The following is a 55,776-nucleotide window of genomic DNA, read 5'->3' on the forward strand; positions in this document are numbered from 1 at the left end:
CACGCTCTGCGTGGGAATGCAGCCCGTGACGCTCCGCGTCACTGGACGCGGAGCGTCCCCAGAGGCATTCCCACGCGGAGCGTGGGAACGATCAGCCAAGAAAAAAGCGCCTGTTACGGCGCTTTTTTCGTTGTAGCCAGGACCGTTTATTGAACGGTTGGCGTTTCGCCGCTTTCCTGCATGCGCTGCAGCTCTTGCGCGTACAGGGCGTCGAAGTTCACCGGAGCCAGCATCAGGGCCGGGAACGAACCGCGGGTCACCAGGCTGTCCAGGGTTTCGCGAGCGTACGGGAACAGGATGTTCGGGCAGAACGCACCCAGAGTGTGGCTCATCGAAGCCGCGTCCAGGTTCTTGATCAGGAAGATACCGGCCTGCTGCACTTCAGCGATGAAGGCGACTTCGTCGCCGTTTTTCACGGTAACGGACAGGGTCAGCACGACTTCGTAGAAATCGCCTTCCAGCTCTTTCTGACGGGTGTTCAGATCCAGACCGACGGTCGGGTCCCACTGCTGGCGGAAGATCGCCGGGCTTTTCGGGGCTTCGAAGGACAGATCGCGTACGTAGATGCGCTGCAAGGAGAATTGCGGTGCGGTTTCTTCTTCGCTGGCTGCAGTGTTCTGTTGGTCAGTCATCTCAGATCCTTTCTGATCTTGGGTCTTTTAGGGATTGCTGTACGTGGGTGCAGCCGTTCAGGCCTTGAGCAGCGCGTCGAGCTTGCCGGCGCGCTCCAGGGCATACAAATCATCACAACCGCCGATGTGCTTGCTGCCGATCCAGATCTGCGGCACGGACGTGCGCCCGGCTTTCTGGGTCATTTCGGCGCGCACCTGCGGCTTGCCATCGACCTTGATCTCTTCGAAGGCCACGCCTTTGTTCTCGAGCAGGTACTTGGCTCGCGAGCAGTAAGGGCAGTAATCGCTGGAGTAGACGATGACTTCGCTCATATCACTTCACCAGCGGCAGGTTGTCGCCTTTCCAGCTGGAGATCCCGCCGGACAGCTTGGCGGCGGTGAAGCCGGATTTCATCAGTTCGCGGGCGTGGGTGCCGGCGGTCTGGCCCAGGGCGTCGACCAGAATGATGGTCTTGGCCTTGTGCTTTTCCAGCTCGCCGATTCGTGCAGCCAGCTTGTCCTGGGGAATGTTCACCGCGCCAACGATATGGCCAGCAGCGAAATCCTTGGCCGGACGGATGTCCACCACCACGCCTGCTTCTTTGTTGACCAGAGCGGTCAGCTCGCCGGTGCTCAGGCTTTTACCGCCGCCCTGCATCGTGTGGGCAAGCAACAGGGCCAGCAGTACGACGAAGATACCGACAAGAATGTAGTGGTTAGTGGCAAATTCAATCAGGTGAGCAACCATCGAAGGAGGTTCCAGGGCGTTAAAATGTCGGCCAGTATACACAGCAGCCATGGTGGGCCAAACCCCGTCCGGCGGTGACGCCGCAGGAACTTCGCATTAAACTGCCACTCCCTTTTCCATCGCCCTCTTCTTTATTAGCCACGAGTGGATTCCATGACTACCACGCCTAAACCTTTGGTCCTGATGATTCTCGACGGCTTCGGTCACAGTGACAGCCACGAATCCAATGCCGTGTATGCGGCGAACAAGCCGGTACTCGATCGCCTGTGGGCCAGCGTGCCGAACGGTTTGATCTCGGGCAGCGGTATGGACGTCGGCCTGCCGGACGGCCAGATGGGCAACTCCGAAGTCGGCCACATGAACCTCGGCGCCGGTCGCGTGGTGTATCAGGACTTTACCCGCGTGACCAAAGCGATCCGCGACGGCGAGTTCTTCGAGAACCCGACCATCTGCGCTGCGGTGGATAAAGCCGTGGCTGCCGGTAAAGCCGTGCACTTCATGGGCCTGCTGTCGGATGGCGGCGTGCACAGCCACCAGGATCACCTGATCGCCATGGCCGAACTGGCCTTCAAGCGCGGTGCCGAGAAAATCTACCTGCACGCCTTCCTCGACGGCCGCGACACGCCACCGAAAAGCGCCACGTCGTCGATCGAACTGCTCGACGCGACTTTCCATGCACTCGGCAAGGGCCGCATCGCCAGCATCGTCGGTCGCTATTACGCGATGGACCGTGACAACCGCTGGGACCGCGTATCCCAGGCCTACAACCTGATCGTCGACGGCAACGCCGAATTCAACGCCGCCACCGCCCAGGAGGGTCTCGACGCAGCCTACGCCCGTGGCGAGAGCGACGAATTCGTCAAGGCCACCACCATCGGCGAGCCGGTCAAGGTTGAAGACGGCGACGCCGTGGTGTTCATGAACTTCCGCGCCGACCGTGCCCGCGAGCTGACCCGCGTATTCGTCGAAGACGATTTCAAGGAGTTCGAGCGCGCGCGCCAGCCAAAACTGGCCGGTTTCGTCATGCTGACCCAATACGCCGCCAGCATCCCTGCGCCATCGGCCTTCGCCGCCGGCAGCCTGGAAAACGTGCTCGGCGACTACCTGGCGAAGAACGGCAAGACCCAGCTGCGTATCGCGGAAACCGAAAAATACGCGCACGTGACCTTCTTCTTCTCCGGTGGTCGTGAAGAACCGTTCCCGGGCGAAGAGCGCATCCTGATCCCGTCGCCGAAAGTCGCCACCTACGACCTGCAACCGGAAATGAGCGCGCCAGAAGTCACCGACCGCATCGTCGACGCCATCGAGCACCAGCGTTACGACGTGATCGTGGTCAACTACGCCAACGGCGACATGGTCGGCCACAGCGGCGTGTTCGACGCTGCAGTGAAAGCCGTGGAATGCCTGGACACCTGCGTCGGCCGCATCGTCGAGGCACTGGAAAAAGTCGGCGGCGAAGCGCTGATCACCGCCGACCACGGCAACGTCGAGCAGATGTCCGACGCCTCCACCGGCCAGGCGCACACCGCTCACACCACGGAGCCGGTACCGTTCATTTATGTCGGCAAGCGTGACCTCAAGGTTCGCGAAGGCGGCGTACTGGCGGACGTGGCACCGACCATGCTGATGCTGCTGGGCCTGGAAAAACCGGCGGAAATGACTGGCACGTCGATTCTGGTCTAACCCCGAATCGCCAAAACACCGCAAACCCCTGTGGGAGCGGGCTTGCTCGCGAATGCGGTGGGTCAGTCAACATCAACGTTGCTGACGCACCGCATTCGCGAGCAAGCCCGCTCCCACATTGGTTTTGCGCTATTTTTAATACCGAATCTGCTCCAGTTATCACACAAGCCCAATTGGGCGTTTTTTTTGCAGCGTCGGGCGGGCATACTAGGCCGTCCCTTACCCTGGTGCCGCCCGCCTCTATGCTCCGCGTCCTGATCGCCCTCGCTCTGACCTGCCTGCTCCAACCGGCCTTCGCTGACGAGCGCGCGCAAACCCAACAGCAGTTGGATGCCACGCGTCAGGATATTGCCGAGCTGAAAAAGCTGCTGAACAAGGTTCAGGAAGAAAAATCCGGCGTACAGAAAGAGCTCAAGGGCACTGAAACCGAGATGGGCAAGCTCGAAAAGCAGATCGATGCGCTGCAAAAAGAGCTGAAGAAAAGCGAATCCGAACTGCAGCGACTCGATACGGAGAAAAAAAAACTCCAGAGCGCACGCACTGAACAGCAGCGACTGATCGCCATCCAGGCCCGTGCGGCCTATCAGAACGGCCGTCAGGAATACCTCAAGCTGTTGCTCAACCAGCAGAATCCCGAGAAATTCGCCCGCACCCTCACCTATTACGACTACCTGAGCCAGGCCCGCCTGGAGCAGTTGAAGAACTTCAACGAAACCCTGCGCCAACTGGCCAATGTCGAACAAGACATCGCCGCCCAGCAAGCGCAATTGCTGGTCCAGAAAAGCAGCCTCGACACTCAACGCGATGAACTCGACAAAGTTCGCAAGGAACGCCAGCAGGTCCTCGCCAAGCTCAACGACGATGTAAAGGCGCGCGATCAGAAACTCGCCGCCCGCGAGCAGGATCAGGCAGACCTGTCTAAAGTCCTTAAAACCATTGAAGAAACCCTGGCCCGCCAGGCCCGTGAGGCAGAAGAAGCGCGGCAGAAAGCGCTGATCGCCCAGCAGGAAGCGGAAAAAAAGCGTTTGCGTGAGGCGCAGGCTGATAACAGCGACGCCCCACGAAAACCGGTCAAATCAACCCCAGGCGCGCTGGTTTCCAGCAGCGGCGAGACCTTCGGTGGCCCTTTTGCTGCAACCCGGGGAAAACTTCCGTGGCCGGTTGATGGTCGACTGCTGGCACGCTTCGGCGAAAGCCGTGGCGACGATGCCCGCACCAAATGGGACGGCGTGATGATCAGCGCCGCCGCCGGCAGCCAGGTGCATGCCGTACACGGCGGGCGCGTGGTGTTCGCCGACTGGTTGCGCGGTGCCGGGCTGCTGGTGATCCTCGATCACGGCAATGGGTATCTGAGTCTTTACGGTCACAACCAGACGCTGCTCAAGTCGGCCGGTGACGTGGTAAAAGCCGGTGAGTCGATTTCCACTGTAGGTAACAGTGGCGGTCAGGACACGCCTGCGCTGTATTTCGCAATTCGTCAGCAGGGTCACCCGAGTGATCCGGCGCAATGGTGTCACGCGCAAGGATAAGCGCGTCGCCTAATTCAGGAGTTCGTTCGACATGCTGCATTTGTCCCGCCTTACCTCGCTGGCCCTGACGATCGCCCTGGTGATCGGCGCGCCTCTGGCGTTCGCTGCTCAACCGGCCCCGGCCGTCGCTCCGGCAGGCACTGCCGCGACCGCCAAGGCACCGTTGCCGCTGGAAGAGCTGCGCACCTTCGCCGAGGTGATGGATCGGATCAAGGCTGCCTATGTCGAGCCGGTGGACGACAAGACCCTGCTGGAAAACGCAATCAAGGGCATGCTCAGCAACCTCGATCCGCACTCCGCCTATCTCGGCCCCGAAGACTTCACCGAGCTGCAGGAAAGCACCAGCGGTGAATTCGGCGGCCTGGGCATCGAAGTCGGTTCTGAAGACGGCTTCATCAAAGTCGTGTCGCCAATCGACGACACGCCTGCGTCGAAGGCCGGTATCCAGGCCGGTGACTTCATCGTCAAGATCAACGGCCAGCCGACTCGCGGCCAGACCATGACCGAAGCCGTGGACAAGATGCGCGGCAAGATCGGTCAGAAGATCACTCTGACCCTGGTCCGTGACGGCGGCACACCATTCGACGTGACCCTGGCCCGCGCCGTGATTCAAGTGAAGAGCGTCAAGGCACAGCTGCTGGAATCGGGCTACGGCTACATACGCATCACCCAGTTCCAGGTCAAGACCGGCGAAGAAGTTTCCAAGGCCCTGGCCAAGCTGCGCAAGGACAACGGCAAGAAACTCAACGGCATCATCCTCGACCTGCGCAACAACCCGGGCGGGGTGCTGCAGGCGGCGGTGGAAGTGGTCGACCACTTCATCAAGAAAGGCCTGATCGTCTACACCAAAGGCCGGATCGCCAACTCCGAGCTGCGCTTCTCTGCCACCGGCAAGGACGAAAGCGAAGCGGTGCCAATGGTGGTGCTGATCAACGGTGGCAGCGCCTCTGCCTCGGAAATCGTCGCCGGCGCCCTGCAGGATCAGAAACGCGCCGTGGTCATGGGCACCACCAGTTTCGGCAAAGGCTCGGTGCAGACCGTGCTGCCGCTGAATAACGACCGCGCACTGAAGATCACCACGGCGCTGTACTTCACGCCGAACGGCCGCTCGATCCAGGCCCAGGGCATCGTCCCGGACATCGAAGTGCGCAAGGCCAAGATCACCAACGAGGCGGACGGCGACTACTTCAAGGAAGCGGACCTGCAAGGTCACCTGGGCAACGGCAACGGCGGCGCGGACAAGCCGACCGGTTCCGGCGCCAAGGCCAAGGCTATGCCGCAGGATGACGATTACCAGTTGGCCCAGGCCCTGAGCCTGCTCAAAGGCCTGAGCATCACTTCCGGCCGTTGAGGATGTCTTTGCGTTTTCTCTTCGTCCTGCTGTGCTGTCTGGCGGGTGCTGCTCACGCAGAGCCCGCCAGAACCACTCCGCAAAAAGCCTACCTGACACTGATCATCGACGACCTGGGGCAGAACCTGCCCCGGGATCGCCGCGTGCTGGCCCTGCCCGGCCCGGTGACCACGGCGATCATGCCCGACACCCCGCACGCCACCGAATTCGCCCACGAAGCTCACCGCGCCGGCAAGATCGTGATCCTGCACATGCCCATGGATCCGGCCACCGGCCCATACGCCTGGCACCCCGACCTGCCCCTCGAAGAGCTGGAAAAGCGCCTCGATGCAGCCTTCAAAATGGTCCCCTACACCGCCGGCATCAATAACCACATGGGCAGCCGCATGACCGCGCAACCGGTGGCGATGGCGTGGCTGATGGGCGAGTTGCAGCGCCGTCACAAGTTCTTCGTCGACAGCCGCACCAGTGCGCAAACCGTCGCCGCACAGCAGGCCCAGAAGATCGATCTGGCGAGTGTCTCGCGGGACGTGTTTCTCGATGACGAGCGCACTGAAGCGGCGATCTACACCCAGTTGCAGACGGCGATCAACCTGGCGCGCAAGCAGGGTTCAGCGGTGATGATCGGCCACCCGTATCCGCAGACGCTGGCAGTGCTGGAGCGCGAACTGCCGAAGCTGAAGGCTCAAGGCATCGAGTGGATCGACATCAAGCAGATGATTAGCGTACGTAGCAATCGCGCCATGGCCGGCCATGGCAAAGACGGTGTTTATCGGTAATACCGTGTCACGACATTGAATACATAGTTACCGCCAGAGGCCTGGCGCACATCCGGATAGTAAGACCTGCAACGGGTCGCGACTCCCTTGAGTCGCCGTTCATTATCAGGACTGACTATGACTATTCATGACGAAGCCGCAACACCAACCAGGCATATGGAACCCATCAGGCACGACAACCTGCTGATCAACTTCACCACGGAGTTTCACCGAATCTGGGACAGCGCCGGCTCGCGGGCGAAACCCGCTGCCTTCTGGCGCCCGACCCCGGCGCCGGATGCGTTGCCGGGCTATTTTCCGCTAGGTGATGTGATCGCTGCCGGATTCGACAACCTCAATAACGCCAGCGCCGTGGCTGTCGTGGTTTGCGAGGCGCAGGTAGCCAGCACAGACCCCGCCAAGGGCAAGGCATTAAGGCGACCGGATGACTTCGAGTTGATCTGGAAAGATTCAGGCTCAGGATCGAAAAAAGACGGGGCCATTTGGCGACCCATTCCCCCGGAGGGCTATGTAGCCTTGGGTTGCGTCTGCTCCAATGATCACGATAAACCGTCGCTCAATGCTGTTCGCTGCGTCCGTGCCGATCTGGTGACCGCCTCGAAAGTCAACGAACTGATCTGGAGCGACAAGGGCAGCGGCGCAAAACAAAGTGTCAGCGTTTGGAGCATCGCTCCTCCAGTGGCTGCGCCTGGGGAAACTCACCTTGCACCCGGTATCGCGATAAGTGACAACGGCTACGCCAGACCCGAGAGTTTCTCAGCCTATTCATTACGCATGCCGATTGCGCTGAAGATGAACGCCCGCCCAGTCGCGCCAACACTGAACGGACGCATACCACCGAGCGAACTGGACACGTCCACCCATACCGCCAAACTGCCGTGGTTCACCATCAAAGACCCGTTGCTCACGCCTCTGGAACAACTGCGTTCATCGCCCTTTTATCTTCTGCAAAGAACTGACCGGTATCTGCTTGTCGGTCATGAACATAATCCAGAGTCAGCGAACAGGACATTCAGGTGGACGGCGCCACGCGTCCAGGGTCCTGCCAGCCTCTTGATTTTCGCCAGAGCGACTTCGGTAAAGTTTGAAGGTCAATGGCAATCCAGCATGCCAACGGCGATGGCATTCTCGGCGCACCTTGAAGATGATTTCACTCAGAGCAAGCCCCACTCCACCGAGTGGTTCAATTCGATACCCATGGAGATCATCGCATTCGCGCCAAAAAACAGAACGGTGGCGGTTTATCTGATTCAAAGTGACTACAGGCTGCTGCGCGCAGACGGTACACCAGTAACAGATAGCTTCAGCTACACCGATGGCAACAGCCTGCACATCACTGAGTACACGCCCGAGGAACCTGAGACTATCACCCCGTCGCTACAGACAATGGCAGCGCCAGTTACCCCGCCCATCACTGAAACAGCCAAGCCAGTCTCCGCTGTACAACCTGAGCCGCCGATAGCAACCGTTACAGATAGCGAGACATGATCTCGTCGACGACACCGTCTTTGCGCATCTGATCCAGCGCTGCCTGCAGCTTGGCGACGACGGTGTCAGCTACGTCTTTGTTCAGCGCCAGGTACAGTTCGGCGCTGTTGAAGCGCAATACGGTCTTGAGTCCAGTGACTCCATCCTGCCGCGCCAGATAACGCCCGGCAGGATCCCCGGTGGCCCACAGATCGATCTGGCCGTTGACCAGTTTTTTCGCATTGTCCTGATCACGCAGGACAACCAGCGGCTGCAAGCCTTGCCTGGTCAACGTTTCGGCAATCGCATCGCCCTTGTAGGCACCGATCTTGTATTTGCGCGCATCGTTGAGGGTTTCGAGGGTGATTTTGCTGTCGGCTCTTGCCAACATGATCCAGTCGTCGGGACCGATCGGGCCGACCCATTTGAATAGATTCTCGCGATCCGGCAGACGCGCCATCACGAAAGCGCCATAACCGGGGTTTTCCAACGCCAGTTTGTAGACCCGCTCCCAAGGGAAGCGCAGTGTCAGGCTGTAGGTGAGCCCGGCACGCTTGAACATCTCGCGCACGATGTCGGTGGCGATACCATTGATGTTCTCGCCCTTGGCGAAGTTCTTGCCGTCTTTCGCCATGTTGTAGGGCGGGAAGTTTTCGGTGAGAAGCACCAGATCGGTGTCAGGACTGTTTTCCGCCCGCGCCGTATTGAGCAACAACACAGAAGCACTGGCGAGAACAAGAAGCAGGCGTTTGATCATGTCGGGCTACCGGAATCCATGGCGTGCCCAAGAGTGCCTTGGGTACGCCATACTGTCCACTGGCCTGTACGGATTAGCGCATCACGATGCCGCGTTTGGCCATATACGCTTTCGCTTCCTGCACGGTGTATTCACCGAAGTGGAAAATACTCGCGGCGAGCACCGCACTGGCGTGCCCTTCGAGGATGCCGTCAGCCAGGTGCTGCAGGTTGCCGACTCCGCCCGAAGCAATTACCGGAATGCCCAGCGCATCGCTGATGGCACGGGTTACACCGAGGTCAAAGCCGTTTTTCATGCCGTCCTGATCCATGCTGGTCAGCAGGATCTCGCCGGCCCCCAGGCCTTCCATCTTCTTCGCCCACTCGACGGCGTCGAGACCGGTCGGCTTGCGCCCGCCGTGAGTGAAGATTTCCCAGCGCGGGGTTTCACCCGGACCGGACACCTTCTTTGCGTCAATGGCGACGACGATGCATTGCGAGCCGAAATGCTGTGCGGCTTCGCCAACGAATTCCGGGTTGAAAACGGCAGCGGTGTTGATCGACACCTTGTCCGCACCGGCATTGAGCAGGTTGCGGATATCCTGCACGGTGCGCACGCCACCGCCAACGGTCAGCGGAATGAACACCTGGCTGGCCATGCGCTCGACGGTATGTAGCGTGGTGTCGCGGCCATCGACGCTGGCGGTGATGTCGAGGAAGGTAATCTCGTCGGCACCCTGCTCGTCATAGCGACGGGCGATTTCCACCGGGTCACCGGCGTCGCGGATATTCTCGAACTTCACACCCTTGACGACCCGGCCGTTGTCCACGTCCAGGCAAGGGATGATGCGTTTGGCCAGCGCCATGGTCAGTCCTCAGCCTTTGTACGAATCGCAGAAAGCTTGCGCTTCGGCGACGTCGAGGGTGCCTTCATAAATCGCCCGGCCGGTGATGGCGCCGATGATGCCTGGCGCCTTGGCGTCGAGCAGCGACTTGATGTCACCCAGGTTGTGGATACCGCCGGAAGCGATCACCGGGATCTTGGTAGCAGCAGCCAGCGCAGCGGTGAACGGCACATTGCAGCCCTGCATCATGCCGTCTTTGGCGATGTCGGTATAAACGATCGAGGACACGCCATCGGCTTCAAACTGCTTGGCCAGATCGATGACCTGCACGCTGCTGATTTCAGCCCAGCCATCGGTGGCGACGAAACCGTCTTTGGCATCCAGACCAACGATGATCTTGCCCGGGAACGCACGGCAGGCCTCAGCGACGAACGCCGGATCTTTTACGGCTTTGGTGCCGATGATCACGTAGCTCACGCCGGCCTTGACGTAGTGCTCGATGGTTTCCAGCGAACGAATGCCGCCGCCGATCTGGATCGGCAGGGGCGGGGAGCGCTTGGCGATCGCGGTGACCACTTCGCCGTTGACCGGCTGGCCTTCGAAAGCGCCGTTCAGGTCGACCAGATGCAGACGACGGCAACCGCCCTCCACCCACTTGGCAGCCATGCTCACCGGGTCATCGGAGAACACTGTGGAATCTTCCATGCGGCCCTGGCGCAGACGTACGCAGGCACCGTCTTTGAGATCGATAGCGGGAATAATCAGCATCTGGCAAACCTTCAAATTTGAATGTTCAGCTTGGCTCGGAAATCAGTTTTTCTCGAGCGCCCACAGGTCGCTTTCGATGCTTTCAAACCGCTCTTTGAGGTGGGTCTGCACATCGAAAATCGCCCTGTTGTAATAGTGCGGAGCAATTTCACGGGTAAACAGCTCAAGAATTTCCGCCGCTTCGAACGAACCCAGGTCCAGTTCGAATCGGTCTTCCATGAACCGCTGGATCTTGCGATTGGCCTCGCTTTCCTGTTCAGGAGTGAGGGTCAGGATCAGCGGTTTGGACTTCTTGGCAGCCATTTACCAGCGACCGTCCCACGCCGCGAAGTTCTGCAGCAATTGCAGGCCATGGGTGTGGCTCTTCTCCGGGTGGAACTGCACGGCAAAACGCGAGCCATCGGCCAGCGCCGCAGCGAAATCGACGCCGTAGTGACCGCCACCCACCACCTGCCGCGCGTTGGCAGCGGCGATGTAGTAGCTGTGCACAAAGTAGAAACGCGCCATGTCCGGAATGTCATGCCACAGCGGGTGGCTGACCTTCTGCTGCACTTCGTTCCAGCCCATGTGCGGGACTTTCAGGTGCTCGCCGTCTTCATGCAGGTCTTTGCCGAAGAACTTCACCGCGCCCGGGAACAGGCCGATGCAGTCGACGCCGTCGTTCTCTTCGCTGGTGTCGAGCAAGGCTTGCATGCCGACACAGATGCCGAGGAATGGGCGATCCTGACTGACTTCACGCACCAGAGAATCGAAACCGAGGCGACGGATCTCCGCCATGCAGTCGCGAATTGCGCCAACACCTGGGAATACCACGCGGTCGGCTTCGCGGATCACGTCAGCGTCGCTGGTGATCAGCACCTTGCCGGCACCGACGTGCTCGAGGGCCTTGGCCACCGAGTGCAGGTTGCCCATGCCGTAGTCGATAACTGCAACCGTCTGCATTACAGAACGCCTTTGGTCGATGGCATTTGCCCGGCCATGCGCTCATCCAGCTCGACGGCCATGCGCAGCGCGCGGCCGAAAGCCTTGAACACGGTTTCGATCTGGTGGTGGGTGTTGGTGCCACGCAGGTTGTCGATGTGCAGGCTGACCAGCGCGTGGTTGACGAAGCCCTGGAAGAATTCCTGGAACAGGTCGACGTCGAAGCCGCCGACGGTGGCGCGGGTGTACGGCACGTGCATCTGCAGGCCAGGACGACCGGAGAAATCGATCACCACGCGCGATAGCGCTTCATCAAGCGGCACGTAGGCGTGACCATAGCGACGGATGCCTTTTTTATCGCCGATGGCTTTGGCAAACGCCTGACCGAGGGTGATACCGACGTCTTCCACCGTATGGTGGTCGTCGATATGCAGATCGCCCTTGCATTCGATATCCAGGTCGATCAACCCGTGACGGGCGATCTGATCCAGCATGTGCTCAAGAAAAGGAACACCGATATCGAATCGGGCCTTTCCGGTGCCATCAAGGTTGATCGAGGCTTTGATCTGGGTTTCCAGAGTGTCGCGCTCGACAGACGCCTTACGTTCGGCCATCACCAGCTCCGCAAAATCATTGGGCGAAAAAGGCAGCCATTATAGGCACGCGGGGCCGAAACAGAAACACGAGACGTGATATGCCTGACGGACAGAAGCCCCGGCTGTCGCGGGTAGACATGTCCATACAAGCCATTACAGGTACCCCAAAAACAACTGTAGGAGTGAGCCTGCTCGCGATGGGGCCCTCACATTCAACATTTCTGTCGACTGTCAGACCGCTATCGCGAGCAGGCTCACTCCTACAGGGTTACAGCGTTTTTACTTAGTGAAACAGTACCGCCGTCTTCTGCAGGGTCACCCACACACCCCACGCCAACGGAATACCTACAACCAGCCATGCAGCGATTGCCAGCGGCTTGGTGCCCGGTGCGGCTTTCCACTCCAGAACCGTGCTGGCGTCGGCACCTTTGTCGTGGCCCAGCGCCTGCTCGGCAGCCAGTTCGGCGTCGGTCATGAAGTACTTGTCGTCCACCGGACGTACCAGCAGGTTGCACAGGAAGCCCAGCACCAGCAGACCGGCGAGGATGTACAGAGTGATGTCGTAAGCAGCCGCGCGTTCAACGCCGATGCTCAGCTGATATTCACGCAGGTAGTTGACCAGCACCGGACCGAGCACACCGGCCGCAGCCCAGGCGGTCAGCAGGCGACCATGGATCGCGCCGACCATTTGCGTACCGAACAGATCGGCCAGATACGCCGGAACGGTCGCGAAACCACCGCCGTACATCGACAGGATGATGCAGAACGCCGCCACGAACAGCGCAACGTTGCCCAGATGACCCATGTTCGGGATCAGTGCGTAAAGAGCAAAACCGAGGGCGAAGAACACGAAGTAGGTGTTTTTGCGACCCAGATAGTCCGAGAACGAAGCCCAGAAGAACCGGCCACCGATGTTGAACAGGCTCAGCAGACCGGTGAAACCGGCAGCAATCGCGGCAATCGAAGCCAGCTGCCCGGCGTCCAGTTGACCGAACGGCACGTCAACGCCCAGCAGTTTGCCGCCGAACACTTCCTGCAGCAGTGGCGAAGCCATGCCGAGGATGCCGATACCGGCAGACACGTTCAGGCACAGCACCAGCCACACCAGACGGAATTGCGGGGTTTTCCACGCCACATTCACGTGCACGTGACGGTGGGTGATCATCGAGTTCGACGCTTTTTTCGCCGGAGCGGTCCAGCCTTCAGGCTTCCAGCCGGTTGGCGGCACACGGTAGGACAACGCCCCACCGATCATGAACACGAAGTAAATCGCGGCCATCACCAGGAAGCTCTGCCACACGCCGACGCTGGTTGGCGAAGCGAAGTGGCCCATCAGCGCTGCGGCCAGCGGTGCACCGACCATCGCGCCGCCACCGAAGCCCATGATCGCCATGCCAGTGGCCATGCCGCGCTTGTCCGGGAACCACTTGATCAGGGTCGACACCGGCGAGATATAGCCCAGCCCCAGACCGATACCACCGATCACCCCGGAGCCGATCCACATCAGCCAGATCTGGTGGGTATAGATACCCAGCGCCGAGATCAGCAGACCGCCGCACCAGCACAGTGCCGACACAACGCCAGCCTTGCGTGGCCCGGCATGTTCCAGCCAGCCGCCCCAGATTGCTGCGGAGCAGCCGAGGAAGATGAAGAACAGGGTGTAGATCCAGCCGAGCATCGAGATCGGCCAGTCGCATTGCGACGAAAATACTTGTGCGATGAAGCTCATGTCCGGTGCGCAAGCCACCGGAGCGGTAACGCCCAGCGCCTTGGACAGCGGCAACCAGAACACCGAGAAGCCATAGGCCATGCCGATGCACAGGTGAATGGCCAGAGCGGCCGGTGGAACCAGCCAGCGGTTGAAACCGGGCTTGGCGATGATGCGTTCCTTGGACAGGAACGCGGGCTGGTCGACTTGCAGGCCGCCCGCCGTGATGCTCGTGCTCATTGTGTATCCCCCAATTATTAGTATGGTTCGCCAGCCACTGTTCACCCTCGGCCTTGATGCACGCAGGCATGACCGTTTTTTAGGTGAAGCTCCTTGAAGGCGCGACGTTACGTCGCAGAAGGACGGACGAACTGGCGAAGGTTACCATTTGCACGTGACAGAAAAACCAAACTGATATCACCTTTTTCGTGTCATCTGATCTCGTTCTTCTTAGGAAAAAGCCATGCCGATCGTTGTCCAAGCGCTGAACGATGCCAATTACCAGGATCAACAGGATCTGCAGAAAATCTATCGTGACGCCCCGCAATGGCTGTTCACGCCGTATTCCGGGGACACCCAGTTGATCGAAAGCAGCCTGGCTGACGGGTCTTTGATTGCAGGACGTTTCAATGATCGCCTGCTCGGTGCGGCTCGCCTGACAAGGCATGACACCGTTTGGTATTTGTCCCATTTATGTGTGCGAAAAGTTACCCGGCGCCGTGGCGTGGCCGAGCGGTTGGTGAACCAAGCGCAGAAAATGGCGTCGCAAGCGGGTGCGCAACTGCATCTGCTGGCCCCTGCCGGACACCTTGAAGCGCAGGCGCTGGCCGCCAAACTGCAAGTGCCGCTGGAAGTAATCGCTACATGACTGCGCCCCGAACCGGGCGGATGCAGCGCTATACTCCCCGGCTAAATTACGAATTCGACTAATTACAAGGACTCGCCCATGAAAGCGTTCGGCAAAATCCTGGGTCTGGTACTTCTCGGGCTGTTGCTGATCATTGTGGCGGCGGGCTTCGCCCTGACCCACCTCTTTGATCCCAACGACTACAAAGACGAGATCCGCCAGATAGCCCGCGACAAGGCCCACATCGAGCTGACGCTCAATGGCGATATCGGCTGGGGCCTGTTCCCCTGGCTCGGCCTGGAACTGCACGAGGCCAGCATCGCCACCCTGATCAATCCGACCGAACCGTATGCCGATCTGCAGATGCTCGGCCTGTCCGTACGCGTATTGCCGCTGTTGCGCCGTGAAGTGCAGATGAGCGACGTGCGTGTCGAAGGCTTGAACCTGCGCCTGAAACGCGACAAGAACGGCCACGGCAACTGGGAAGACATCGGCAAGCTGCCGCCTCCTGCCACACCTGCCGGCAGCCCGCTGCCTGCCAGCGCTCCTGTTGCAGAGGCCAGCGCCCAACCGGAAAAACCGCCGCAGCCGATCCGCCTCGACATTGACAGCCTGACCGTCAACAACGCCCGCGTTGAATACAACGACGAGCAGACCGGCAAGCAATACAGCGCCGAAAGCATCCAGCTGAGCACCGGCGCGGTACACGATTCGACCAATATTCCGCTGAAAGCCACGGCGTTCCTCAGCACCAATCAGCCTGTGCTGCGAGTGCGCACCGAGCTCAGCGGCGAGCTGCGCATCGAGCGCGCCCTGCAACGCTACAAGTTCGAAGACATGAAACTGTCCGGCGAACTGACTGGCGATCCGCTGCAAGGCAAGGCCATGACCTTCTCCGCCCAAGGCCAGGTATTGCTGGACAAAGCCGCGAACGTCGCCGAATGGACCGGGATCAAGATCTCCGCCAACCAGTTGCGCGCCTTGGGTGAGCTGAAGGTCAACGACCTCGACAAGACCCCACAGATCACGGGCGGGATCTCGATCGCCCAGTTCGATCTGGCGAAATTCGTCGACAGCATCGGCCAGACCCTGCCGGCCATGGCCGAAGGCAGCCTGAGCAAGGTCGAACTGGTCAGCCGCGTGGCCGCCACGCCGACCAGCATCGCCCTCGACAACATCAACCTGAAACTCGACGACAGCAGCTTCAGCGGACGCATTGCCGTGGAAGATTTCGCCAAACAGTCGCTGCGGGCGATCCTCAAGGCCGACACCTTCGACGTCGACCGCTACCTGCCGCCGAAATCGGACAAGGCCAAAAACGCCACGCAAGTGCGTCAGGCTGAAGTCGCCAGTACCGAAGCGGATGCAATGGCCGGCGCTGGCTCCACGCCGCTGCCGGACAAGCCGAGTAAAAGCGCCTGGAGCACCGAGCGCCTGCTGCCGGTCGAGCGCCTGGCCAAACTCGACGTCGACGCCGACCTGAGCTTCGGCCAACTGACCCTCGACAAGCTGCCGATCCAGAACGCCGCGCTCAAGGCCTCCGGCCAGGGCGGCCTGCTGACCCTGGAGAACCTGCGCGGCGGCCTGTACAACGGCGACTTCGAAGCCAAGGGCACCCTCGACGTACGCCCGAGTGCGCCAGTGCTGAACCTGCAGACCCGGATCAACCGCGTGCCGGTCGAGAAAATCCTCGAAAGCCAGGGCAAGAACCCACCGGTCAAAGGCCTGGTCACCCTGACCAGCAACGTCACCGGCAGCGGCAACAGCCAGCAGGCGCTGATCGAAACCCTCAACGGCAATGCCAGTTTCGTGATCAACAACGGCGTGCTGCTCAACGCCAACCTTGAACAGCAACTGTGCAAAGGCATCGCCACCCTCAACCGCAAAACCCTCAGCGGCGAACCACGGGGCAAGGACACGCCGTTCCAGGAACTCAAGGGCAATCTGACCTTCCGTAATGGCGTGGCCAGCAACCCGGACCTGAAAGTGCGCATCCCCGGCATGACCGTCAACGCTGACGGCGACATCGACCTGCGGGTACTGGGCATGGATTACCGCGTCGGCATCGTCGTTGAAGGCGACACCAGCGCCATGCCGGACCCGGCCTGCCAGGTCGGCGAGAAATTCGTCGGCATCGAATGGCCGCTACGCTGCCGTGGCCCGCTGGAACTGGGCGCCAAGGCCTGCCGCGTGGACAACGAACGCCTGGGTCAGGTCGCGACCAAAATGGCCGGTGACAAACTCAGCGAAAAGATCGACGAAAAGCTGGGCGACAAAGTCAGCCCTGAACTGAAAAACGCATTGAAGGGGCTGTTCAAGCGATGAGAGCGGAGCAGTTTTCCACGGCGGTGCTGGAATGGTTCGACCGCCACGGCCGCCACGATTTGCCTTGGCAGCAAGGCATCAACCCGTATCGGGTGTGGGTGTCGGAGATCATGTTGCAGCAGACCCAGGTCAGCACCGTGCTCAATTACTTCGACCGCTTCATGGCCGCGCTGCCCACGGTGCAAGCGCTGGCCGAAGCGCCGGAGGACGAAGTGCTGCACCTGTGGACCGGGCTGGGTTACTACACCCGCGCGCGCAATCTGCAGAAGACCGCGAAGATCGTCGTCAGCCAGTACGGCGGTGAATTTCCACGTGATGTGGAAAAACTCACCGACCTGCCGGGTATCGGCCTGTCCACCGCCGGGGCTATCGCCAGCATCAGCATGGGCCTGCGCGCGCCGATCCTCGATGGCAACGTAAAACGCGTTCTGGCGCGCTTTACTGCGCAAGAGGGTTACCCGGGCGAGCCCAAGGTCGCCAAGCAACTGTGGGCCAACGCAGAGCGTTTCACGCCGCACGATCGGGTCAACGCCTATACCCAGGCGATGATGGACCTCGGCGCCACGCTGTGCACACGCAGCAAACCGAGCTGCCTGCTGTGTCCATTGGAAAAGGGCTGCGAGGCGCACATGCTTGGCCTGGAGACTCGTTACCCGATCCCCAAGCCGCGCAAGGCGATCCCACAAAAACGCACGCTGATGCCGATGCTGGCCAATGGCGACGGCGCGATTCTGCTTTATCGCCGTCCGTCCAGCGGCCTGTGGGGCGGCTTGTGGAGCCTGCCGGAGCTCGATGAGCTCGACGACCTGCAACATCTCGCCGATCAGCACTCGCTGACGATGGGCGAGCAGCAGGCGCTGCCAAGCCTCGTCCACACCTTCAGCCATTTCCAGCTGTCCATCGAACCCTGGCTGGTTCAGGTACAGGAGGCCGCCCATCACGTGGCCGAGGCCGACTGGCTCTGGTATAACCTCGCCACCCCGCCGCGCCTGGGCCTTGCTGCCCCGGTCAAAACCTTGCTCGAACGCGCGGCCGCCGTATTGAACGCAGGAGAGTCGTCATGACCCGCACCATCATGTGCCGTAAGTACAAAGAAGAATTGCCCGCGCTGGAACGCGCTCCTTTCCCGGGCGCAAAAGGTCAGGATATTTTTGACCACGTCTCGGCCAAGGCCTGGGCTGACTGGCAAAAGCACCAAACCCTGCTGATCAACGAAAAGCGTCTGAACATGATGAACGCCGAAGATCGCAAATATCTTCAGGGCGAAATGGACAAGTACTTCTCCGGCGAGGATTACGCCAAGGCCGAAGGCTACGTTCCGCCTGCGGAGTAAACACGCAAAATCGGGGGTCGGATCGTAAGCGACGGAATTAATTTAAGAAATTTTAAAAAAGTCGTTGACGTAAATCCGAAAAACCCTTTTAATGCGCCCCGTTGCCCAGATAGCTCAGTCGGTAGAGCAGGGGATTGAAAATCCCCGTGTCGGCGGTTCGATTCCGTCTCTGGGCACCAAATACCGAAAACCCTGAATCGCAAGATTCAGGGTTTTTTTATGCCTGCGATTTGATGGCGGCTCACTCCAGCCCTTTTGCGCTGTCGGAAAAAACGCAAATCCGTCCCGGGCATCACGAGTTTAATTGCGCTCTGCGTTTTCAACGTCGACGGGTTTCAGCCAACGGCGATCCGCGCTACTTTGGCCGCACCTTATGGAAGAGGGTCATCCACTCGATGAACCAGAAAAGAACCCGCGTGCCCCTGCCCCATCCGCCGCCCTATCGCCAGAGTCGAGTAGCGTTCTGGCTGACGGTGCTCGTCGGCGTACTGATCGCCTTCCTCATCGGTGCGTCGATTTACCTGATCATCCACAGCTTGATCAGCGGCTCCATCACCACATGGAATCGGTCAGGTCCACGTCATACCTACACCCTGGCACTACAACCCCGAATGTATTGGTTCGAGATCGTGTCGCAGTGCATCGGCACCGTCTTCCTGGTGACCATCGCCTGGTTCGGATTATGGATTTACCGAATGGCGCACGAGCCGACCGACAAACCGAAGGCCAAGCGCACGCGGCGATAAATCAAGGTTGCCCTCAGAGGGTGTTGACGTAATCGACCGGCAGCAAGACCGTGTCGAGCGCAGCGTCTACCGGCAGGGAGACGACGGTAATCAGCGGGCAAACAATCATCATGTAACAGATGACCGCGGACGGCATGCCGTCTCCCCCTCTCACGCCAAGCAAGTGCAAGTTGCCATCGACGCCTTTGTAGTACGGCTCTGCAGAATCACCGTTCATGCGCCCCATCATCGTTCCACAACCGGCCAACAGCAAAGCCAGGCTCATCGCTGAGCCAATACGCATAATCCCTTTCAAACCAGCACTTCCTTCGCCACAAAACACAAGGCGCGGGATTGTACCCGCGCCCTTGCTTTACGACTGCATCAATCAGCAGCCGCTTCAACTCCAGTGAAACACCAGATTGCGCGCCGTGCCGCTGCCGACGTCAGTCACGTCCCGCCGCTCCTGGCCATTGAGCGTGGCTCGCACGATGTATTTGCCTGGCGGTAATTGCACATACACCAGCGGCCCTGCCTGATTGAGCGTGAGCACGGGTTGCCCCGAAGCTTTTTCAATCGTCACGTCGACGTTGGCGGCGTACTCGTTCTGCATGCCGACCGAGTAGGTCATGTGCAGGTTGTAGCCGGGGGTTTGCTGGATGGCTTTTGACTCGTCCAGGCCAATCCCGCCGGACAGGTAGTTGATGCCGTTTTGCTGTTGTTGCTGGACTTGCACACCGGCACTGTCGACCGGTTCCAGGTTGGCGGCCTGCGACATGACAGGCAACAGCAGCCAACCGACAACGGCGAACGGCAGCATGAATGAACGAATGTTTTTCATGATGGCGACTCCCGGGTTCAGAGAAACCCAATCGTTACCCTTTTTTAGATTTGGCTCCGCGCAGCTTGTTTTAGATTGATTGGAACTTGGCGCGTGTACGAAATGGACTACAGACCATTGCTCGCAACAACGTCTTTGTCGGCAACGTCCTGCAACACCCATCCCGTCTTCCTGCTGCATTCACCGGCTCGCCCGACATCGCCGGCCGGCGACTCTTGGCATGCTTTGCGTCTGTTTCCAATGATGCGGAAGACTCGATGAGCCAGGTAAAACCGACTGACGCGCAAGACCCGAAAATCGATTCATTGCTGGGGGAGTTGGGCGAACTGATTCGTCAGGCGCGGCAAAAAGTGCTGCGTGCGGTTGATACGATTCAAGTGCAGACCTGTTGGCAGATCGGCCGGCATATTGTCGAGTTCGAGCAGCAAGGCGCCCAGCGTGCGGGGTATGGCAAGCAGCTGCTGGCCTTGTTGGCGAAGGATTTGACGGCGCAGTTCGGGAAGGGGTTTGACGCTTCCAATTTGCGCTATATGCGCCTTTTTTATCAGGCATTTCCAATTCGTGACGCACTGCGTCACGAATTGAGCTGGACCCACTATCGACGGCTTTTGGGTGTCACCAGTGACAAGGCTCGCCGTTGGTACATGGAAGAGTCTGCCAATCTGAACTGGTCCAGCCGCGCCCTTGATCGCCAGATCAATACGCTCTACTACGAGCGACTGCTGATGAGTCGAGACAAAGCCGATCTGATCGAAGAAGCCAGCACCAACATTGCAGCCATGAAACCCCATCCGCGTGAGTTCATTCGCGATCCCGTCATGCTCGAATTTCTTGGGCTGCCTTCGGCAGGCAAGGTCAGGGAGAGTCGCCTTGAACAGGCCCTCATCGACCATCTGCAGGGATTTCTCCTGGAACTGGGTAAAGGCTTTTCCTTTGTGGCTCGGCAACAACGCATCAGTACCGATGGTGACGATCTGTACATCGACCTGGTGTTCTACAACTACCTGCTCAAATGCTTCGTGATCATTGACCTCAAGCGCGGCAAGCTCAGCGCCCGCGATGTCGGGCAAATGGACATGTACGTGCGCATGTACGACGAACTCAAGCGCAGTGAGGGCGACAAGCCGACAGTCGGGATCATTCTGAGTGCAGAGAGCAACGACTCGGTCGCGCGTTACTCGATGCTCAAGGGCAATGAGCAACTGTTTGCCAGCAGTTACAAGACGATACTGCCGAGTGAGGAAGAACTGCGCGCCGAACTCAATCGGGAACAGGCCTTGATCGAAGAACGCCTGAGCCTTCAATCCCCGGAATAGAAACTGCGGATTGTTCCCGGATGGCGCGAAGACTATTGTTGACAGCTCCTCGAAAAGGTCGAAAGCGATGAGCTGTCAGGATGCGCCAGCAACGCAAGACATGCAGTCAAAGTCACCGGTTGTGACTGAGAAACACGGTGAAGCCTTCAAGGAAGTCGCCGCCGATGGCTTTGTGCTCGGCGGTTTCACCTGGCGGCACGCCCTGCTCGATGCCCAGCGCCCGGTGGTCATCATCAACGCCGCCACCTCGGTACGCTGCCGACATTACTCGCGCTTCGCCGATTATCTGTTCGCCAACGGTTTCGACGTGATCACCTACGACTACCGGGGTATCGGCGAATCACGCCCGGCAATCATGAAGGGCCTTGAAGCCTCATGGACCGATTGGGGCGCGCTGGATTTCGAAGCGATGCTCAAACGCGCTCAACGGGAATTCCCCGGCCAGCCAATCGATGTCGTCGGCCACAGTTTCGGCGGTTGCGCGGCCGGGCTTGGTGAGTCCGGGCAGGTCATTCGTCGGCTGGTGACGGTCGGTGCGCAGTTCGCCTACTGGCGCGACTATGCGCCGGAACAGCGCTGGCGCATGTTCGGCAAATGGCATTTGCTGATGCCACTGCTGACGCGCTTCTGTGGCTACTTTCCCGGCAAGCGACTCGGCTGGCTGGAGGACACGCCAGTCGGCGTTGTACGCGACTGGAGCACGCCTACAGCGCGTTATGAGCGACGCCCGAGCGGTCGAGCGCTAATGGCAAAAAGCGCTCGACTGCCTTTCGGCAACGTCCGCGCGCGCACTCTGGCAATCAGTATCAGCGACGACCCCTACGGCACAATCCCGGCCATCGAGCGCCTGCTCGACTACTTCAGTCATGCACGCAAAACCCACCTGCGCATCGAGCCGCAAGACATCGGCGAACAACACGTCGGACATTTCGCCTTTTTTCGCAGCGCATACCAAGCCACACTATGGCCCATCGCTCTGACCTGGCTGCAAACCGGCGAGCTGGCCCCCGACTCACCCGGGCGGACAGTGCCGCGCAGCTGAGCCCTTTCCACGCACGACGGAACACACCATGGCCTCCGCCAACAAGCAGCAAAAACGCGCCGCCCGGGCCAAGACCAAGGCCAAGCAGAACCGCACCAAGCGCGCCGAAGCGCCGGTCGAGCTGGACCCGAACGATGACCGCATCGATTTCGAGTCGGTGGACCTGACCGAACTGTTCAAGAAAATGATCGACGCCGAGAAGATCAGCCAGCAAGCCCTGTGCATGGCATTCCTCGAAGACCCGCTGCTGGAACTGGTGTTCGAGCAGGAAGGCGAAGAAGGCGCGATGGATTTCATCCTCGCCGCGCTGATCGAGTACCGCCAGTGGTCGCAAGAAACCAATGAAGCCGGCGCGCTGGCCTGGATCGAATCCCCGGCCTTCCAGGCCGACTATGTGGCCGCGTCCGACGCGATCGCCGCACAAACCCAACAGAAGAACTGAGCTCCCATGGCATCCCTGAACAAGCAACAGAAACGCGCCAAACGCGCCAAGGCCAAAGCCAAGCAAATCCGTATGGTCGGCCGTAAGCCGCTGGATCAGGACGAAGATCTCGGCCATCTCGCCGAACCGATCCCGGAATACACCCTGGCGATGTTCAGCAAAATGCGCGACGCCGAAGCCATTAGCCGCAACGAAATGCTGCTGACCCTGCTGCGCGAACTGGCGTTCGTCATCGTTGACCATCCAGAGCTGCTGGACATGGAAAACGCCGACAACGAAGGAATGGCCGCCACCCACCTGGCCGCCGACATGTTGATCGACTACCGCATGTGGGCCGAAGGCGTGACGATCGAAGAGGCCCAGGCCTGGCTGAGCGAGCCACAGTTCATCACCGATTTCGGGGTTGCGCTGGACGCTTATGGCAAGTCGGTAGAAGACGGCGAGCCCAAGGCCGAGTAATTTTTTGCGCTTCAGGCTCACGTATGGTCAAGAAAAGGACGTCAGATGAAGACAGCAGATTCACGCGAGGACGGGCAAATCCCGAAAACAGAAGACTCAGCAGCAATCCCTACAAACGAACCTGTTAAATCTCTTAAGCAACTAACTTGGGATGAATGGTTCGACGGGGAGAAATGCAGCTCAGACTTCATGCTCTCGCGAGAGCAAAACTGATTCGGATCTGAAGCGCAGAATATTTCGCCACCGGTAGCACAAACAAAAACGGCCGCTAGTCATCACTGACAGCGGCCGTTTTGCATTACGCGCTACGGATCAGTTCAACACCACCGCACCACGTTTTTCCAGCTTGCGACGGCGTGCCACCAACAAACCGGCAGCCACCACCAGCAGACTCAGCAAACCAGTCGCGAGGATCTCCACGCGATGCGCTTCCTGGAACAGCATGATGGTCAGCGCCGCGACGATGAAGATAATCACCGCGTAGGTCAGGCCCGGGAACAGCCACATGCTGAAGACGATTTTCTCGCCGCGGGCCATGCGCTGTTTGCGCATGCGCAGTTGCGAGAACGCGATCACAAGGTACACCAGCAGCGCGATGGCGCCGGAGCTGGCCAGCAGGAACTCGAACACCGCAGCCGGCGCCACGTAGTTGGCGAAGGTGCAGAGGAACGCCGCGCCGGTGGACAGCATTACCGCCCAGTATGGCGTGCCGCTTTTGTTGGTGCGGGTCGACATGGCTGGCGCGTCACCGCGCTTTCCGAGGGAGAACAGCATGCGCGACGAGGTGTACAGCGCCGAGTTCAGGCAGCTGGTCACCGCAACCAGCACAACGATGTCGACGATCATTTTCGCGTTCGGGATGCCCATGCGCTCCAGCACGGTCTGGTAAGAACCGAGGTTGGCCAGGGTCGGATCGTTCCATGGCACCAGGGCCACGACGATGAAGATCGACACAAGGTAGAACAGACCGATCCGCCAGATAACGGAGTTGGTGGCCTTGGAGATCTGCTTGCCCGGGTTCTTCGATTCCGCGGCCGCGATGGTCACGATTTCAGTACCCATGAACGAGAACATGGTGGTCAGGATCGCGCCCAGCACTGCACCCATGCCATTTGGCAGAAAGCCGCCGGAGTCGAACAGGTGCGAAACGCCGCTGACCTGGCTGTTCGGCAGGAAGCCGAAGATCGCCGCCAGACCGAGGATGATGAAACCGATGATCGCCAGCACTTTGATCAGGGCAAACCAGAATTCGAATTCACCGTAGTTTTTCACGCTGAACAGGTTGGTCACGGTGAGCAGCATGGTGATGATCAGAGCAAACGCCCAGATGCCCACACCAGGGAACCACGCGTGCAAGATGGTCGCGGCGGCGTTGGCCTCCAGCGGAATCACCAATACCCAGAACCACCAGTACAGCCAGCCGATGGTGAAACCGGCCCAGTGCCCGATGGCACGGTCGGCGTAAGTCGAGAACGAGCCGGTGTCGGGCGAAGCGACAGCCATCTCACCGAGCATGCGCATCACCAGCACCACCAGGGTACCGGCGGCGGCGTAAGCCAGCAGCACGGCAGGACCGGCAGCAGCAATAGCGTGGCCGGAGCCAACGAACAGACCGGCGCCGATAACACCGGCGATCGACAACATGGTCACATGACGCGGTTTGAGCCCCTGTTCGAGGCCATTGGAGCTTGGGGTACTGCTCATCGGAACTACCTTTGCGAGGAAAGCGATTGCGTCCGTCCCGTCTGGTTTTCCTTCTCGTAAAAAGAAACCAACGGGGCGTTCCAGATTCTGCACGCAATAAATGCGCCAAAATGTTTCAAACTCTTCTGGGCTGCGGTTTTGCGCGGAACCGGACAGTCATCGCAAGTCCTTGAGATTAATGGCTATTCGCCAGAACGTTACCCTGCGACTCACTTTTCAAGACGAATCAGTGCACCAGAAACACACTCAAAAAGTGTGTGATGCACAATAAAAGGGCGAATCAGGAACGTTCGGCCGGATAGCGCTTCCAACACCCCGCCAAAGCTGGCAACATCGCGCCTTTTTTTACGCGACGCCCACGGGTTTGCACGATCAAACACCCGTTCGGTTGTTGATGGGGCGACAGTCTGCTGTGCCGATGCGACAACCTGCCACACGCCATCCGCTTACCGCTCGTAGCGCTGTTGGCTGCCATTGAAACGCTATGCTAGCTTGGCCGCCTCGCCAGGAAGGCCAGCCAACAGCAGGAGCGCAACATATATGAGGAACGCACATGGCTGAGGCCACGCCCGCGCTTGAAATCCGCAACTTGCACAAACGCTACGGACAGCTTGAGGTGCTCAAAGGCATCTCGCTGACCGCCCGCGACGGCGATGTGATCTCGATCCTCGGTTCCTCCGGTTCCGGCAAGTCCACGTTCCTGCGTTGCATCAACCTGTTGGAAAACCCGCATCAGGGCCAGATTCTGGTGGCCGGTGAAGAACTCAAGCTCAAGGCCGCCAAGAATGGCGAACTGGTTGCCGCCGACGGCAAACAGATCAACCGCCTGCGCTCCGAGATTGGTTTTGTGTTTCAAAACTTTAATCTGTGGCCGCACATGAGCATCCTCGACAACATCATCGAGGCCCCGCGCCGGGTGCTTGGTCAGAGCAAGGCTGAAGCCATCGAAGTCGCCGAAGCGCTGCTGGCCAAGGTCGGCATCGCCGACAAGCGCCACGCCTACCCGGCGCAATTGTCCGGTGGTCAGCAACAACGCGCGGCGATTGCCCGCACGCTGGCGATGCAACCGAAGGTGATCCTGTTCGACGAACCCACCTCGGCCCTTGACCCGGAAATGGTTCAGGAAGTACTTAGTGTCATCCGCGCATTGGCCGAAGAAGGCCGCACCATGCTGCTCGTGACCCACGAAATGGGCTTCGCCCGTCAGGTCTCCAGCGAAGTGGTGTTCCTTCATCAGGGCCTTATAGAAGAGCAAGGATCGCCTCAGCAGGTGTTCGAAAACCCGCTTTCGGCGCGCTGCAAACAATTCATGTCCAGCAACCGCTAACGGAGCAACATGCATGCAGAATTTCAAGAAGGTCTTCCTGGCCGCTGCCGTCACCCTCGCGTTCAGCGCTGGTGCCATGGCCGAGACCCTGAAGATGGGTATCGAAGCGGCTTACCCGCCGTTCAATAACAAAGACGCCAGCGGCAACGTAGTCGGCTTCGACAAAGACATCGGCGACGCGCTGTGCGCGAAGATGAAAGTCGAGTGCACCGTGGTCACTTCGGACTGGGACGGCATCATCCCTGCACTAAACGCCAAGAAGTTCGACTTCTTGGTGTCTTCGCTGTCGATCACCGAGGAGCGCAAGGGCGCGGTGGACTTCACCGACCCGTACTACTCGAACAAGCTGCAGTTCATCGCACCGAAAGATAAAGAGTTCAAAACCGACAAGGATTCGCTCAAGGGCAAGATCATCGGCACCCAGCGCGCAACGCTCGCCGGCACCTGGCTTGAGGACACTTACGGTAGCGATATCGAAGTAAAACTCTACGACACCCAGGAAAACGCCTACCTGGACCTGACCTCCGGTCGCGTCGACGCCATCCTCGCCGACAAGTACGCCAACTATGACTGGCTGAAAAGCGACGCTGGCAAGAACTACGAGTTCAAGGGCGACCCGGTCGTGGAAAGCGACAAGATCGGCATCGCTGTACGTAAAGGCGATCCGCTGCGTGAGAAGCTGAACGCCGCACTGAAGGAAATCGTCGCCGACGGTACCTACAAGAAGATCAACGACAAGTACTTCCCGTTCAGCATCTATTGATCCTGACCTGTGGGACCGGCGCCGTGACTCAACGGCGCCGGCTCCTGACTTTGCCTGCCGCAATTTGAACAGAAACCCATGATTATCGACCTCTACGGATTCGGCCCGGCCCTCGCCGCCGGCGCGCTGATGACCGTCAAACTGGCGCTTACGGCCCTGTGCCTGGGACTGATACTCGGTCTGCTCGGCGCCTTGGCCAAGACTTCCCCGTACAAGCCGCTGCAATGGCTTGGCGGCACTTATTCGACCCTGGTGCGTGGCGTCCCGGAATTGCTCTGGGTGCTGTTGATCTACTTCGGTACGGTCAACCTGATGCGCAGCCTCGGTGAGTTCTTCGGTAACCCCGACTTGCAACTCAGCGCTTTTGCCGCCGGCGTCATTGCGCTGGGTCTGTGCTTCGGCGCCTATGCCACAGAAGTGTTCCGAGGCGCGATCCTCGCCATTCCCAAGGGCCACCGCGAAGCCGGTGTGGCGCTGGGCCTGTCGAAATGGCGGATCTTCACCAGGCTGATCATGCCGCAGATGTGGCGCATCGCCCTGCCGGGCCTGGGCAATCTGTTCATGATCCTGATGAAAGACACCGCGCTGGTGTCGGTGATCGGCCTGGAAGAAATCATGCGTCACGCGCAGATCGGCGTGACCGTCTCGAAACAGCCGTTCACCTTCTATCTGGTGGCGGCGGTCATGTACCTTGGCCTGACCGTACTGGCGATGACCGGCATGCACTTCCTGGAAAAACGCGCCGCTCGCGGCTTTGCGAGGAGCGCTTCATGAATTGGGCTGATTTTAAATGGGACATCATCATCAAGTGGCTGCCGAAACTGGCGCAGGGCGCGACCCTGACCCTGGAGCTGGTAGCCATTGCAGTGATTGCCGGCCTGCTGCTGGCAATTCCCCTGGGCATCGCCCGCTCTTCGAAGCTGTGGTACGTGCGCGCTTTGCCCTACGCCTACATCTTCTTTTTCCGTGGCACGCCGCTGCTGGTGCAACTGTTCCTCGTCTACTACGGCCTGGCGCAGTTCGACGCGGTTCGTAACAGCGCGATGTGGCCGTACCTGCGCGATCCGTTCTGGTGTACCACCGCGACCATGACCCTGCACACCGCGGCGTACATCGCCGAGATCCTGCGCGGCGCGATCCAGGCGATTCCGCCCGGCGAGATCGAAGCGGCACGGGCGCTGGGCATGTCCAAACCCAAGGCGATGTTCTACATCATGCTGCCGCGTGCGGCGCGCATCGGCCTGCCGGCCTACAGCAACGAAGTGATCCTGATGCTCAAGGCCAGCGCGCTCGCGAGCACCGTGACCCTGCTGGAACTCACCGGCATGGCCCGCACGATCATCGCCCGCACCTACCTGCCGGTGGAAATATTCTTCGCCGCCGGCGTGTTCTATCTGCTGATGTCCTACGTGCTGGTACGCGGTTTCAAGCTGCTGGAGCGCTGGTTGCGCGTCGATGCCTGCCAAGGGCGTTGATCCTTCCTGTGTGCTGACGGGCGAGGACCTACTCGCCCGCTTCACCGCGCTGGATGCTTTTTTGCTTGAGCATCAGGCGCTGTGGAAACCTCGTCCGTTCACTCATCTCTCGCTACCGTGGGAAACCGCCTACCCCGAGTTGTCTTCGTGGCTACGCGGGCGATCGCTGGAAGATGCAGAGCGGGCGCATAACCATCCTGCCGATCTCGTCGATGCGCCGGAGCCGTTCGCTGCATTGGCGGCGTTGTCGACCGAGCTGAGCGCGGTCGGAGAGTTGCCAGGGCATGCGCTGGAAACCGCAGGCCATCGATTGAATGTCGATGTGCCGGGACGCAAGTGGCAACAGATTGAAGCGTTCGCTAGTCGCTTGTCCTTTACAGCATCACCGACACACTGGCTGGATTGGTGTTCCGGCAAGGGTCATTTGGGCCGACGTCTGTTGAGTGCGGGACAACAATTGACTTGTGTCGAATACGATCCGGCGTTGGTCGCCAGCGGTCAGGCATTAAGTCAGCGTCACCATTTGCACGCCTTGCATGTAGAGCAGGATGTTCTGGCAGCAGACGCAGCAACCGTATTGAGCGCTCAACACACCCCCGTCGCCCTGCACGCCTGCGGCGACCTGCATGTGCGCCTGATGCAACTGGCGAGCGCAGCCGGATGTCAGCAGATGGCCATCGCCCCGTGCTGTTACAACCGGATCAATCGCAATGAGTACCAGGCATTGTCCTCCGTCGGTTTGCGATCCTCCCTACAGCTCTCGCTCGAAGATCTGGCGCTGCCAATGAGCGAAACCGTCACCGCCGGTGCACGCATCCGACGTCAGCGCGACACCTCCATGGCCCGTCGTCTGGCCTTCGACCTGCTGCAGCGACAAGTGCGCGGCGTAGACGAATACCTGCCAACTCCATCCCTGCCCAGCGCCTGGCTGGACAAACCTTTCGCCGATTACTGCCACGACCTGGCAGCGCTGAAAGAGTTATCCACAATCGGCACGCCAGATTGGCAGGCGATGGAAACCGCCGGATGGCAGCGGTTGGCCGAAGTTCGCAACCTGGAATTACTGCGCGGACTGTTCCGACGACCGCTGGAGCTTTGGCTGAACCTTGATCGAGCCATTTTTCTCAGCGAACAGGGATACGTCGTACGCCTCGGCACCTTCTGCGACACCCCGCTGACCCCGCGTAATTTTCTGCTGCTGGCCGAACGCAGTTAAAACCTTTACAGGCTGTGGATAACTCTGTTGATGGTTTTCCCGTGGATCCAATATCCACGGCCATTGCACGGTAAAAACATCATTGGTCATTTTTTGTTCATATAGATAAAAAACCTGTAAAACAGGGCGTTGCGCACAAAATGAGAACGTGTCCACAAAATCCCCTTCAACGCCGCCGTAGCGCCGATCCGTTGTGCATAAGCTTCCAATCAAAAGGACATAAACGGGTGAAATGGGTGCTTGAACGGTGCAAAAATTCTGTCCTCACACTCAGGCTGAATTGGCCGCCAGGAAGCCCGGTTTTGCGGCTGAAAACCCAGAGAGACAGCCCATGCCACGCCCGATCCAGCGCCTGCATAAAAATAGTCTGAATTCAGGGGTTTACAGAACCAACCCAATCGCTATAATCGTCGCCCACACGCCGGTATAGCTCAGTTGGTAGAGCAACTGACTTGTAATCAGTAGGTCCCGGGTTCGACTCCTGGTGCCGGCACCATACAAAACAAGGGCTTGCAGCGATGCAGGCCCTTCGTTTTTTCTAAGACGTAACAACCCACGTAACAAGGCTGCCATGCTTCCAAGCATGGCAGTGCGATGGCTTATTTCAGAGGGACGCTTTTGTGACCTGGAAGGCTTGGGATTGGAAGTTTATCGTCGGCACTGTGATCGCACTCGCAGCTTTGGTTGTTCCTCAGATAGATCTATCGTCTCGTTCACTTGTCGTTCGCCTATCGGCAACGTCGTCTCTACAGCCCGCCGTAAACATTCAGAATCTTCAAATTTCGCTTAACGGTCAAAATGTAGAATCGCCATACATCTCGACATTAGAACTGGTTAATAATGGATCGAAACCTATTCTCAGCTCAGATTTCGACGGTGCTTTACAAATACTGACGGCAAACGAAGCCAAATTGGTAAGCGTCGAAATCACGAGCACGACTCCCAAGAACATCCCCGCAAAAGTCCTCGCTTCTGGAAATGGGGCATCAATACCCCCGTTTCTTTCGAATCCCAAAGACTCCATTACCATTGTCACGGTTACCTCTGGACCACGCCCGGCGTTCGAGGTGCGGGCTCGTATTGCGGGTATAAACGAAGTGGAATTCGAAGACGGTACGGTCCAAAGCAGCAGCTATTGGAAGTTGCTCGGTAGGCTGGCGACTTCGTACGGTCTCGTTTTCCTGTACTTCGTCTTCACGCCAATCGCTTTCCGCAACAGGCAATTAATGGTGCCGCGTGGCCTGGCTTTCTCCATCGCAATTGCATGTGCGTTTGGTAGCGTTGGAACGCTCAGTCATAACCTCGAAGAGTTATTGTCTGGCTTGCCTTACCCTAGAGAAACGTCCTTCTTGATGGGGCTTGGAGTAACACTGCTCATGGGGTATCTGGCACTCAGATACACGCGGCGCTTGATAGAAACTGACCGATTGAAAGACTGAGTGTCGCGACTAGACATTAGCGAGATAGGTCGACTTTTAAAGCCCCAGCGATGTATGCGTGTGTGACGAAGCGTCCCTTATGCGAGGTGAAATAAGGGTCAGACCACGTTTTGAGCTGAGACTGTGGTCTGACTCTATTTTTCCCCGCCTTATTTTGCTCGTGTCACCACGGAGCTTAGGTCGGTGAAAACGCTTTGAGAAACCCCGGCCTTCCTTTGCTCTTCAGTGGCCGCCGAGAGCGGCAGCAGCGTTACGCGCGAGGCCTTTCCAGCCTTCATCTGACGTACAGATTCCATCAAGTCCGTCTGAAATCGCTCTAGCTCATTTGCCATGCCTTTTCTTCGCCTTCAGCTATTTTCTCCAACGCTCGCTTGCTGAACTTATGCAGCTTGAACCGAAAGCGAAATCCGCCTTCCAAGTTGCTGCAACGCACGCTCAACATTCTCGATTTTGGAGTGATGCAGGAAATCTACCAGGCGATCGACCTGAGGCCGTTGTACGCCGAGACGACGTGCCAACTCGGCCTTGCTTAAACCTGACTCCAAAAGCGTATTCCACAGCGCAACCTTTGCTGCAGTCAGCGCAGGCAGACGCAATACGACGCCACTTGCCTGTTCTCCTGCCTGCCCGGTCGGAATCAACCGGCGATCATCAACGTATATCGAGAGCGCCGTCTCGATTGCATCAATGGCGGTGTCCAACGCTTGCTCGAGGGTGTCGCCAACGGCGTGCATCTCAGGAATTTCTGCGCAGGACAACCAGACACTGTCCGGCTCTTCGTGAACTTCCAACGCATATTCGAACATCACGATTCCTCTCATGGGGTACAGCTGAGCCTCAATCCTTGAGGCCCAGCTGTTTGATTATCGATTTTCTCAACCCTTCGCCCATTTCCTTGGCTCCATGGTCGGGAAACACAGTTGATTTGCCATTCAAGGAAACCTTGAAGTGACTGCCCTTGCCGGTTTGAAACTCAACGCCTTGGGCTTTCAACCATCGCCGAAACTCGCTGTACTTCATGTGCATCACTCGCCGTTTCGGTAAAGCGAATGTGCAACATATTTGCTGCATTCGCAACATAAATGTTGCACTACACAGAGATGGCAACGGCCACCACCTGGCCACGATTGCGCATCCGTCCTCCGCAAGCTACCGTCAATCCCATCGCTGCCAATTCAGCGACCGGGCCTGATAACCCGGGTAAGATACAGGCGCACCAGCGCCCCAATTCACGTTTGCCGGCGCTTTTTCGTGTCTGCATTACTGTGCAATGGCGGCTGTGCGTGGGAGACCTTCGGGTCTGCCGGGTTCCTGTATCTCCGGTTTATCAGCCTGCGCATAGCTGCCACCCATTCGCCTGATAACGAATTGGCAGCTCTCATTTGATACAGGGAGTTCACAAATGAATGCCATCAATCCATCCGTAATCCGCCGCGCAGCCACACCGGTCACCTCGCTCCACGCCTTACGTACGGCAGGTGAAGCGAAATGACCCACTACCTCGATTTGAAAACCCCAGGCCTTACGCACTTTTCTTTCCAGGCCAATCAAGCGCTGTTTCGCACCAACCGTGGTGTTCCAGTGATTGCCGCCCTCTCGCACGCCTCACACTTGCTTCACATCTCCAAGCTACTGACCGCCGACTCCACGGCTTCTCGCGACCCTGACCTTCACGCTTATGCCTCCCAATATCTGCAGGAGTTGAGCAAAGCTCTGATCGACGACGTGGTGAAAGTGCTGGATGCGCCAACAGCAAGCCATTGACGTAAACCGCCAATATCAAGCCCTCGCCATACCGCGAGGGTTTGTTGCGTTTCAAACCTGACTGATCTCAAACACAAACGAAATCCTTCTCTGACTCGCACTCCACACATAACGCAGATGTTTGCCCTGCTTCGGAATCGACACCGCCGGCGGGCGGAACGCGGCAACACATTCATGACCCGGCAGGCGGACGCTGTTGTAGAGCAGTCCCCACGATTCAGACTCGCGCAGCTGTCGGGCAAACGCCTGTGACGGGCCATAAGCTTCCGGATCGGGTTGATGCAAATGTGCAAAACCATCACGAACATCGTGCAGCGGTTTAACCACGCGACTGACGTAAGTCCGCATGGTCAGCTCAAGATCCGCTTCGTGGGTGGCCGCGAGGAAACGTTCCTGGTGATAGCAAGTTTCGGCGATGGCCGCGGCCTGGCTGCTGGCGGCGTAGTAGACGCCGAAGGTGCCATCGGTGAAGCGGCTGCTTTTGCCGATGTGGGTAAACGCCGCCATCACCGGGGTGGAACCGGGGCCAGAGAGACGGTCTTCAGGGCGCACGCGGGCGAGGACGCCGGCCTGCTCGATCAGGCGATCATTGGTCAGCGCTTCCAGGGCGTAGGCGATTTCCAGGTCTTCGGGTTCGAGCACGTCTTCGAACAGCGCAATCGGCGGGAAGCTGCTGTTGACGATCCGGTAGGCCTTGGGCCATTGCGGCTCGACCAGCGGCGGGGCCTTCAACCGCGCACCCCGTCGAGGTAGCGGCGCACGTCGGCGATGTCGACCACCCTCCCCGCCAGCATGTAATCCAGCGCCGTTCGGCCATTGAATGGTGCAGCCGTGTTTGGACTGCTGACCCACGTGTAGGCGCGCTCGCGGCTGTTGCTGAAGATGATGCTCAACGCCTTGTGAATACCCATCAGGTACGAGATGCGCTCCAGGGTGTCATGCGGCAGGCGAATGTTCGGCGGCAGGTGTTTGTACTTGTAGAACGTGGTGTTGCCGACGCCCCCCAGCAACGTGCGCTGCTGCTCGGTGCTGCAGCCCCAGCGCTCCATGAGGTTGAAGAAGAACTTCAACGCAACGCGCCCGGCTTCCGGGACGTCGAGTTGTTCACGCGGAGTGAGCGCTGGGGATGAGGTAGGCACGGCCGCCTCCATTGCTGAGTGACATGCTTTCAAGCCTAGTACAGATACGGATGTTTGTTATCTATTAATCCGCAAATGAATTAATTCCTTTCTCAGATAAGGTCCCGGAAAAAGCCACGAATTGTTATTCCAAGTCAGCATTTTTTGACCTTCATCACCCCCACGTCATCAAAAATCCCGATCCTGTGTCAGCTTCCAGCCATCGGCAGGGGCATCAATTCGCTACTAAACCCGCGACAACTATGCTCAGGTGCTGGAATATACCCGGCATATGACGCCGGATCGGCAGTCTCGTAAACAACAATACCCAGCCCACTTCAGAGGGCATTACCCATGGATAGCAGAACCTTACGCAACCTGATGCGCATCGTGCAGACCGGCTCGTTGTCGGCCGCAGCCGAGCATTCGTGCCTGACTGTGCAGGCCCTGGCCGCGCAGTTGAACAAGGTCGAAGAGCAGTTCGGTTTCCGCTTGTTTCGTCGTTCCAACAAAGGTCTGACGCTGACGCCGCAAGGCACGGAGCTCACGCCCTACATGGACAAAGTGCTGATTGCCACGCGACAGATGGAAGAAAAGGTCGAGGCGCTCAAGGTGCCGGGCCAGCGCACATTGAAGGTCGCGTTGAACAACACGTTGTCGTCTGACTTCAACCGGCGAATGATCGGACGCCTGATCGAGGTGTTTCCCGATTACCAGATGGAATTCAGCTACGCCGAGTCGATGGAAAACCTCAGCAAGCTGAAGAACGAAGACTTTGACCTTGCGGTGCTGATCGGCCCGCAGCGTCCGGGCTTGCCTAGTATCGTCCTGCCGGATGTACAGGTGCAGGTGGTCGGTGCCCATTGCGGGCAGGAAAACGATCCACTGACGTTGCTGGGCAACAAGTTTCAGGTGCGTCCTGCGGAAGATTGTCCGTATTCCCACAGCTTCCTGCGTTTTCTCGACGCCGGTCTGGGCAATCATGAGAACGGTCAGCGCATGGTCTATTCCTGCAGCGAAACCCTGACGCTGTCGTTGATCACCCAGATGGACGCGGTCGGCATGGTTTCCCGCGAGGCCGCGCAGAAGAACGGCCTGACGATTTTCCCCGGTTTCGAGGACTTCCTCGAAGTGCGCCTGGCGGTGAACAACCCGAACCTGTCAGGCAAGGCCTTGAACGACGTGGTCGATCTGCCGCTACATGAACGAGCCGAGCGCAATGTACGCAGCCGTCCCAACCGCCACACTGAGAAAGAGGTTTTTGCTGAAATACGCACATAACAACGTCGGAATGGCTGCATAAAATTCCGGGCGGTCGAGCTGTAGGTGCTGATCCTTGATCAACAAGGGAGTCAGGCTGATCGCAGCGACGATCGCCACCGGCAGGTATTCCAGCGCCCGCGCAACGAATGGCGGCCAGTGCTCGGTGTTGACCTGCAATGGCAGCGCGCGTGGCAGGAAGGTCACGGCCATCATCAGCGCGACTACCAGGATCAGGAACGTTTGGTCAGGCATACACCCACTCCGCAGCCCACAAACGTGGCGATGAATACGTTGAACGGCGAAGTGCCGACCAGGCTCAGCACGCCCATGCAGGCGACGGCAGCCGCTGCGGCGATGAGTTTGTTGCGGGTGTTGCACAGCGACACCAGCACATAGAGCATCATCGCGGTCAGTGCGTAGTCGAGCTGATATTTGATCAGGTGCGAAGCGTATTGCGCACACACCGCGCCCAGCAATCCGCCCAGCACCCAGGAGGTGTGGCAGAACAGGTTGAAGCCGATCAGGTAACGGATATTGACCGGCGCGCCGGTGCCGAGTTTGACGCTGTGAAACGCAAAGGACTCATCGGTCAGGCCACCAGCGTAAGCCCAGCGCTCCATGCGGCTCAGCCCCAGTGCACGCAGGGCCTTGGCCATGTAAACCGACATCAGCATGTGCCGCGCATTGATCAGGAACGTGGTCAGCACGATGGTGGTCAGCGAAGCACCGCTGGAGATCAGCGCCAGCGCGGCGAATTGCGAAGCGCCGGCGTAGACGAACAAGCACATCGCCACCGGCAGCCACATCGGCAGCCCGGCGTTGACCGCCATCAGCCCGAACACGAATGACACCGTGAAATAACCGGCCACCACCGGGCTGGCTTCGGCAAACGTGCGCGATGGCTGATGGGCAGCCATCAGCGGCGCATTGCCGGACGTTTCATTCATAGATCCCTCTCAAATGTCCGCTCGCCGTGGGGTTCGCAAAAACCCTGGGCAGTCCAGAATCGCTTGCCCGCGAGGTTAGCATCGTCGACGAACAGAAACATCCGTAATACACCGACCCGTTTCATGTCGGACGACGCCGCTTCCACCAGCCGCTGGCCGACGCCCTGGCTGCGGTAGCGCCGGCTGACCGCGAGGTGGTTGATGGTGCCGCGACTGCCGAGCATGCCGCCAAGTACGGCACCGACGATTTCGCCTTCCACGTCGAAGGCCAGATAGGCCGTGGTGGTTTTCTGGATCAATACACCGCGCAGGCATTTGGCGTCCTGCCACTCGCAGAACGACACTTCGTCGAACTGGCGGAAGAAACGCTCCATGCGCTGCGCGTCCTTGGCGGTGGCGCGTCGCAGCACCACCGGCGTCGAGCACTCGACGCCATCGATTGGGGTGATCTGATTAGCGAACAATGTCGAAAGCGGTCCCGGGCCGCGAGAAGGAAATCGCCAGAATCTGCCGGTAGGCCATGGCATGGGTGTGGGTGTTGCGCGCCGGGGTCACGTAGTGGCGCATGTCGCGGTCAAGGAAGTAGGTGGTATCGAGGATTTCCTTGTAGGTGGTCGACGCCAGTTGATGCTCGTGCACATCGTACAAACGGCTTTCCGCACCCTCGACATTGTTGCGCCCCCAGAAGTGCACACCGCTGAACGGATAGCCGTCGCAGTGAATCCCTTCCGGGGTGATTTCCAGTTGTTTGCCGGGTTTGATCTCGATGCGAATCTGATGGATCTGGCACTGCCAGATCTCATCGTGCAACTCTTCCGGCAGCACGCTTTTGTACACTTCAAAATCGGTGTCGATCAGGCTGCGCATCACCGGCGAAGTGATCACTTCATCGGAGAAGTCCTGAAAGTGCCGCACAACGCCGCCCACGTAGGCGTTGTTCTCTTTCGACTGCACGTACGCGCGATGCTCGAGTTGCGTCAGTTCACGGGTTTTCGGGTTGTACTCAAAGTCGCTGTAACGACGGTAACGCATGCCGGCTTCGGCCTGACCGTAGTAACTGTCTGGCTCCATGTTTTCCCAACTTTTGGTCAGTCTGACGAAGTCGGCAAAATGACCGTAGAGATTGAAGTCACCACCCTGGACGTTGACATACTTGTCCCGCCGTAGCGATTCGCCCACTTCTCTGTTCAAAACGATCATTACCAAATTCTCCGCTGCGTTGAGCGGCCTAATCTATTAGGTGGAGAATTTGCGTCCATGAGAAAGAATTTCAGGCATTTAAAGCCCTGCTTGAAACGGTACTTGAAGGTGCTTGAAAACAACCTTTAAGTGACAAAAACACCGGTTTTTTACGGTTTTTTCGTAAAAAGCGTCGAAAAAAAACCCCGAGCGAGTCGGGGTTTTCTCAGGTGTCTAGACCTGAACGATCATCAGAAGATGTTGATCGGGTAGTCCACGAACACACGCAGTTCGTTGCCGCTGCTGTTGTAGTCGGCGGATTTCTGCGACACACGCAGGATCGAGCTGCGCAGTTTCACGCTCAGGTCTTTGGCCGGGCCACTTTGCACGACGTATTTGACCTGGTTGAAGATTTCACGCTCGGTGCCACCGGTGGTGGTTGCGGTGGTGATATTGTCGCCACGCACGTAAGCGACGTTGTAGCTCAGACCCGGTACGCCGAATGCGCCGAAGTCCAGGCCGTAACCCAACTGCCAGCTGCGCTCGTCTTCAGCGTTGAAGTCCGACCAGTAGGAGTTGGCCAGGTAGATAGTGTTGCCACCGTCACCAACGCGACCTTGATCCTTCTGATAGCCACCGTAGGCGTAGCCCAGGTTGCTGTCGCCGGTGGAGCGCTGATGCGCCACGGTGAACGAGTGCGGGCCGGTGACGAAAGTCGCTGCCAGGCTCCAGATCTTGTTGTCGTCACCGGTAGCGCCGCTCTGTCGAACATAGGAGTCGTCGAGCTTGGTGCGATAGCCGTTGAAGTCCAGGGTCAGGGACTGATCCTTGTCGATCGGGAATACGTAGTTGGCGTTCACGTATTGCTTCTTCAACACGTCTTCAACGTCGGAAGCGTACAGCGCCGCCTTGAACTGTTCGGTGAACTGGTAGCTACCGCCCAATACGTTGATTGCCTTCAGACCACCGCTGTCACGGCCTTCAGCGCTCTTGCGCGATTCGGCAGTGAACCGACCGGCGTCCAGTTGCAGGCCTTTGATCTCTTTGGAAGTGATCAAGGTACCGGTGTAGCTTTCCGGCAGCAGACGCGAGTTGTCGTAGTTCAGCACCGGCAGGGCCGGCATCTGGTCACCGTAGGTCAGCACGGTGTTGGACAGGCGGAATTTGACCGCCGCGCCACCCTTGGACAGGTCGTTGGCCGGGTGGCCGCTGTCGCCCTTCTTGAAGAAGTCGATACCTTGTGCGCCGCTGCGATCTTCGCTGCGCTCCAGATTCAATGCGTACAGACCGAATGCATCCACACCCACACCGATGGTGCCTTGGGTGAAGCCGGACGAGAACGTACCGATGGCGGCTTGGCCCCACTCGGATTTGTCTTTGTTGCCGTCTTTGTAATCACGATTGATGTAGGCATTGCGCAGCAGCACTTTGAGGCTGCTGTCTTCTACAAAACCCTTGGATTCGGCCTGGCCGTCAGCCATGGCCTGTGTGGCACTCAACATCCCCAGTGCGATCAGACTGATACGCTTGTTCAACATTTTGTTTTCCTTATTACGGGTTGAAACGCGCTGTGTCGAACGGCTGAAACGGCGCTAATGCACTCTTTTTTCACCCCGAAACAAAAAGACCCGCCCACGACAAAACCGTGGCGGGCCTTTTTATTATTTTGAGTCATGGCGGTTAGCCACAGGCGTTGGGCCGAATCGTAGCCGCGCCCTCAATAATGTGTCAATTTCAAGAATCGTCTTTAAATAGGTAAAAATCGTCTAAGAATCGTAAATTTTGCGATAGCCCATTGCTCGGAAATGCGCTTAGCCAGTGAATCCAGCGCGATTACGCGCAGCCGGCGAGACCACATTGCGCGGGGGATTGAGCCGCCCCATCAGCCACAATCGCTTGCCCCAACCAGTCGGCGAAGGCCTGCGGTTTACCCAGCCAAGGGCTGATATCGATCAACGTGAATTGCCCGTCCTGCTCCAGCGCCAATGTCGGGAAGCCCTGCCCGCCCAACCGTGCCAGCAGGGCGCGACTGGCTTTTACATGCGCTTGGGTATCAACGGATTTAAACGCAACCGCGAAAGCCTCCCGTGCGTAATCCATCTGACTCGCGATTTCGAACAGCACAGACTCATCGGCAATCCGCCGCCCTTCCACGTAATGCGCCGTTTGCAAACGCCTGAGCATCTCCAGGCCGCGGCCGTCGATGGCCTCTGCCGCCATCACCGCAGCGATGGGTGGGGTGGAGTCGAAAATCGCCGAGTGATCGCGCAGCAGACCTTCGAAATACGCCTCGCCAAATGGCTGACCGGTGTATTCGGCAATGCGCCGATCATGGGGCATGACGTAATTGCGCAATTGCGGTGAGACTTGCTGGCGGTTCGGGCCACTCATCATTCCGCCCGCATGAGCCACCACCGGCAGCACTTGCTGCGCAGCTTGCACCAGCGGTTTGGCGCCGTAGCACCAGCCACACAACGGGTCATAGATGTAGTGAAGGATCATGGGAGAACTCCGGCAGAAAAGTGGGAAAAGTCGATGCCGGCAGACTATTCCTTCACGCATGGGCGAAAAACGCCGGAATGGCTTTCAGACTGTTTCGTGAATCGGTCGAATGGACCAAACGGTCAGGCCGTATCTAAATCGACATAAATTGAAACAGTCTGACAGGGGAACTTCTCAGGAATAAATTACAGGAGCAAATGCAAAGCATTACCATTCGCGCGTTTGAATTCTTCTACCCTTTCGGATGCGCTTTTCAATGCCTGCCCCGTTCCGCCTCACGCCTGTCACCCTTGGATTGTCTGTCGTTCTGTCCAGCGGTTTTGCTTACTCTGCCACCGAGCTGCCCGCTACCGCGATCCGCGCCGAAGAACAAGCCGAGGACCCGCGCGTCAAGATCAGCAACACCGCCACCCGCACCTCAACGCCAGTGCGCTATGTGCCGCAAGCGATCGATTCGATCAAGACGTCGAACGTCGCCAACTACGGCACCCATGACATCGGCGACGCCTTGAGCGGCATTCCCAACGTCAGCAGCAGCGCCGACACTCGTTTCGACAGCCTGCGTATCCGTGGCTTCGATGCCAGCAACGACTTTTATCTGGACGGTGTTCGCGACGACAGCCAATACAAGCGCGACTTGCATAATATCGAGCGGGTCGAAGTGCTCAAGGGCCCGGCAGCGGTCCTTTATGGACGTGGCAGTCAGGGCGGGATCGTCAACCGCGTGAGCAAGATGCCCGAGTCTGGCCGTCGCTCGACCATCGAAGCCCAGGGTGGCAGCGAAGACCTGCGTAGCCTTTATGCCGATCTCAGCACCGACCCGAGCGAGAACCTCAGCTTGCGCCTGAACATGGGCAACATGGATGAAAACAGCTTCCGCGACGGCGTCAGTGGCAACCGCCAGTTGTTCGCGCCGTCAATGAGCTGGCAACTGACCCCGGACCTGAACTGGCTGGTGCAATACGAATACAGCCGTTACAACCGCACGCCGGATCGTGGCATTCCGGGGGTGAATGGCCGCCCGGCAGACGTCGGTCGCGACACCACCTACGGCAACGATCACGATTTCATCGACGACAAGGCGCAGTCCCTGCGTTCGAAGCTCACCTACGAGATCAACGACAACTGGCAATTGCGCCAGACCTTGGGCGTGTTCAAGCTCGACAGCGACTTCGACAACACTTACCTCACCGACTTCGACCCGAAAACCAACAAAGTCGCGCGCCAGCACTGGCAACAGGACCTGACCACCCGCAACGTCTATAACAACATTGAGCTGGAAGGCGGATTCGACACGTTTGGTCTGGAGCATCGCCTGTTGACCGGCGTCGAGATCGGCAGCCAGCGTCGCGATCCGACGTTGTACAACGCCGCGACCGGCAAGACTCCGGGCGCGCAGCCGGTGCCGTCGCTTGACCTGTTCAACCCCAACCGCGAGCTGCGCCACACGGGCAGCATGCAGGTGTTCAGCGACAGCCACACCGAAGTCGAAAGCCGCGCGGTCTACGTGCAGGACCAACTGCGCCTGAACGATCAATGGCAACTGCTGGCCGGCCTGCGCTACGACACCTTCGATATCGAGTCGACCAACCAGCTCAAGAACATTTCCGAAGATCGCGACAGCCACAGCACCAGCCCGCGCTTCGGGATTGTCTGGACGCCGCTGCAGAATCATTCGTTCTACGCCTCGTGGTCCAAAACCTTCTCGCCGGTGGGCGGTGGCCTGGTCGGCATCACCCCGGGCGCCGCCGGCAATAGCAACGACTTGAGTCCCGAGCTGACCAAACAGAAAGAAATCGGGGTGAAAAGCGACTGGCTCGACGATCGCCTGAGTACCACGCTGGCGGTCTATGACCTGGAGCTCTACAACCGCCGCACCACTGATCCCAATGACCCGACCCTGACCGTCATGACCGGTCTGCAGCGTTCACGCGGCATCGAGTTGACCGCGACCGGCAAACTCGTCGGCAATTGGTACATGCGTGGTGGCGTCGGCGTGCAGGACACGACCATCGAGAAAGACAACAACGGCCTGGAAGGCAAGCGCGTCAACAACGTGGCCAAACACAACGGGAGCCTGTTCCTGACCTGGAAACCGGAAATGGGCTGGTACGGCGAAACCGGCCTGACCCTGGTCGGCCAGCGTTATGCCGACAACGCCAATACCACCGTGTTGCCGGGCTATGGGCGCTGGGACGCACTGGTCGGCTACCGCTTCAAGGACTGGGACTTGCGCGCGGCGCTGAACAACATCACTGACCGTGAGTACTACGCCTCGGCCACCAGCAAAAATCAGATCCAGCCAGGTGCACCGCGCAGCGTGGTGATGACCGGCACCTATTCCTTCTGATTCAACCCAATACCTGTAGGAGTGAGCCTGCTCGCGATGACTATTTAACATTCAACAGATTCGTTGGCTGTTACTCCGCCATCGCGAGCAGGCTCACTCCTACAGTGGTTTTGTTTTGTGCATAAAAAAAGCGCCGCCATCCCGGCAGCGCTTTTACCAATCCTTGTTGTTTTTCTTATCCTTCCATCACAGCCCATAACGCTTCCAGTTCGGCCTCGCTGAACAGGCCAGCGGGGTAGCGCTCGATCATCATCCGGCGCGGATCAGGTTCCCTGATCTGACGCGTTCCGTTGGATTTCAAAAAGTGCGCGACAATCTGGAGCGATTCGCCGTTTACGGCCATGGGATGCAAAGTCCGCTCGCTGACTACGTTCACTTCGGCGTTCATTTCAGCGCTCTCTCCCCGTTCGTGAGCGGCTACGTTATCCAAGGTTTATGACAGAACTGTTGAAGTTCCTCCCTCTCCCTAGTGCGCTTTGTCCGATACAAGAGCTATGCCAAGGTTTGCGATTTGTCGACAAGCGGATACAAAGAAGCCCGCGGTCCAACAGGGCCGCGGGCTTCTTTACATCAATAGCGAGCTAATTTTTGCCTGACCGATTTATGAATCAACTCAAGCTGTTACGTCTCAACTCACTCTTTGTGCGGGGCAGGCTGCTGTTGGGTAAGGCAGTGGATATTGCCGCCGCCCAGTAACAGTTCACGGCCCGGCACCATCACCACTTCGTGCTGCGGGAACAGCTTCTGCAGGATTTCCCGCGCAGGAGCATCCATCGGATCGTCGAAGCTCGGCGCGATGATGCCGCCGTTGACGATCAGGAAGTTCACGTAGGAGCCGGCAAGACGCACGGACGGGTTGCGCTCCTGCGTACCGTCGACTGGATCGACACCGGCGCACTCTTCTTCGGTCGCGTACAGCGGCCCCGGAATCGGCATCTTGTGCACCGTGAACGGGCGGCCCTTGGCATCGGTGCTGCTTTGCAGCACTTTCATCGCGGCCTGGCAGCGCGGGTAGTTCGGATCCTGTGGATCGTCGGTCCACGCCAGCAGCACTTCACCCGGACGCACGTAGCAGCAGAAGTTATCCACATGGCCGTCGGTTTCGTCGTTGAACAGGCCATCCGGCAGCCAGATGATCTTATCCACCGACAGGTTGGCGCGAAGCACCGCTTCAATCTCTTCGCGGCCCAGGTGCGGGTTGCGATTGTGGTTGAGCAGGCACTCTTCGGTGGTGATCAGCGTGCCTTCGCCGTCGACGTGAATCGAACCGCCTTCAAGCACAAAACCTTCAGTGCGATAGCGCGGGCTGCGCTCGATTTCGAGGATCTTGCCACCGACCTGCGAATCACGGTTCCACGGCGCGTACAGCCCGCCTTCAAAACCACCCCAGGAGTTGAAGTCCCAGTTCACACCGCGCACTTCGCCGCTGTTGTTGATGACGAACGTCGGGCCGGTATCACGCACCCAGGCGTCATCGCTGGACATCTCGACCACGCGGATATTCGGTACGTCGAGGCGCGCACGGGCGTTTTCGTACTGGCCGGCCGACACGGCAACGGTCACTGGTTCGAAACGGGCGATGGCCTTGGCCACTGCAACATGCGCAGCCTGCGCCGGCTTGCCACCCAGGCGCCAGTTGTCCGGACGCTCAGGCCAGATCATCCAGGTCTGGGTCTGCGGCGCCCACTCGGCCGGCATGTAGAAGCCATCGTCACGCGGGGTACTGTTCAAAGTGGTCATCGGGATCTGAACTCCAGGGAACCGTCGAGGGTTTTCAAAGCAATGGCGACTTTATAACCGATAAATATCGTATTTTAAATGCTTGAATACGCAGAAAGACTAAAAAACTCATAATAATCCCGATACAAATCGAATTAACACTTAATTCCTGTGGGAGCGGGCTTGCTCGCGAAGGCGGCACAGCAGTCGATATCACTTTTGAATGAAAAATCGTATTCGCGAGCAAGCCCGCTCCCACAAAAAGCAGCGTTTACAGGCCCTCTTCGAGCACGCGATCGAGCATGTCGACAAAGAAGTCCACACTGCGGCGCGACGTGACCATCGGCGGTTTGATCTTGAGAATATTCAGGTCATCGCCGGTCGGCTGCATGAAGATCCCCAGCTCACGCAGGCGATCGCACAACAGAGTGGTCTCCTCGGTCGCCGGCTCCAGCGTCTCGCGATTGCGGATCAGCTCCACCCCCAGATAGAAGCCGGAGCCATGCACCGCGCCCACCAGCGGATGTTTATCGATCAATGCTTCAAGACGCGCCTTGAAGTGACCGCCGACCACTTGCGCGTTTTCCCAGAGCTTCTCTTCTTCCATCACATCCAGTACCGCCATGCCGATCTGGCAACTCACCGGGCTGCCGCCAGCCGATGAGAAGAAATAGCCTTCAGCCTCCAGCGCTTCGGCGATTTCCCGGCGCGTAATCACCGCGCCGAGCGGCTGGCCGTTGCCCATGCCCTTGGCCATGGTGATGATGTCCGGCACCACGCCCTGCTCTTCGAAGCCCCAGAAAAAGTGGCCCATACGCCCATAACCGACCTGGACTTCGTCGGCGATGCATACCCCACCCTGTGCACGCACCAGCGCATAAACCTGTTTCAGATAAGTTGGCGGCAGCGAGATACCGCCGGCGTTGCCATACACTGGTTCGCAGATGAAACCGGCCAGTTGGCGTTCTTGTGCAGCGATATGCGCCAGTTGCGCTTCGACGCTGCGCACATAGTCCGGTGCAGAATCGAGACCGCGGAACTCACCGCGATAGATATTCGGCGCGGTCACCGGGTGCACCCAGTCCGGACGGCTTTCCAGCGCTCGCGGGTTGTCGGCAACCGACGTCGACACCGCATCGGCACCGACCGTCCAGCCGTGATAAGCCTCCAGCACGCTGAGCATGTCGCGCCCGCCGCTGTAGGCCCACGCCAGACGGATCGCCAAGTCGTTGGCCTCGCTGCCACTGTTGACCAGAAACACTCGGTCCATGCCTTCCGGCGCCAGCTTCAGCAAGCGCTCGGAGAACTCCGCCACCGCTGCATAGTTGAAGCGCGAATTGGTGTTGAGCAGCGACCACTGCCGCGCCGCCACTTGGGCCATGCGCGGATGGCCATGGCCAAGCACCGCGACGTTGTTGAGCATGTCGAGGTAGGAGCGGCCCTGCATGTCGATCAGGTGATTGCGCCAGCCGCGTTCGATGCGCGGCGGGTCGACGTAATAGTGTTTTTGCGTGCGGGCGAAACTGGCGTCGCGCCGTTCGAGCAAGGTTTTCGCGTCCAGCTCCGGCTCGGCATCGCAGGCCAGACCCAGCAACGCCGCCGGCGATGGGCACAACGCCTGCCACGCAGCCGCGCGCGAAGGGCTGCAGAACAACGGCGCATCCAGCGCTGCCACACGGCTCAACTGCACCTTCAACGGCCCACCGACCGAACCCAGCACCTGACCTTTGACCAGCGCCGCGCCGCTGTGCAGCGAGGCGTTCACGCCCCACAGGCGCACGCTCAACTGCGGACCGTCGAGTTGCAGTACGCCTTCCGCCGCGTGATGCAGAACACCGGCAAACGGCGCCTCCACGGCCGAACCTTGCGGCACGCGCAACTCAACGTGCAGCGGGAAGGTGTCCGGCTCGACCGCACTGTCCGCTCGCGTCTGCGACAAGCGACATTGCCCATAACGACTCGCCGCCAGGCCATGCGCGGCGGCAGCTTCCGTCAGCAGCCGCTGATCAATGCCGTCCTGCTCCCAGTTGCCCGCCTCGAAATGCGGACTGAGGACACCCAGGTCGATCAACGCGAATTCGCGCCCGACCAGCTCTGGCAACAACGGCGCAAAACCTTCACTGCCGATGGCCGGCAGAGGCTGGCCGACCGACGTGAGGATCGCCGCCTCCATCAACGCCAGCGGCACCGAAGTCGCCACGTGGAAAATCTCCCACTCGTGGCCAAGATTGTCGCGGCTGTAAGTGTTGCCCGGATCGATGCTGACCTGCTGCTCGCCACTGAGCACCAGCACCGCCGCCCGCGCCACGATCAGCGGCCACAGTGCCTGCAACTCTTCATGATGCAGCGGATTGACCGCGTGATAGGCCTGCACCGCCGGCAGAATCACGAACGGATCACCGCCGGCATGGTGCAGCAGCGCCGCGCACGTCACCGACAAATCGGTGATCCGCCAGGTGCGCACCAGATCACCGAAATCGATCACGCCCTGCAATTGCCAGTGGCGCCGGGCGTCCCGTTGCCAGACGGCGTTATCGTCGGTGATGTCCATGTGAATCGCCTGCACCGGCAGCTTGTCCTGCAATGGCTGCAGGCGGCGCTCGGCCTGTTCGGCGGCATCAGCGATCAATGTGCGCTGGCGCTCGTCCTGAATCACCGGCAGCAGATGGTTGATCAGCGCACTGGCATGGCGTGCATCCCACTGCAGGGTGCGCTCAAGACCCGGGTGGTCGAAACCGGCCAGCGCCAGGTCCATCTCGCCACACAGCTGACCAAAACCGGCCACCACGCCGTGGCCCAGGTGCTCAAGATGGGTCAGCGGCTGGCCTTCGATGTAGTCCAGCAGCCGCACGTGCACCGGCTCGCCATTGGCCTGCAGAGACAACAGATCTGCGCCGTTTTTGGCCGGGATAACCTTGGGCACATGCACCGACGAGTGCTCAGCGAGGTACTTGAGACCCGCATGCTGGGCCTGCAGCTCTACCAGCGCGTAATCGCCACGGCAGATTTTCAGGACAAAGCGCCCACGCTCACTGTCGACCCGGTAATTGAGGTCCTGCTGACTGCCCAGCGCCTGTAACGTGCCGCTGAGCCCGTAATGCTCCGCCAGCCACTGCCGGGCCTGCGCCTCAGAGACCTGTGGGCTGGGCAAACTGGCGCGATGAATCAACGTGGCGAGCGGCATGAAACGACCCCTGAAATTTTATTAGGCGCCTATATCGCCATTGCTGCGGAGGATGCGCAACCCCCGATCGCGGTTATTCAGGCGCTCGCATCCGCCGACGCTTTGCGCAAGAATGTCGGCCATTCACATCTATCTGGAAAAACCTCATGAATGTAATCACCACCGATCTGCCCGGTGTTCTGATCATCGAACCCAAGGTATTTGGTGACGAGCGCGGCTTCTTCTACGAGAGTTTCAATGCCAAGGCGTTCCAGGAGGCAACCGGTCTGGACACCCAATTCGTCCAGGACAACCATTCGCGCTCGCAAAAAGGTGTGTTGCGCGGCCTGCATTACCAACTGCAGAACACCCAAGGCAAACTGGTCCGGGTAACCGCAGGTGAAGTGCTTGATGTGGCCGTGGACATCCGTCGCAGCTCGCCGCACTTTGGCAAATGGGTTGCCGTCCGCCTGTCGGCTGAAAACCACCGTCAACTGTGGGTTCCGGAAGGTTTCGCGCATGGTTTCGTGGTGCTGAGCGAGTTCGCAGAATTCCTCTACAAGACCACCAACTACTACGATCCATCGTCCGAGCGCAGCATTCGCTGGGACGATCCCGCTTTGGGCATCGACTGGCAACTGGACGAAGCGCCGAAGCTGTCGGCCAAGGATCAGGCCGGTGCGCTGCTCAAGGACGCTGACGTCTTCGCCTGAGCCTAGGCATAATGCGCCTGTTCACTCAGGCGCATCCGGCTCATGAAACCATCTCTTCCCCGCAGGCCCCGCTGGCGCAGCCTCGCTCTGCTGGCCCTGTGCCTGGCGCCGCTGCTGTGGCCGCTGGAACATCTGGCCGAGCGCTATTACCGCAGTGAACTGGCCGGGCAAAACCGCCAGACCCTCGACCTCTATGTCGCCAACCTGTTGGGCACCCTGCACCGCTATGAAGTGTTGCCGCAGATTCTCGGCGATCTGCCGGCCCTGCGCGCCGTGCTCGGGGCACCGGACGACGGCGTCACCCAAGGCAACGCCAATCGCCTGCTGAAAAACATCGCCGCACAGACCGGCGCCGAAGTCATGTACCTGATGGACACCAGTGGCCAGACTCTGGCGGCGTCGAACTGGGACAAACATGACAGTTTCGTCGGACGCAATTTCGCTTTCCGTCCGTATTTCAGCGAAGCCATGGCCGGGCGTCTGGGGCGTTTCTTCGGCCTTGGCACTACTTCGGCCAAACGCGGTTATTTCTTCGCCGCCGCAGTGCGCAACGGCGAAAAAATCATCGGCGTGCTGGTGATCAAGGTCGATCTCGACCACACCGAAAGCCTGTGGGGCAAGACCCCGGAGCAACTGCTGGTGACCGATCACAACGGCGTGGTCATCCTCACCTCACGCCCGGAATGGCGCTTTCGTTCGACCCGAATTTTGAGCGATACCGAGCGCTCGGCGATCACCGCCATCCTGCCCTATCCGACCCGCGAACCGCGCCCGCTGAACCTCAGCGACAGCGCCTGGCTGATCCAAACCGTCGACATCGCCGAAACCGGCTGGAGCGTCAGCATCCTTGCCCCACGCACGCTGATCGACCGCCCGGTGCGAACCGTTGTGGCGATCGGTGGCGCCACACTGTTGGTGGTGATGCTGTTGCTCGGATTGATGATGCAGCGCCGCCGGCATTATCTGGAGCGCATCGCGTTCGAAGCCAAGGCCCGTCGCGAACTGGAAGGTCGAGTGGCGGAGCGAACCAGCGATCTGGAGGGCCTCAACCGCCGTCTCAAGCAGGAAGTACTGGAGCGTGAACAGGCCCAGCAGGAGCTGGTACGCGCCCAGGACGATCTGGTCCAGGCCGGCAAACTGTCGGCGCTGGGTACCATGTCGGCAAGCATCAGCCACGAACTCAACCAGCCGCTGGCGGCGATCCGCAGCTACGCCGAAAACGCCGAAGTGCTGCTCGATCATCAGCGCACCGACGATGCTCGCGGCAACCTCAAACTGATCAGCGAACTGACCGGGCGCATGGCCTCGATCATCGCCCACCTGCGCGCCTTCGCCCGCCGCGACCGCCACGCCCCGGAAAGCGTCGCCCTGCAACCGGCGCTGGACGATGCGCTGGCGTTGCTGGCCAAACGGCGCCGCAGCATGGAGGTCGAATTGATCCGCGACCTGCCCGCCGCCACCCTGTGGGTCGAAGCCGGGGAAACCCGTCTGCGCCAGGTGCTCGGCAACCTGCTGGCTAACGCCCTCGATGCCCTCACCGAAAAAGGCCCGCCGCGCAAACTGTGGCTGAGTGCCGAATCCACTGCCGAAGGCGTCAATCTGTACATTCGCGACAACGGCCCGGGGTTCTGCATGGAAGCCCTTGGCCGCGCCAGCGAGCCCTTCTACACCACCAAGACCCGCACGCAGGGGCTTGGGCTGGGGCTGGCGATCTGTGAAACCCTGATGCGCGCCTTCGGTGGTGAACTGTCGTTCGCCAACCACAAGCAAGGTGGCGCCTTGATCACCCTGCGGCTGCGCGCCGGCGCGCCCGGGGTCAGCCTGCAACCGTCCGAGGATCGAAGTGCATGACCATCGACAATCGCATTCAGGTGGTGTTGATCGACGACGATCCGCACCTGCGTCAGGCCCTCGGCCAGACCCTGGACCTGGCCGGCCTGAAAATCCTCCCGTTGTCCGAAGCCAAAGGCCTCGCCGCACAACTGGAGCGTGACTGGCCTGGTGTGGTGGTCAGCGACATCCGCATGCCGGGCATGGACGGTCTGGAGTTGTTGAGCGAACTGCACGCTCAGGATCCCGAGCTGCCGGTGCTACTGATCACCGGCCACGGCGACGTGCCGCTGGCGGTGCAGGCGATGCGTGCCGGCGCCTATGACTTTCTGGAAAAACCGTTCGCCAGCGATGCGCTGCTCGACAGCGTGCGCCGCGCCCTGGCCCTGCGCCGCCTGGTGCTGGACAACCGCAGCCTGCGTCTGGCCCTGAGCGACCGCAACGAATTGAGTGCCCGACTGGTCGGCCATTCGGCGCCGATGTTGCGCCTGCGCGAGCAGATCGGCGCGCTGGCCGCGACCAAGGCTGACGTGTTGATCCTCGGTGAAACCGGCGCCGGCAAAGAAGTCGTGGCCCGTGCGCTGCACGACTTGTCGAGCCGACGCAACGGCCCGTTCGTGGCGATCAACGCCGGAGCGCTGGCCGAGTCGGTGGTCGAAAGCGAACTGTTCGGGCATGAGCCAGGCGCCTTCACCGGCGCGCAGAAACGCCGGATCGGCAAGTTCGAGTTCGCCAATGGCGGCACGCTGTTTCTCGACGAAATCGAAAGCATGAGCATGGACGTGCAGGTAAAACTACTGCGCATGCTGCAAGAGCGTGTGGTCGAACGCCTCGGCGGCAATCAGTTGATCCCGCTGGACATCCGCGTCATCGCCGCGACCAAGGAAGACCTGCGCCAGGCTGCCGATCAGGGGCGCTTTCGTGCCGACTTGTATTACCGCCTGAACGTCGCGCCGCTGCGCATTCCGCCATTGCGCGAACGCGGCGAAGACGCACTGGTGCTGTTCCAGCATTACGCCGATGAAGCCAGCGCCCGCCATGGCTTGCCGCCGCATGAACTGCAACCGGCGCAACGCGCCCTGCTGCTGCGCCACACCTGGCCGGGCAACGTGCGCGAACTGCAGAACGCTGCCGAGCGTTTCGCTCTCGGCCTGGAACTGGCGCTGGATAACAGCGGCGCCGAGGGCGGCGGCACTGTTGCGGAGGTCATCAGCGGAGGCCTGAGCGAGCAAGTGGAAAACTTCGAGAAATCGTTGATCGCCGCTGAGCTGGCGCGCGCCCACAGCTCGGTACGCAGCCTCGCCGAAGCCCTGGGGATTCCGCGCAAGACCCTGCACGACAAGCTGCGCAAGCACGGGTTGAATTTCGCCGACAGTGGCGCCCATGGAGACGAAACCGAATGAACCGCGACAGCCGCTATCTGGAATCCGTGCTGCATCACGATATTCCGCTGACCCGCGAGATGGGCCTCAAGGTACTCGACTGGCGTGAGCAACAGCTGAGCCTGCACTTGCCGTTGGCGCCGAACGTCAATCACAAGAGCACCATGTTCGGCGCCAGCCTCTACTGTGGTGCGGTGCTGGCAGGTTGGGGCTGGCTGCATTTGCGCCTCAAGGATGAAGGCGTCGAAGACGGGCACATCGTGATTCAGGAAGGGCAGATCAGCTATCCGCTGCCGGTGACCGGCGACGCCACGGCGATTTGCCCGGCACCCGAAGCGGCGGTGTGGAAGAAATTTCTGGCGATGTATCGGCGTTACGGACGGGCACGGTTGACGCTCAATACACGGATCGTCAATGCCGGTAGTGATGAGGATGCGGTGACCTTCAGCGGGCAGTACGTTCTGCACCGCTGAGTCTTCAGTGATGCACCTATCACTTGTGGCGAGGGGATTTACCCCCGACCGGCTGCGCAGCAGTCGCAATTCATGTCGTACGTAGATTGGGACCGCTACGCGGTCCATCGGGGATAAGTCCCCTCACTACAATGCTGTATGCAGGACTCAGGAGCGGGCCAGTTCCAGTAGCCTTGCGCGCCACGCCGCTTTCGCCGGCAGCGCCAGAAAGAATTCATTGAGCAGCGATTCCCGCGCCGGATAACAAAACGCTTCGCCCTGCAGATCCAATACCTCGCCGCCAGCACCTTCGAGCACGCCCTGCGCCGCAGCGGTGTCCCATTGCGAAGTCGGCGCCAGTCTTGGGTAACAATCCGCGGCACCTTCGGCCAACAGACAAAACTTCAGCGAACTGCCGATGTTTGCCAGTTGCAACTCGCCCAGGCTGGCGCTCAAACCGGCGAGCAGGCGCTCCTGCTCCGGACTCGAGTGCCGACGGCTCGCCACCACGGTGAACGCTTCATCGGGGGCGAGCACATCCCGCACTTGAATCGCGATCGGCGTTGCGTCCTTGTCGCCGCGCCACGCGCCAAGACCGGCACCGCCCACATAAAACCGGCCACTGGTCGGCATCGATACCACACCAAACACTACCCGACCGTTTTCGATCAGGGCGATGTTGACGGTGAATTCTTCACTGCCACTGATGAATTCCTTGGTGCCATCCAGCGGATCCACCAACCACCAGCGCTGCCACCCGGCACGCACACTCTGCGGGATGTCGGCGTCTTCTTCGGAAAGAATCGGAATGCTGGAATCCAGCACGGTGAGTCCGGCCACGATCACATGGTGCGCAGCCAGGTCTGCCGCTGTCACCGGGGAATCATCGGACTTCGCGGTGACTTCAACACCGGCGCGCCAAAACGGCAGGATCGCCTCGCCAGCTCGCAATGCCAGCTCAATCACCGGCGCCATCAACGGGTGGGGAAAACTCATCGACGTCTCACTCATGCCTGAAAGAACCCGCGTTGCGTCAGCAGATCACGGGCCAGATACAGTGCCGCCAAGGCACGACCTTCGGTAAATTGCGGATTTTGCGCCAGCGCCACCAGTTCACGCAGGTTGACCTTGTCGACCCGCATCGGCTCGGGCTCGTCGCCCTCCAGGCGCTCTTCGTAGAGATCGGTGGCCAGCACCACCTGAATCTTCTGGCTCATGTAACCGGGCGACAGCGACAGCTCGGTCAGGTGCTCCAGTTGGCGGGCGCCAAAACCGGCCTCTTCCTTGAGCTCGCGCTCGGCCGCTGCCAGCACATCCTCACCCGGCTCGATCAAGCCTTTGGGCAGGGACAGTTCGTATTCGTCAGTGCCGCCGCAATATTCCTCGACCAGCACCGCGTGTTCGCTGTCGAGCATCGCCACGATCATCACCGCGCCATAGCCCGCACCTTTGCCGACCAGACGCTCGTAGGTGCGCTCCACGCCATTGGAAAAACGCAGCTTCAGTTCTTCGACGCAAAACAGGCGACTGGTGGCGACGATCTCGCGGGCGAGTACAGTGGGTTTCTGGCGCATGCAAAGCTCCTTGGCGTGAACGCGCTACTATAACGCGGCTTTCCCGATTGTTTGTGTCGGATATCTTTCTACCGCTCGAGACGTTGCCATGCCTTCTTTACCCTGGTCTGACATCGATACCGTCCTGCTGGACATGGACGGTACGTTGCTGGATCTGCACTTCGACAACCATTTCTGGCTGGAACACCTGCCCCAGCGCTACGCCGAACTGCACGGTGTCAGCCGGGCCATGGCCGACATGGAGTTGCAGCCGCTGTTCGAGCGCCATGCCGGTCAGCTGCAGTGGTATTGCCTGGACTTCTGGAGCACCGAACTGAAACTCTCGGTGCGTGAACTGAAACTGGAAACCGCGCACCTGATCGCGCTGCGTCCGGATGCCGACACGTTTCTGCAAACGATCAAACAGGCTGGCAAACGGGTGATCATGATCACCAACGCACACCGCGATTCACTGTCGCTGAAACTGGAGCGGGTTGAACTGGCGCCGTATTTCGAACGGCTGATCAGCTCCCACGATTACGGTTTCCCCAAGGAGAATCCACAGTTCTGGGATGCCTTGCAGGCAGACATCGACTTTGATCCGGCGCGCAGCCTGTTTATCGATGACACCCTGCCGATCCTGCGCAGTGCGCGAAGTTTTGGTGTGGCGCATCTACTGGCGGTCAAAGAGCCGGACAGCCGCAAAGGGCCGAAGGACACCGCCGAGTTTGCGGCGGTCGAGGATTATCGCGAGTTGATCATCGGGCTTTGAGACGGGTTGGCCCATTCCCGAGCAGGCTCGCTCCTGCATTGAAATGCAGTCCGATGTGGGGCGAGCCTGCTGGCGCTAGCGAACTTGAGGATTACTTCGGAATACGAAGCTTCTGCCCTGGATAAATCTTGTTCACATCCTTGAGCATCGGTTTGTTGGCCTCGAAGATCTTTTCGTACTGGTTGGCATTGCCATAAACCCGCAGCGAGATCGCACTAAGAGTGTCCCCGGCCTTAACTTCAACAAACTCGGCAGCCACCACCACCGGACCGGTCACCGTGATCTGGTCATCCACACTGCCAACACCGGCAATATTACCCACCGCCAGCAGAATCTTTTCCTTCTCCTCCTGGCTCGCTACGTCACCGGTAACCGTGACCTTGTCGCCGTCCACGGTCGCCTGAACATTCGGATTGCCCAACCCGACCTTGCTGATATGTTCCTTCAACTGCTCGCTGGCATTGGCGTTGCCCGGGGTCAACAGGTCGATCAGTTTTTCGCCGGCTTCTTTCACAAAGCTAAAAATACTCATAGCGCACACTCCTTGATTTGGGTTCCAGACGCCCAAGCCTAGACCACACCAAACAAAAGCGGTTCCAGACTGACCAATGACCCACCCGTCACCGGGGCCTGCCCCCTTCGCAGCAGTGACAGCGCATCAATTGTTACAAGCTGTGCATGGAGGTCGGGAAAACGCACCGATCACCGGCGACTTCAACCGATCGCCCCCCACAGACCCTCGCCCTCCGGGCCTGATCAGGCGTCGTGAGGCCCCGCGTTCAGTGTTGGCCGAGGTCTGCATCGACAGCTTGATCGACGCCATCTATCAATAGATCGACAGTAGCGATTAGACGCGACAAGTTGCCGCGCCTAGTCTTAGCGTTGATCAATCCGTCGGTGATGCCATGAACGCCAAGCGCCCAGCCTGCGCGGCGCCTGCACTCGAAACGCCCGCGCCCGCCGCCAGCCAGACTTACAGCTACAGTGACCTGCCCCTTGTGGAATCGGCCAGCACCGCGCTCGCCGAGGAAGTTGCGTTGGCGATTGCCTACAACGGCATCAGCCAGGCCGTGATGCTGGTGACGCCAACGGATCTGGAAGACTTCATCGTCGGCTTCAGCCTCGGCAGCGGCATCATCGAGGACGCCAGCGACATCTATGACCTGCAACTGACCGGCGCAGGCTCCGCGCAATACGCGCAAGTGACCATCGCCAACCGCGCATTCTGGAACCTCAAGCAACAGCGTCGGCAACTCGCCGGCACCAGCGGCTGCGGATTGTGCGGCGTCGAGGCGGTGGAACAGGCGTTGCCCGACCTTAACGTGTTGCCCGGCGCACCGTTGCCGCCCGCCGCATGGCTCGACGGCCTGCGCCAGCGCATCGGCGCGTTCCAGCCACTCGGCCAGCACTGCGGCGCGGTACACGCGGCGGTGTTCATGAATGCCAGCGGTGAATTGCTGCTGGGTCGCGAAGACATCGGCCGGCACAACGCCCTCGACAAGCTGATCGGCGGCCTGATCCGCCAAAAGATATCCACAGACGGTGGCCTGGCGATCGTCACCAGCCGTTGCAGCCTCGAATTGATCCAGAAAGTCCTGCGCGCCGGCATCCAGACCCTGGTCAGCCTGTCCGCACCCACGGGCCTTGCCGTGCAATGGGCCCGTCGCCACAACCTCAATCTCATCCACCTGCCGCAGAAGAATGCGCCGCGGGTCTACAGCCCAGCGATGGAGAATCAAGCGTGAGCCAACATCATCAAGCCGACCAGAAACCCGTCCCGCGCTACAAACCCTACAAGGGTGCCGCCGGTGGCTGGGGTGCCCTGATCAGTGTGGCCCAGGCCTGGTTGACCAGCGACAACGCGCTGAAGAACCTGCGCATGATGCTCAAGACCAACCAGAACGGCGGCTTCGACTGCCCGGGCTGCGCGTGGGGCGATTCGCCGGAAAGCGGCATGGTCAAGTTCTGCGAGAACGGCGCCAAAGCGGTGAACTGGGAAGCGACCAAACGCCGGGTGGACGGCAAATTCTTCGCCAAACACAGCGTGACCGCGCTGCTGGAGCAGAGCGACTAC

The 55,776-nt window shown here is 59.5% G+C and carries 59 protein-coding genes and 2 tRNA genes (1 of these 61 only partly in view); 32 read left to right on the forward strand and 29 right to left on the reverse strand.

Annotated features, from left to right (window positions below):
• Positions 1–146 precede the first annotated feature (146 nt).
• Genes secB through PseAD21_RS04270 form a run of 3 tightly spaced genes read right to left on the reverse strand, consistent with a single transcriptional unit; the run spans position 147 to position 1,359 of the window.
• Entirely contained in the window at positions 147–632 is a 486-nt protein-coding gene (gene secB / locus PseAD21_RS04260) for a protein-export chaperone SecB (protein ID WP_008080562.1), read from the reverse strand.
• Between the two features lie 57 nt (positions 633–689).
• The gene (gene grxC / locus PseAD21_RS04265) at positions 690–944 is read right to left on the reverse strand and encodes a glutaredoxin 3 (protein ID WP_102354618.1); all 255 of its coding nucleotides are present in this window, start codon (positions 942–944) and stop codon (positions 690–692) included.
• Between the two features lies 1 nt (position 945).
• On the reverse strand, positions 946–1,359 hold the full coding sequence (locus PseAD21_RS04270; protein ID WP_102354619.1) for a rhodanese-like domain-containing protein: 414 nt from the start codon (positions 1,357–1,359) through the stop codon (positions 946–948).
• A 153-nt stretch (positions 1,360–1,512) separates the two neighbouring features.
• Here PseAD21_RS04270 and gpmI point away from each other — a divergent pair, with 153 nt between their 5' ends.
• From gpmI to PseAD21_RS04295, 5 genes are all read left to right on the forward strand, one after another.
• Entirely contained in the window at positions 1,513–3,042 is a 1,530-nt protein-coding gene (gene gpmI, locus PseAD21_RS04275) for a 2,3-bisphosphoglycerate-independent phosphoglycerate mutase (RefSeq protein WP_102354620.1), read from the forward strand.
• Between the two features lie 242 nt (positions 3,043–3,284).
• Entirely contained in the window at positions 3,285–4,571 is a 1,287-nt protein-coding gene (locus PseAD21_RS04280) for a murein hydrolase activator EnvC (protein WP_102354621.1), read from the forward strand.
• A gap of 31 nt (positions 4,572–4,602) precedes the next feature.
• Positions 4,603–5,922 carry a S41 family peptidase gene (locus tag PseAD21_RS04285; RefSeq protein WP_041071409.1) on the forward strand — a complete coding sequence of 440 codons (1,320 nt, stop codon included), beginning with the start codon at positions 4,603–4,605 and terminating at the stop codon, positions 5,920–5,922.
• Positions 5,923–5,924: 2 nt separating this feature from the next.
• Positions 5,925–6,701, forward strand: coding sequence for a divergent polysaccharide deacetylase family protein (locus PseAD21_RS04290; RefSeq protein WP_102354622.1), 777 nt, complete (start codon positions 5,925–5,927; stop codon positions 6,699–6,701).
• Between the two features lie 117 nt (positions 6,702–6,818).
• Positions 6,819–8,189, forward strand: a complete 1,371-nt coding sequence (locus PseAD21_RS04295) for a Vps62-related protein (RefSeq protein WP_102354623.1) — start codon at positions 6,819–6,821, stop codon at positions 8,187–8,189.
• Here PseAD21_RS04295 and PseAD21_RS04300 read toward each other — a convergent pair.
• From PseAD21_RS04300 to PseAD21_RS04335, 7 genes are all read right to left on the reverse strand, one after another.
• The gene (locus PseAD21_RS04300; RefSeq protein WP_102354624.1) at positions 8,170–8,925 is read right to left on the reverse strand and encodes an ABC transporter substrate-binding protein; all 756 of its coding nucleotides are present in this window, start codon (positions 8,923–8,925) and stop codon (positions 8,170–8,172) included. The genes PseAD21_RS04295 and PseAD21_RS04300 overlap by 20 nt on opposite strands.
• Before the next feature lie 73 nt (positions 8,926–8,998).
• Entirely contained in the window at positions 8,999–9,769 is a 771-nt protein-coding gene (gene hisF, locus PseAD21_RS04305; protein WP_007909211.1) for an imidazole glycerol phosphate synthase subunit HisF, read from the reverse strand.
• 9 nt (positions 9,770–9,778) lie between these two features.
• Positions 9,779–10,516 (reverse strand): 1-(5-phosphoribosyl)-5-[(5-phosphoribosylamino)methylideneamino]imidazole-4-carboxamide isomerase, encoded by a 738-nt coding sequence (gene hisA / locus PseAD21_RS04310; protein WP_102354625.1) that lies wholly within the window; start codon positions 10,514–10,516, stop codon positions 9,779–9,781.
• 42 nt (positions 10,517–10,558) lie between these two features.
• Positions 10,559–10,819 (reverse strand): DUF2164 domain-containing protein, encoded by a 261-nt coding sequence (locus tag PseAD21_RS04315; RefSeq protein ID WP_102354626.1) that lies wholly within the window; start codon positions 10,817–10,819, stop codon positions 10,559–10,561.
• Positions 10,820–11,458 (reverse strand): imidazole glycerol phosphate synthase subunit HisH, encoded by a 639-nt coding sequence (gene hisH, locus PseAD21_RS04320; protein ID WP_102354627.1) that lies wholly within the window; start codon positions 11,456–11,458, stop codon positions 10,820–10,822. It lies immediately after the preceding gene.
• Complete coding sequence (hisB, locus tag PseAD21_RS04325; RefSeq protein ID WP_007909204.1) at positions 11,458–12,051, reverse strand: imidazoleglycerol-phosphate dehydratase HisB; 594 nt, start codon at positions 12,049–12,051, stop codon at positions 11,458–11,460. Before hisB ends, hisH begins: the two co-directional genes overlap by 1 nt.
• Before the next feature lie 265 nt (positions 12,052–12,316).
• Positions 12,317–13,981, reverse strand: coding sequence for an OFA family MFS transporter (locus PseAD21_RS04335; RefSeq protein WP_102354628.1), 1,665 nt, complete (start codon positions 13,979–13,981; stop codon positions 12,317–12,319).
• 223 nt (positions 13,982–14,204) lie between these two features.
• Here PseAD21_RS04335 and PseAD21_RS04340 point away from each other — a divergent pair, with 223 nt between their 5' ends.
• The 6 genes from PseAD21_RS04340 (at position 14,205) to PseAD21_RS29945 (ending at position 18,992) form a co-directional block, all read left to right on the forward strand.
• Entirely contained in the window at positions 14,205–14,609 is a 405-nt protein-coding gene (locus PseAD21_RS04340) for an acetyl-CoA sensor PanZ family protein (RefSeq protein ID WP_102354629.1), read from the forward strand.
• Positions 14,610–14,687: 78 nt separating this feature from the next.
• Positions 14,688–16,913: an AsmA family protein gene (locus PseAD21_RS04345; protein WP_102354630.1), complete on the forward strand. Its 2,226-nt coding sequence runs from the start codon at positions 14,688–14,690 to the stop codon at positions 16,911–16,913.
• Positions 16,910–17,977 (forward strand): A/G-specific adenine glycosylase, encoded by a 1,068-nt coding sequence (gene mutY / locus PseAD21_RS04350; RefSeq protein ID WP_102354631.1) that lies wholly within the window; start codon positions 16,910–16,912, stop codon positions 17,975–17,977. The genes PseAD21_RS04345 and mutY overlap by 4 nt, the downstream gene beginning before the upstream one ends.
• Positions 17,974–18,246, forward strand: coding sequence for an oxidative damage protection protein (locus PseAD21_RS04355; protein WP_003220737.1), 273 nt, complete (start codon positions 17,974–17,976; stop codon positions 18,244–18,246). The genes mutY and PseAD21_RS04355 overlap by 4 nt, the downstream gene beginning before the upstream one ends.
• Before the next feature lie 103 nt (positions 18,247–18,349).
• Positions 18,350–18,425, forward strand: a tRNA-Phe gene (locus tag PseAD21_RS04360).
• Positions 18,393–18,992, forward strand: coding sequence for a hypothetical protein (locus PseAD21_RS29945; protein ID WP_256588092.1), 600 nt, complete (start codon positions 18,393–18,395; stop codon positions 18,990–18,992). The genes PseAD21_RS04360 and PseAD21_RS29945 overlap by 33 nt, the downstream gene beginning before the upstream one ends.
• Before the next feature lie 13 nt (positions 18,993–19,005).
• Here the strand turns inward: PseAD21_RS29945 and PseAD21_RS04370 are convergent, their stop codons facing one another.
• Both PseAD21_RS04370 and PseAD21_RS04375 read right to left on the reverse strand, forming a co-directional pair.
• Positions 19,006–19,287: a YceK/YidQ family lipoprotein gene (locus PseAD21_RS04370; protein ID WP_102354633.1), complete on the reverse strand. Its 282-nt coding sequence runs from the start codon at positions 19,285–19,287 to the stop codon at positions 19,006–19,008.
• An 84-nt stretch (positions 19,288–19,371) separates the two neighbouring features.
• The gene (locus PseAD21_RS04375; protein WP_102354634.1) at positions 19,372–19,812 is read right to left on the reverse strand and encodes a hypothetical protein; all 441 of its coding nucleotides are present in this window, start codon (positions 19,810–19,812) and stop codon (positions 19,372–19,374) included.
• Positions 19,813–20,069: 257 nt separating this feature from the next.
• Here PseAD21_RS04375 and PseAD21_RS04380 point away from each other — a divergent pair, with 257 nt between their 5' ends.
• The 4 genes from PseAD21_RS04380 to PseAD21_RS04395 all read left to right on the forward strand — a co-directional run bounded on the left by PseAD21_RS04380 (position 20,070) and on the right by PseAD21_RS04395 (position 23,071).
• Entirely contained in the window at positions 20,070–21,128 is a 1,059-nt protein-coding gene (locus PseAD21_RS04380; protein WP_102354635.1) for a YhcG family protein, read from the forward strand.
• Positions 21,129–21,195: 67 nt separating this feature from the next.
• A complete protein-coding gene (locus PseAD21_RS04385; protein ID WP_102354636.1) occupies positions 21,196–22,170 on the forward strand; it encodes an alpha/beta fold hydrolase in 975 nt (324 codons plus the stop codon).
• Between the two features lie 28 nt (positions 22,171–22,198).
• Complete coding sequence (locus PseAD21_RS04390; protein ID WP_102354637.1) at positions 22,199–22,612, forward strand: hypothetical protein; 414 nt, start codon at positions 22,199–22,201, stop codon at positions 22,610–22,612.
• Between the two features lie 6 nt (positions 22,613–22,618).
• On the forward strand, positions 22,619–23,071 hold the full coding sequence (locus PseAD21_RS04395; protein ID WP_102354638.1) for a hypothetical protein: 453 nt from the start codon (positions 22,619–22,621) through the stop codon (positions 23,069–23,071).
• A gap of 312 nt (positions 23,072–23,383) precedes the next feature.
• Here the strand turns inward: PseAD21_RS04395 and gabP are convergent, their stop codons facing one another.
• Complete coding sequence (gene gabP / locus PseAD21_RS04400; protein WP_102354639.1) at positions 23,384–24,775, reverse strand: GABA permease; 1,392 nt, start codon at positions 24,773–24,775, stop codon at positions 23,384–23,386.
• 553 nt (positions 24,776–25,328) lie between these two features.
• On the opposite strand from gabP, the gene PseAD21_RS04405 reads away from it, so the two are divergent.
• From PseAD21_RS04405 to PseAD21_RS04435, 7 genes are all read left to right on the forward strand, one after another.
• Complete coding sequence (locus tag PseAD21_RS04405; protein WP_007909167.1) at positions 25,329–26,102, forward strand: ABC transporter ATP-binding protein; 774 nt, start codon at positions 25,329–25,331, stop codon at positions 26,100–26,102.
• Positions 26,103–26,115: 13 nt separating this feature from the next.
• On the forward strand, positions 26,116–26,865 hold the full coding sequence (locus PseAD21_RS04410; RefSeq protein ID WP_102354640.1) for an ABC transporter substrate-binding protein: 750 nt from the start codon (positions 26,116–26,118) through the stop codon (positions 26,863–26,865).
• 78 nt (positions 26,866–26,943) lie between these two features.
• Positions 26,944–27,639 carry an ABC transporter permease gene (locus PseAD21_RS04415; RefSeq protein ID WP_102354641.1) on the forward strand — a complete coding sequence of 232 codons (696 nt, stop codon included), beginning with the start codon at positions 26,944–26,946 and terminating at the stop codon, positions 27,637–27,639.
• Positions 27,636–28,340 carry an ABC transporter permease gene (locus PseAD21_RS04420; RefSeq protein ID WP_102354642.1) on the forward strand — a complete coding sequence of 235 codons (705 nt, stop codon included), beginning with the start codon at positions 27,636–27,638 and terminating at the stop codon, positions 28,338–28,340. The genes PseAD21_RS04415 and PseAD21_RS04420 overlap by 4 nt, the downstream gene beginning before the upstream one ends.
• Positions 28,321–29,556 carry a methyltransferase gene (locus tag PseAD21_RS04425; protein ID WP_102354643.1) on the forward strand — a complete coding sequence of 412 codons (1,236 nt, stop codon included), beginning with the start codon at positions 28,321–28,323 and terminating at the stop codon, positions 29,554–29,556. The genes PseAD21_RS04420 and PseAD21_RS04425 overlap by 20 nt, the downstream gene beginning before the upstream one ends.
• Positions 29,557–29,976: 420 nt before the next feature.
• Positions 29,977–30,052 (forward strand) — tRNA-Thr (locus tag PseAD21_RS04430).
• Between the two features lie 124 nt (positions 30,053–30,176).
• Complete coding sequence (locus tag PseAD21_RS04435) at positions 30,177–30,995, forward strand: hypothetical protein (protein ID WP_102354644.1); 819 nt, start codon at positions 30,177–30,179, stop codon at positions 30,993–30,995.
• Positions 30,996–31,375: 380 nt separating this feature from the next.
• On the opposite strand, the gene PseAD21_RS04445 is transcribed toward PseAD21_RS04435, so the two are convergent.
• Both PseAD21_RS04445 and PseAD21_RS04450 read right to left on the reverse strand, forming a co-directional pair.
• Positions 31,376–31,801: a type II toxin-antitoxin system HicB family antitoxin gene (locus tag PseAD21_RS04445; RefSeq protein ID WP_096796733.1), complete on the reverse strand. Its 426-nt coding sequence runs from the start codon at positions 31,799–31,801 to the stop codon at positions 31,376–31,378.
• Positions 31,802–31,832: 31 nt separating this feature from the next.
• Positions 31,833–32,015: a type II toxin-antitoxin system HicA family toxin gene (locus PseAD21_RS04450; protein WP_041071532.1), complete on the reverse strand. Its 183-nt coding sequence runs from the start codon at positions 32,013–32,015 to the stop codon at positions 31,833–31,835.
• A gap of 468 nt (positions 32,016–32,483) precedes the next feature.
• Here PseAD21_RS04450 and PseAD21_RS04455 point away from each other — a divergent pair, with 468 nt between their 5' ends.
• Positions 32,484–32,759, forward strand: a complete 276-nt coding sequence (locus tag PseAD21_RS04455; protein ID WP_102354645.1) for a DUF3077 domain-containing protein — start codon at positions 32,484–32,486, stop codon at positions 32,757–32,759.
• Between the two features lie 51 nt (positions 32,760–32,810).
• Here PseAD21_RS04455 and PseAD21_RS04460 read toward each other — a convergent pair whose 3' ends face one another.
• Together PseAD21_RS04460 and PseAD21_RS04465 are read right to left on the reverse strand one after the other, a co-directional pair.
• Positions 32,811–33,491 (reverse strand): RES family NAD+ phosphorylase, encoded by a 681-nt coding sequence (locus tag PseAD21_RS04460; RefSeq protein WP_102354646.1) that lies wholly within the window; start codon positions 33,489–33,491, stop codon positions 32,811–32,813.
• A complete protein-coding gene (locus PseAD21_RS04465) occupies positions 33,488–33,898 on the reverse strand; it encodes an MbcA/ParS/Xre antitoxin family protein (protein WP_102354766.1) in 411 nt (136 codons plus the stop codon). Before PseAD21_RS04465 ends, PseAD21_RS04460 begins: the two co-directional genes overlap by 4 nt.
• Before the next feature lie 333 nt (positions 33,899–34,231).
• On the opposite strand from PseAD21_RS04465, the gene PseAD21_RS04470 reads away from it, so the two are divergent.
• Positions 34,232–35,158, forward strand: a complete 927-nt coding sequence (locus PseAD21_RS04470) for a LysR family transcriptional regulator (RefSeq protein ID WP_102354647.1) — start codon at positions 34,232–34,234, stop codon at positions 35,156–35,158.
• On the opposite strand, the gene PseAD21_RS04475 is transcribed toward PseAD21_RS04470, so the two are convergent.
• The 6 genes from PseAD21_RS04475 to PseAD21_RS04500 all read right to left on the reverse strand — a co-directional run bounded on the left by PseAD21_RS04475 (position 35,075) and on the right by PseAD21_RS04500 (position 39,768).
• Complete coding sequence (locus PseAD21_RS04475) at positions 35,075–35,392, reverse strand: AzlD domain-containing protein (RefSeq protein WP_003220702.1); 318 nt, start codon at positions 35,390–35,392, stop codon at positions 35,075–35,077. The genes PseAD21_RS04470 and PseAD21_RS04475 overlap by 84 nt on opposite strands.
• On the reverse strand, positions 35,371–36,087 hold the full coding sequence (locus PseAD21_RS04480) for an AzlC family ABC transporter permease (protein WP_102354648.1): 717 nt from the start codon (positions 36,085–36,087) through the stop codon (positions 35,371–35,373). The genes PseAD21_RS04475 and PseAD21_RS04480 overlap by 22 nt, the downstream gene beginning before the upstream one ends.
• Entirely contained in the window at positions 36,084–36,461 is a 378-nt protein-coding gene (locus PseAD21_RS04485; RefSeq protein WP_102354767.1) for a GNAT family N-acetyltransferase, read from the reverse strand. Before PseAD21_RS04485 ends, PseAD21_RS04480 begins: the two co-directional genes overlap by 4 nt.
• Before the next feature lie 79 nt (positions 36,462–36,540).
• Positions 36,541–37,287, reverse strand: coding sequence for a 2OG-Fe dioxygenase family protein (locus tag PseAD21_RS04490; RefSeq protein ID WP_102354649.1), 747 nt, complete (start codon positions 37,285–37,287; stop codon positions 36,541–36,543).
• A gap of 230 nt (positions 37,288–37,517) precedes the next feature.
• The gene (locus PseAD21_RS04495; protein ID WP_102354650.1) at positions 37,518–38,804 is read right to left on the reverse strand and encodes an OprD family porin; all 1,287 of its coding nucleotides are present in this window, start codon (positions 38,802–38,804) and stop codon (positions 37,518–37,520) included.
• 295 nt (positions 38,805–39,099) lie between these two features.
• Positions 39,100–39,768, reverse strand: coding sequence for a DsbA family protein (locus PseAD21_RS04500; protein ID WP_102354651.1), 669 nt, complete (start codon positions 39,766–39,768; stop codon positions 39,100–39,102).
• A gap of 256 nt (positions 39,769–40,024) precedes the next feature.
• Between PseAD21_RS04500 and PseAD21_RS04505 the strand changes: the two genes are divergently transcribed.
• Positions 40,025–42,118 (forward strand): TonB-dependent siderophore receptor, encoded by a 2,094-nt coding sequence (locus tag PseAD21_RS04505; RefSeq protein ID WP_102354652.1) that lies wholly within the window; start codon positions 40,025–40,027, stop codon positions 42,116–42,118.
• A gap of 175 nt (positions 42,119–42,293) precedes the next feature.
• On the opposite strand, the gene PseAD21_RS04510 is transcribed toward PseAD21_RS04505, so the two are convergent.
• The 3 genes from PseAD21_RS04510 to PseAD21_RS04525 form a co-directional block, all read right to left on the reverse strand.
• Positions 42,294–42,506, reverse strand: a complete 213-nt coding sequence (locus PseAD21_RS04510; RefSeq protein ID WP_007961849.1) for a hypothetical protein — start codon at positions 42,504–42,506, stop codon at positions 42,294–42,296.
• 245 nt (positions 42,507–42,751) lie between these two features.
• Entirely contained in the window at positions 42,752–43,858 is a 1,107-nt protein-coding gene (aguA, locus tag PseAD21_RS04515) for an agmatine deiminase (protein ID WP_102354653.1), read from the reverse strand.
• A 250-nt stretch (positions 43,859–44,108) separates the two neighbouring features.
• Entirely contained in the window at positions 44,109–47,021 is a 2,913-nt protein-coding gene (locus PseAD21_RS04525; RefSeq protein WP_102354655.1) for an aminotransferase, read from the reverse strand.
• Between the two features lie 146 nt (positions 47,022–47,167).
• On the opposite strand from PseAD21_RS04525, the gene rfbC reads away from it, so the two are divergent.
• Genes rfbC through PseAD21_RS04545 form a run of 4 tightly spaced genes read left to right on the forward strand, consistent with a single transcriptional unit; the run spans position 47,168 to position 51,398 of the window.
• Positions 47,168–47,713 carry a dTDP-4-dehydrorhamnose 3,5-epimerase gene (rfbC, locus tag PseAD21_RS04530; protein WP_007961846.1) on the forward strand — a complete coding sequence of 182 codons (546 nt, stop codon included), beginning with the start codon at positions 47,168–47,170 and terminating at the stop codon, positions 47,711–47,713.
• 42 nt (positions 47,714–47,755) lie between these two features.
• Entirely contained in the window at positions 47,756–49,564 is a 1,809-nt protein-coding gene (locus tag PseAD21_RS04535) for an ATP-binding protein (protein ID WP_102354656.1), read from the forward strand.
• Positions 49,561–50,946, forward strand: a complete 1,386-nt coding sequence (locus tag PseAD21_RS04540; RefSeq protein ID WP_102354657.1) for a sigma-54 dependent transcriptional regulator — start codon at positions 49,561–49,563, stop codon at positions 50,944–50,946. The genes PseAD21_RS04535 and PseAD21_RS04540 overlap by 4 nt, the downstream gene beginning before the upstream one ends.
• A complete protein-coding gene (locus PseAD21_RS04545; protein WP_102354658.1) occupies positions 50,943–51,398 on the forward strand; it encodes a YiiD C-terminal domain-containing protein in 456 nt (151 codons plus the stop codon). The genes PseAD21_RS04540 and PseAD21_RS04545 overlap by 4 nt, the downstream gene beginning before the upstream one ends.
• A 147-nt stretch (positions 51,399–51,545) precedes the next feature.
• On the opposite strand, the gene cysQ is transcribed toward PseAD21_RS04545, so the two are convergent.
• Both cysQ and nudE read right to left on the reverse strand, forming a co-directional pair.
• On the reverse strand, positions 51,546–52,373 hold the full coding sequence (gene cysQ, locus PseAD21_RS04550; protein WP_102354659.1) for a 3'(2'),5'-bisphosphate nucleotidase CysQ: 828 nt from the start codon (positions 52,371–52,373) through the stop codon (positions 51,546–51,548).
• A gap of 11 nt (positions 52,374–52,384) precedes the next feature.
• Positions 52,385–52,951: an ADP compounds hydrolase NudE gene (gene nudE, locus PseAD21_RS04555; RefSeq protein ID WP_102354660.1), complete on the reverse strand. Its 567-nt coding sequence runs from the start codon at positions 52,949–52,951 to the stop codon at positions 52,385–52,387.
• 88 nt (positions 52,952–53,039) lie between these two features.
• Here nudE and yrfG point away from each other — a divergent pair, with 88 nt between their 5' ends.
• The gene (gene yrfG / locus PseAD21_RS04560) at positions 53,040–53,702 is read left to right on the forward strand and encodes a GMP/IMP nucleotidase (RefSeq protein WP_102354661.1); all 663 of its coding nucleotides are present in this window, start codon (positions 53,040–53,042) and stop codon (positions 53,700–53,702) included.
• A 91-nt stretch (positions 53,703–53,793) separates the two neighbouring features.
• On the opposite strand, the gene lysM is transcribed toward yrfG, so the two are convergent.
• Positions 53,794–54,234: a peptidoglycan-binding protein LysM gene (lysM, locus tag PseAD21_RS04565; protein ID WP_102354662.1), complete on the reverse strand. Its 441-nt coding sequence runs from the start codon at positions 54,232–54,234 to the stop codon at positions 53,794–53,796.
• A 373-nt stretch (positions 54,235–54,607) separates the two neighbouring features.
• Between lysM and fdhD the strand changes: the two genes are divergently transcribed.
• Both fdhD and PseAD21_RS04575 read left to right on the forward strand, forming a co-directional pair.
• Positions 54,608–55,447 carry a formate dehydrogenase accessory sulfurtransferase FdhD gene (fdhD, locus tag PseAD21_RS04570; protein WP_102354663.1) on the forward strand — a complete coding sequence of 280 codons (840 nt, stop codon included), beginning with the start codon at positions 54,608–54,610 and terminating at the stop codon, positions 55,445–55,447.
• Positions 55,444–55,776 carry the 5' portion of an FdhF/YdeP family oxidoreductase gene (locus PseAD21_RS04575; protein WP_102354664.1) on the forward strand. The gene runs 2,016 nt beyond the window's last position, so the window shows 333 of its 2,349 coding nt (coding positions 1–333); its start codon is at positions 55,444–55,446; its stop codon lies beyond the right edge, outside the window. Before fdhD ends, PseAD21_RS04575 begins: the two co-directional genes overlap by 4 nt.

The organism is Pseudomonas sp. AD21 (genome assembly GCF_002878485.1).
GTDB lineage: Bacteria > Pseudomonadota > Gammaproteobacteria > Pseudomonadales > Pseudomonadaceae > Aquipseudomonas.

Coding starts and splice junctions, on each gene's coding strand:
- PseAD21_RS04390 (WP_102354637.1), top strand. CDS start 22,199: ATGGCCTCCGCCAACAAGCAGCAAAAACGCGCCGCCCGGGCCAAGACC.
- nudE (WP_102354660.1), bottom strand. CDS start 52,951: ATGCGCCAGAAACCCACTGTACTCGCCCGCGAGATCGTCGCCACCAGT.
- gpmI (WP_102354620.1), top strand. CDS start 1,513: ATGACTACCACGCCTAAACCTTTGGTCCTGATGATTCTCGACGGCTTC.
- PseAD21_RS04535 (WP_102354656.1), top strand. CDS start 47,756: ATGAAACCATCTCTTCCCCGCAGGCCCCGCTGGCGCAGCCTCGCTCTG.
- PseAD21_RS04410 (WP_102354640.1), top strand. CDS start 26,116: ATGCAGAATTTCAAGAAGGTCTTCCTGGCCGCTGCCGTCACCCTCGCG.
- PseAD21_RS04415 (WP_102354641.1), top strand. CDS start 26,944: ATGATTATCGACCTCTACGGATTCGGCCCGGCCCTCGCCGCCGGCGCG.
- hisB (WP_007909204.1), bottom strand. CDS start 12,051: ATGGCCGAACGTAAGGCGTCTGTCGAGCGCGACACTCTGGAAACCCAG.
- PseAD21_RS04335 (WP_102354628.1), bottom strand. CDS start 13,981: ATGAGCACGAGCATCACGGCGGGCGGCCTGCAAGTCGACCAGCCCGCG.
- PseAD21_RS04455 (WP_102354645.1), top strand. CDS start 32,484: ATGACCCACTACCTCGATTTGAAAACCCCAGGCCTTACGCACTTTTCT.
- gabP (WP_102354639.1), bottom strand. CDS start 24,775: ATGAGCAGTACCCCAAGCTCCAATGGCCTCGAACAGGGGCTCAAACCG.
- PseAD21_RS04475 (WP_003220702.1), bottom strand. CDS start 35,392: ATGCCTGACCAAACGTTCCTGATCCTGGTAGTCGCGCTGATGATGGCC.
- PseAD21_RS04495 (WP_102354650.1), bottom strand. CDS start 38,804: ATGTTGAACAAGCGTATCAGTCTGATCGCACTGGGGATGTTGAGTGCC.
- yrfG (WP_102354661.1), top strand. CDS start 53,040: ATGCCTTCTTTACCCTGGTCTGACATCGATACCGTCCTGCTGGACATG.
- PseAD21_RS04470 (WP_102354647.1), top strand. CDS start 34,232: ATGGATAGCAGAACCTTACGCAACCTGATGCGCATCGTGCAGACCGGC.
- PseAD21_RS04505 (WP_102354652.1), top strand. CDS start 40,025: ATGCCTGCCCCGTTCCGCCTCACGCCTGTCACCCTTGGATTGTCTGTC.
- hisF (WP_007909211.1), bottom strand. CDS start 9,769: ATGGCGCTGGCCAAACGCATCATCCCTTGCCTGGACGTGGACAACGGC.
- PseAD21_RS04490 (WP_102354649.1), bottom strand. CDS start 37,287: ATGATCGTTTTGAACAGAGAAGTGGGCGAATCGCTACGGCGGGACAAG.
- mutY (WP_102354631.1), top strand. CDS start 16,910: ATGAGAGCGGAGCAGTTTTCCACGGCGGTGCTGGAATGGTTCGACCGC.
- cysQ (WP_102354659.1), bottom strand. CDS start 52,373: ATGAGTTTTCCCCACCCGTTGATGGCGCCGGTGATTGAGCTGGCATTG.
- PseAD21_RS04540 (WP_102354657.1), top strand. CDS start 49,561: ATGACCATCGACAATCGCATTCAGGTGGTGTTGATCGACGACGATCCG.
- PseAD21_RS04480 (WP_102354648.1), bottom strand. CDS start 36,087: ATGAATGAAACGTCCGGCAATGCGCCGCTGATGGCTGCCCATCAGCCA.
- PseAD21_RS04270 (WP_102354619.1), bottom strand. CDS start 1,359: ATGGTTGCTCACCTGATTGAATTTGCCACTAACCACTACATTCTTGTC.
- PseAD21_RS04525 (WP_102354655.1), bottom strand. CDS start 47,021: ATGCCGCTCGCCACGTTGATTCATCGCGCCAGTTTGCCCAGCCCACAG.
- hisA (WP_102354625.1), bottom strand. CDS start 10,516: ATGCTGATTATTCCCGCTATCGATCTCAAAGACGGTGCCTGCGTACGT.
- PseAD21_RS04315 (WP_102354626.1), bottom strand. CDS start 10,819: ATGGCTGCCAAGAAGTCCAAACCGCTGATCCTGACCCTCACTCCTGAA.
- PseAD21_RS04425 (WP_102354643.1), top strand. CDS start 28,321: ATGCCTGCCAAGGGCGTTGATCCTTCCTGTGTGCTGACGGGCGAGGAC.
- fdhD (WP_102354663.1), top strand. CDS start 54,608: ATGAACGCCAAGCGCCCAGCCTGCGCGGCGCCTGCACTCGAAACGCCC.
- PseAD21_RS04510 (WP_007961849.1), bottom strand. CDS start 42,506: ATGAACGCCGAAGTGAACGTAGTCAGCGAGCGGACTTTGCATCCCATG.
- PseAD21_RS04395 (WP_102354638.1), top strand. CDS start 22,619: ATGGCATCCCTGAACAAGCAACAGAAACGCGCCAAACGCGCCAAGGCC.
- PseAD21_RS04355 (WP_003220737.1), top strand. CDS start 17,974: ATGACCCGCACCATCATGTGCCGTAAGTACAAAGAAGAATTGCCCGCG.
- PseAD21_RS04385 (WP_102354636.1), top strand. CDS start 21,196: ATGAGCTGTCAGGATGCGCCAGCAACGCAAGACATGCAGTCAAAGTCA.
- PseAD21_RS04545 (WP_102354658.1), top strand. CDS start 50,943: ATGAACCGCGACAGCCGCTATCTGGAATCCGTGCTGCATCACGATATT.
- grxC (WP_102354618.1), bottom strand. CDS start 944: ATGAGCGAAGTCATCGTCTACTCCAGCGATTACTGCCCTTACTGCTCG.
- PseAD21_RS04290 (WP_102354622.1), top strand. CDS start 5,925: ATGTCTTTGCGTTTTCTCTTCGTCCTGCTGTGCTGTCTGGCGGGTGCT.
- rfbC (WP_007961846.1), top strand. CDS start 47,168: ATGAATGTAATCACCACCGATCTGCCCGGTGTTCTGATCATCGAACCC.
- PseAD21_RS04285 (WP_041071409.1), top strand. CDS start 4,603: ATGCTGCATTTGTCCCGCCTTACCTCGCTGGCCCTGACGATCGCCCTG.
- PseAD21_RS04380 (WP_102354635.1), top strand. CDS start 20,070: ATGAGCCAGGTAAAACCGACTGACGCGCAAGACCCGAAAATCGATTCA.
- PseAD21_RS04445 (WP_096796733.1), bottom strand. CDS start 31,801: ATGTTCGAATATGCGTTGGAAGTTCACGAAGAGCCGGACAGTGTCTGG.
- PseAD21_RS04500 (WP_102354651.1), bottom strand. CDS start 39,768: ATGATCCTTCACTACATCTATGACCCGTTGTGTGGCTGGTGCTACGGC.
- hisH (WP_102354627.1), bottom strand. CDS start 11,458: ATGCAGACGGTTGCAGTTATCGACTACGGCATGGGCAACCTGCACTCG.
- PseAD21_RS04375 (WP_102354634.1), bottom strand. CDS start 19,812: ATGAAAAACATTCGTTCATTCATGCTGCCGTTCGCCGTTGTCGGTTGG.
- PseAD21_RS04485 (WP_102354767.1), bottom strand. CDS start 36,461: ATGGAGCGTTTCTTCCGCCAGTTCGACGAAGTGTCGTTCTGCGAGTGG.
- PseAD21_RS04295 (WP_102354623.1), top strand. CDS start 6,819: ATGACTATTCATGACGAAGCCGCAACACCAACCAGGCATATGGAACCC.
- PseAD21_RS04340 (WP_102354629.1), top strand. CDS start 14,205: ATGCCGATCGTTGTCCAAGCGCTGAACGATGCCAATTACCAGGATCAA.
- PseAD21_RS04280 (WP_102354621.1), top strand. CDS start 3,285: ATGCTCCGCGTCCTGATCGCCCTCGCTCTGACCTGCCTGCTCCAACCG.
- PseAD21_RS04405 (WP_007909167.1), top strand. CDS start 25,329: ATGGCTGAGGCCACGCCCGCGCTTGAAATCCGCAACTTGCACAAACGC.
- PseAD21_RS04300 (WP_102354624.1), bottom strand. CDS start 8,925: ATGATCAAACGCCTGCTTCTTGTTCTCGCCAGTGCTTCTGTGTTGTTG.
- PseAD21_RS04345 (WP_102354630.1), top strand. CDS start 14,688: ATGAAAGCGTTCGGCAAAATCCTGGGTCTGGTACTTCTCGGGCTGTTG.
- PseAD21_RS04450 (WP_041071532.1), bottom strand. CDS start 32,015: ATGAAGTACAGCGAGTTTCGGCGATGGTTGAAAGCCCAAGGCGTTGAG.
- secB (WP_008080562.1), bottom strand. CDS start 632: ATGACTGACCAACAGAACACTGCAGCCAGCGAAGAAGAAACCGCACCG.
- lysM (WP_102354662.1), bottom strand. CDS start 54,234: ATGAGTATTTTTAGCTTTGTGAAAGAAGCCGGCGAAAAACTGATCGAC.
- PseAD21_RS04420 (WP_102354642.1), top strand. CDS start 27,636: ATGAATTGGGCTGATTTTAAATGGGACATCATCATCAAGTGGCTGCCG.
- aguA (WP_102354653.1), bottom strand. CDS start 43,858: ATGACCACTTTGAACAGTACCCCGCGTGACGATGGCTTCTACATGCCG.